Annotated in this window: 60 protein-coding genes, 1 tRNA gene, 1 other RNA gene and 1 other annotated feature (2 of these 63 cut by a window edge); of the genes, 59 read left to right on the forward strand and 3 right to left on the reverse strand. The window is 47.1% G+C overall.

Annotation, left to right across the window (positions count from 1 at the left end; all coding sequences use genetic code 11):
* The 35 genes from ERX35_RS03105 to ERX35_RS03270 form a co-directional block, all read left to right on the forward strand.
* A protein-coding gene (locus ERX35_RS03105) for a valine--tRNA ligase (protein ID WP_149458460.1) crosses the window boundary here: on the forward strand, positions 1 to 984 show its end. 1,638 nt of this gene lie to the left of the window's left edge; only the last 984 of its 2,622 coding nucleotides appear in the window; its start codon lies off the left edge, out of view; the stop codon is at positions 982 to 984.
* A 10-nt stretch (positions 985 to 994) separates the two neighbouring features.
* Positions 995 to 2,260, forward strand: a complete 1,266-nt coding sequence (locus tag ERX35_RS03110) for a bifunctional folylpolyglutamate synthase/dihydrofolate synthase (protein WP_149458461.1) — start codon at positions 995 to 997, stop codon at positions 2,258 to 2,260.
* Between the two features lie 19 nt (positions 2,261 to 2,279).
* Positions 2,280 to 2,447 carry a hypothetical protein gene (locus ERX35_RS11390; RefSeq protein WP_170234518.1) on the forward strand — a complete coding sequence of 56 codons (168 nt, stop codon included), beginning with the start codon at positions 2,280 to 2,282 and terminating at the stop codon, positions 2,445 to 2,447.
* A gap of 202 nt (positions 2,448 to 2,649) precedes the next feature.
* Positions 2,650 to 3,357 (forward strand): prepilin peptidase, encoded by a 708-nt coding sequence (locus tag ERX35_RS03115; protein WP_170234519.1) that lies wholly within the window; start codon positions 2,650 to 2,652, stop codon positions 3,355 to 3,357.
* Positions 3,357 to 4,025, forward strand: coding sequence for a RadC family protein (radC, locus tag ERX35_RS03120; RefSeq protein WP_149458839.1), 669 nt, complete (start codon positions 3,357 to 3,359; stop codon positions 4,023 to 4,025). The genes ERX35_RS03115 and radC overlap by 1 nt, the downstream gene beginning before the upstream one ends.
* A gap of 44 nt (positions 4,026 to 4,069) precedes the next feature.
* Positions 4,070 to 4,357, forward strand: a complete 288-nt coding sequence (locus ERX35_RS03125; protein WP_149458463.1) for a hypothetical protein — start codon at positions 4,070 to 4,072, stop codon at positions 4,355 to 4,357.
* A gap of 261 nt (positions 4,358 to 4,618) precedes the next feature.
* Entirely contained in the window at positions 4,619 to 6,358 is a 1,740-nt protein-coding gene (locus ERX35_RS03130) for an ABC transporter ATP-binding protein (RefSeq protein WP_149458464.1), read from the forward strand.
* On the forward strand, positions 6,358 to 8,097 hold the full coding sequence (locus ERX35_RS03135) for an ABC transporter ATP-binding protein (protein WP_149458465.1): 1,740 nt from the start codon (positions 6,358 to 6,360) through the stop codon (positions 8,095 to 8,097). The genes ERX35_RS03130 and ERX35_RS03135 overlap by 1 nt, the downstream gene beginning before the upstream one ends.
* A 23-nt stretch (positions 8,098 to 8,120) precedes the next feature.
* Complete coding sequence (locus tag ERX35_RS03140; RefSeq protein ID WP_149458466.1) at positions 8,121 to 8,603, forward strand: GNAT family N-acetyltransferase; 483 nt, start codon at positions 8,121 to 8,123, stop codon at positions 8,601 to 8,603.
* A 53-nt stretch (positions 8,604 to 8,656) separates the two neighbouring features.
* Positions 8,657 to 9,097: a DUF4930 family protein gene (locus ERX35_RS03145; protein WP_170234520.1), complete on the forward strand. Its 441-nt coding sequence runs from the start codon at positions 8,657 to 8,659 to the stop codon at positions 9,095 to 9,097.
* Between the two features lie 190 nt (positions 9,098 to 9,287).
* A complete protein-coding gene (mreC, locus tag ERX35_RS03150; protein WP_246143120.1) occupies positions 9,288 to 10,106 on the forward strand; it encodes a rod shape-determining protein MreC in 819 nt (272 codons plus the stop codon).
* Complete coding sequence (gene mreD, locus ERX35_RS03155; RefSeq protein WP_149458469.1) at positions 10,106 to 10,609, forward strand: rod shape-determining protein MreD; 504 nt, start codon at positions 10,106 to 10,108, stop codon at positions 10,607 to 10,609. Before mreC ends, mreD begins: the two co-directional genes overlap by 1 nt.
* Before the next feature lie 51 nt (positions 10,610 to 10,660).
* Positions 10,661 to 10,732 (forward strand) — a sequence feature (ribosomal protein L21 leader region).
* A 14-nt stretch (positions 10,733 to 10,746) separates the two neighbouring features.
* Positions 10,747 to 11,055 carry a 50S ribosomal protein L21 gene (rplU, locus tag ERX35_RS03160; RefSeq protein ID WP_149458470.1) on the forward strand — a complete coding sequence of 103 codons (309 nt, stop codon included), beginning with the start codon at positions 10,747 to 10,749 and terminating at the stop codon, positions 11,053 to 11,055.
* On the forward strand, positions 11,055 to 11,375 hold the full coding sequence (locus ERX35_RS03165; RefSeq protein WP_149458471.1) for a ribosomal-processing cysteine protease Prp: 321 nt from the start codon (positions 11,055 to 11,057) through the stop codon (positions 11,373 to 11,375). The genes rplU and ERX35_RS03165 overlap by 1 nt, the downstream gene beginning before the upstream one ends.
* Positions 11,376 to 11,385: 10 nt before the next feature.
* On the forward strand, positions 11,386 to 11,670 hold the full coding sequence (gene rpmA / locus ERX35_RS03170; protein WP_149458472.1) for a 50S ribosomal protein L27: 285 nt from the start codon (positions 11,386 to 11,388) through the stop codon (positions 11,668 to 11,670).
* Positions 11,671 to 11,775: 105 nt separating this feature from the next.
* A complete protein-coding gene (locus tag ERX35_RS03175) occupies positions 11,776 to 12,258 on the forward strand; it encodes a Spo0B domain-containing protein (protein WP_149458473.1) in 483 nt (160 codons plus the stop codon).
* Positions 12,259 to 12,270: 12 nt separating this feature from the next.
* A complete protein-coding gene (gene obgE / locus ERX35_RS03180; RefSeq protein ID WP_149458474.1) occupies positions 12,271 to 13,560 on the forward strand; it encodes a GTPase ObgE in 1,290 nt (429 codons plus the stop codon).
* Positions 13,561 to 13,569: 9 nt separating this feature from the next.
* Positions 13,570 to 14,016, forward strand: coding sequence for an ACT domain-containing protein (locus ERX35_RS03185; RefSeq protein ID WP_149458475.1), 447 nt, complete (start codon positions 13,570 to 13,572; stop codon positions 14,014 to 14,016).
* Positions 14,017 to 14,025: 9 nt separating this feature from the next.
* Positions 14,026 to 14,610: a Holliday junction branch migration protein RuvA gene (gene ruvA, locus ERX35_RS03190; protein WP_149458476.1), complete on the forward strand. Its 585-nt coding sequence runs from the start codon at positions 14,026 to 14,028 to the stop codon at positions 14,608 to 14,610.
* 12 nt (positions 14,611 to 14,622) lie between these two features.
* The gene (gene ruvB, locus ERX35_RS03195) at positions 14,623 to 15,636 is read left to right on the forward strand and encodes a Holliday junction branch migration DNA helicase RuvB (protein ID WP_149458477.1); all 1,014 of its coding nucleotides are present in this window, start codon (positions 14,623 to 14,625) and stop codon (positions 15,634 to 15,636) included.
* 2 nt (positions 15,637 to 15,638) lie between these two features.
* Complete coding sequence (gene queA / locus ERX35_RS03200; protein WP_149458840.1) at positions 15,639 to 16,664, forward strand: tRNA preQ1(34) S-adenosylmethionine ribosyltransferase-isomerase QueA; 1,026 nt, start codon at positions 15,639 to 15,641, stop codon at positions 16,662 to 16,664.
* Between the two features lie 11 nt (positions 16,665 to 16,675).
* Positions 16,676 to 17,815, forward strand: coding sequence for a tRNA guanosine(34) transglycosylase Tgt (gene tgt / locus ERX35_RS03205; protein WP_149458478.1), 1,140 nt, complete (start codon positions 16,676 to 16,678; stop codon positions 17,813 to 17,815).
* Between the two features lie 9 nt (positions 17,816 to 17,824).
* Complete coding sequence (yajC, locus tag ERX35_RS03210) at positions 17,825 to 18,103, forward strand: preprotein translocase subunit YajC (RefSeq protein ID WP_246143107.1); 279 nt, start codon at positions 17,825 to 17,827, stop codon at positions 18,101 to 18,103.
* A 79-nt stretch (positions 18,104 to 18,182) separates the two neighbouring features.
* Entirely contained in the window at positions 18,183 to 20,474 is a 2,292-nt protein-coding gene (gene secDF, locus ERX35_RS03215) for a protein translocase subunit SecDF (protein WP_149458479.1), read from the forward strand.
* Between the two features lie 101 nt (positions 20,475 to 20,575).
* Positions 20,576 to 22,831 (forward strand): single-stranded-DNA-specific exonuclease RecJ, encoded by a 2,256-nt coding sequence (gene recJ / locus ERX35_RS03220; RefSeq protein ID WP_149458480.1) that lies wholly within the window; start codon positions 20,576 to 20,578, stop codon positions 22,829 to 22,831.
* 15 nt (positions 22,832 to 22,846) lie between these two features.
* The gene (locus ERX35_RS03225; protein ID WP_149458481.1) at positions 22,847 to 23,368 is read left to right on the forward strand and encodes an adenine phosphoribosyltransferase; all 522 of its coding nucleotides are present in this window, start codon (positions 22,847 to 22,849) and stop codon (positions 23,366 to 23,368) included.
* 95 nt (positions 23,369 to 23,463) lie between these two features.
* Positions 23,464 to 25,656: a RelA/SpoT family protein gene (locus ERX35_RS03230; RefSeq protein ID WP_149458482.1), complete on the forward strand. Its 2,193-nt coding sequence runs from the start codon at positions 23,464 to 23,466 to the stop codon at positions 25,654 to 25,656.
* A gap of 8 nt (positions 25,657 to 25,664) precedes the next feature.
* A complete protein-coding gene (gene dtd, locus ERX35_RS03235) occupies positions 25,665 to 26,117 on the forward strand; it encodes a D-aminoacyl-tRNA deacylase (RefSeq protein WP_149458483.1) in 453 nt (150 codons plus the stop codon).
* Positions 26,114 to 26,962 carry an N-acetylmuramoyl-L-alanine amidase family protein gene (locus tag ERX35_RS03240; protein WP_149458484.1) on the forward strand — a complete coding sequence of 283 codons (849 nt, stop codon included), beginning with the start codon at positions 26,114 to 26,116 and terminating at the stop codon, positions 26,960 to 26,962. Before dtd ends, ERX35_RS03240 begins: the two co-directional genes overlap by 4 nt.
* Positions 26,963 to 27,262: 300 nt before the next feature.
* Positions 27,263 to 28,525, forward strand: coding sequence for a histidine--tRNA ligase (gene hisS / locus ERX35_RS03245; protein WP_149458485.1), 1,263 nt, complete (start codon positions 27,263 to 27,265; stop codon positions 28,523 to 28,525).
* The gene (gene aspS, locus ERX35_RS03250; protein WP_149458486.1) at positions 28,525 to 30,300 is read left to right on the forward strand and encodes an aspartate--tRNA ligase; all 1,776 of its coding nucleotides are present in this window, start codon (positions 28,525 to 28,527) and stop codon (positions 30,298 to 30,300) included. Before hisS ends, aspS begins: the two co-directional genes overlap by 1 nt.
* 42 nt (positions 30,301 to 30,342) lie before the next feature.
* Positions 30,343 to 30,530: non-coding RNA, 6S RNA (gene ssrS, locus ERX35_RS03255), on the forward strand.
* Between the two features lie 95 nt (positions 30,531 to 30,625).
* Positions 30,626 to 31,396 (forward strand): tRNA threonylcarbamoyladenosine dehydratase, encoded by a 771-nt coding sequence (locus ERX35_RS03260; protein ID WP_149458487.1) that lies wholly within the window; start codon positions 30,626 to 30,628, stop codon positions 31,394 to 31,396.
* Positions 31,397 to 31,539: 143 nt separating this feature from the next.
* Positions 31,540 to 32,469: an ABC transporter ATP-binding protein gene (locus ERX35_RS03265; protein ID WP_149458488.1), complete on the forward strand. Its 930-nt coding sequence runs from the start codon at positions 31,540 to 31,542 to the stop codon at positions 32,467 to 32,469.
* A complete protein-coding gene (locus tag ERX35_RS03270; RefSeq protein WP_149458489.1) occupies positions 32,462 to 33,460 on the forward strand; it encodes an ABC transporter permease in 999 nt (332 codons plus the stop codon). Before ERX35_RS03265 ends, ERX35_RS03270 begins: the two co-directional genes overlap by 8 nt.
* Positions 33,461 to 33,484: 24 nt before the next feature.
* Here ERX35_RS03270 and ERX35_RS03275 read toward each other — a convergent pair whose 3' ends face one another.
* Positions 33,485 to 34,753, reverse strand: coding sequence for a replication-associated recombination protein A (locus ERX35_RS03275; RefSeq protein ID WP_149458490.1), 1,269 nt, complete (start codon positions 34,751 to 34,753; stop codon positions 33,485 to 33,487).
* 83 nt (positions 34,754 to 34,836) lie between these two features.
* On the opposite strand from ERX35_RS03275, the gene cymR reads away from it, so the two are divergent.
* Complete coding sequence (gene cymR / locus ERX35_RS03280) at positions 34,837 to 35,256, forward strand: cysteine metabolism transcriptional regulator CymR (RefSeq protein WP_149458491.1); 420 nt, start codon at positions 34,837 to 34,839, stop codon at positions 35,254 to 35,256.
* Between the two features lie 26 nt (positions 35,257 to 35,282).
* Here cymR and ERX35_RS03285 read toward each other — a convergent pair whose 3' ends face one another.
* Positions 35,283 to 36,278, reverse strand: a complete 996-nt coding sequence (locus ERX35_RS03285) for an LLM class flavin-dependent oxidoreductase (protein ID WP_149458492.1) — start codon at positions 36,276 to 36,278, stop codon at positions 35,283 to 35,285.
* A 238-nt stretch (positions 36,279 to 36,516) separates the two neighbouring features.
* Positions 36,517 to 37,437, reverse strand: coding sequence for a nuclease-related domain-containing protein (locus ERX35_RS03290; RefSeq protein WP_149458493.1), 921 nt, complete (start codon positions 37,435 to 37,437; stop codon positions 36,517 to 36,519).
* Between the two features lie 133 nt (positions 37,438 to 37,570).
* Between ERX35_RS03290 and ERX35_RS03295 the strand changes: the two genes are divergently transcribed.
* The 23 genes from ERX35_RS03295 to aroE form a co-directional block, all read left to right on the forward strand.
* Entirely contained in the window at positions 37,571 to 38,725 is a 1,155-nt protein-coding gene (locus ERX35_RS03295) for a cysteine desulfurase family protein (protein WP_149458494.1), read from the forward strand.
* Positions 38,718 to 39,830: a tRNA 2-thiouridine(34) synthase MnmA gene (gene mnmA, locus ERX35_RS03300; RefSeq protein WP_149458495.1), complete on the forward strand. Its 1,113-nt coding sequence runs from the start codon at positions 38,718 to 38,720 to the stop codon at positions 39,828 to 39,830. The genes ERX35_RS03295 and mnmA overlap by 8 nt, the downstream gene beginning before the upstream one ends.
* A 57-nt stretch (positions 39,831 to 39,887) precedes the next feature.
* Positions 39,888 to 40,547, forward strand: a complete 660-nt coding sequence (locus ERX35_RS03305; protein WP_149458496.1) for a tetratricopeptide repeat protein — start codon at positions 39,888 to 39,890, stop codon at positions 40,545 to 40,547.
* A 4-nt stretch (positions 40,548 to 40,551) separates the two neighbouring features.
* Entirely contained in the window at positions 40,552 to 42,933 is a 2,382-nt protein-coding gene (gene recD2 / locus ERX35_RS03310; protein WP_149458497.1) for an SF1B family DNA helicase RecD2, read from the forward strand.
* A 233-nt stretch (positions 42,934 to 43,166) separates the two neighbouring features.
* Positions 43,167 to 45,794 carry an alanine--tRNA ligase gene (alaS, locus tag ERX35_RS03315; protein ID WP_149458498.1) on the forward strand — a complete coding sequence of 876 codons (2,628 nt, stop codon included), beginning with the start codon at positions 43,167 to 43,169 and terminating at the stop codon, positions 45,792 to 45,794.
* 61 nt (positions 45,795 to 45,855) lie between these two features.
* Positions 45,856 to 46,125 (forward strand): IreB family regulatory phosphoprotein, encoded by a 270-nt coding sequence (locus ERX35_RS03320; RefSeq protein ID WP_149458499.1) that lies wholly within the window; start codon positions 45,856 to 45,858, stop codon positions 46,123 to 46,125.
* Positions 46,118 to 46,540 (forward strand): Holliday junction resolvase RuvX, encoded by a 423-nt coding sequence (gene ruvX, locus ERX35_RS03325; protein WP_149458500.1) that lies wholly within the window; start codon positions 46,118 to 46,120, stop codon positions 46,538 to 46,540. The genes ERX35_RS03320 and ruvX overlap by 8 nt, the downstream gene beginning before the upstream one ends.
* Positions 46,541 to 46,551: 11 nt before the next feature.
* Positions 46,552 to 46,884, forward strand: coding sequence for a DUF1292 domain-containing protein (locus ERX35_RS03330; RefSeq protein ID WP_149458501.1), 333 nt, complete (start codon positions 46,552 to 46,554; stop codon positions 46,882 to 46,884).
* Positions 46,885 to 46,901: 17 nt separating this feature from the next.
* Entirely contained in the window at positions 46,902 to 48,032 is a 1,131-nt protein-coding gene (gene mltG / locus ERX35_RS03335; RefSeq protein WP_149458502.1) for an endolytic transglycosylase MltG, read from the forward strand.
* 197 nt (positions 48,033 to 48,229) lie between these two features.
* On the forward strand, positions 48,230 to 48,859 hold the full coding sequence (locus tag ERX35_RS03340; RefSeq protein WP_149458842.1) for an O-methyltransferase: 630 nt from the start codon (positions 48,230 to 48,232) through the stop codon (positions 48,857 to 48,859).
* 1 nt (position 48,860) lies between these two features.
* Positions 48,861 to 49,784: a peptidase U32 family protein gene (locus tag ERX35_RS03345; protein WP_149458503.1), complete on the forward strand. Its 924-nt coding sequence runs from the start codon at positions 48,861 to 48,863 to the stop codon at positions 49,782 to 49,784.
* A gap of 10 nt (positions 49,785 to 49,794) precedes the next feature.
* Positions 49,795 to 51,057 (forward strand): peptidase U32 family protein, encoded by a 1,263-nt coding sequence (locus tag ERX35_RS03350; RefSeq protein ID WP_149458504.1) that lies wholly within the window; start codon positions 49,795 to 49,797, stop codon positions 51,055 to 51,057.
* Positions 51,054 to 51,674 carry a uridine kinase gene (gene udk, locus ERX35_RS03355; RefSeq protein ID WP_211359977.1) on the forward strand — a complete coding sequence of 207 codons (621 nt, stop codon included), beginning with the start codon at positions 51,054 to 51,056 and terminating at the stop codon, positions 51,672 to 51,674. The genes ERX35_RS03350 and udk overlap by 4 nt, the downstream gene beginning before the upstream one ends.
* 24 nt (positions 51,675 to 51,698) lie before the next feature.
* Positions 51,699 to 52,175, forward strand: coding sequence for a transcription elongation factor GreA (gene greA, locus ERX35_RS03360; protein WP_149458506.1), 477 nt, complete (start codon positions 51,699 to 51,701; stop codon positions 52,173 to 52,175).
* A 138-nt stretch (positions 52,176 to 52,313) separates the two neighbouring features.
* Positions 52,314 to 53,021: a 5'-methylthioadenosine/S-adenosylhomocysteine nucleosidase gene (gene mtnN, locus ERX35_RS03365; protein ID WP_149458507.1), complete on the forward strand. Its 708-nt coding sequence runs from the start codon at positions 52,314 to 52,316 to the stop codon at positions 53,019 to 53,021.
* A 195-nt stretch (positions 53,022 to 53,216) separates the two neighbouring features.
* Entirely contained in the window at positions 53,217 to 53,741 is a 525-nt protein-coding gene (locus ERX35_RS03370) for a YqeG family HAD IIIA-type phosphatase (protein ID WP_149458508.1), read from the forward strand.
* 109 nt (positions 53,742 to 53,850) lie between these two features.
* Positions 53,851 to 54,162, forward strand: a complete 312-nt coding sequence (locus ERX35_RS03375) for a hypothetical protein (protein ID WP_149458509.1) — start codon at positions 53,851 to 53,853, stop codon at positions 54,160 to 54,162.
* The gene (locus tag ERX35_RS03380; RefSeq protein ID WP_149458510.1) at positions 54,122 to 54,952 is read left to right on the forward strand and encodes a prohibitin family protein; all 831 of its coding nucleotides are present in this window, start codon (positions 54,122 to 54,124) and stop codon (positions 54,950 to 54,952) included. Before ERX35_RS03375 ends, ERX35_RS03380 begins: the two co-directional genes overlap by 41 nt.
* Before the next feature lie 53 nt (positions 54,953 to 55,005).
* Positions 55,006 to 55,410: an HIT family protein gene (locus ERX35_RS03385; RefSeq protein WP_149458511.1), complete on the forward strand. Its 405-nt coding sequence runs from the start codon at positions 55,006 to 55,008 to the stop codon at positions 55,408 to 55,410.
* 280 nt (positions 55,411 to 55,690) lie between these two features.
* Complete coding sequence (locus ERX35_RS03390; RefSeq protein ID WP_149458512.1) at positions 55,691 to 55,945, forward strand: hypothetical protein; 255 nt, start codon at positions 55,691 to 55,693, stop codon at positions 55,943 to 55,945.
* Between the two features lie 75 nt (positions 55,946 to 56,020).
* A tRNA-Gly gene (locus ERX35_RS03395) sits at positions 56,021 to 56,091 on the forward strand.
* A 125-nt stretch (positions 56,092 to 56,216) separates the two neighbouring features.
* Positions 56,217 to 57,314, forward strand: coding sequence for a ribosome biogenesis GTPase YqeH (yqeH, locus tag ERX35_RS03400; protein ID WP_149458513.1), 1,098 nt, complete (start codon positions 56,217 to 56,219; stop codon positions 57,312 to 57,314).
* A gap of 8 nt (positions 57,315 to 57,322) precedes the next feature.
* On the forward strand, positions 57,323 to 57,671 hold the start of the coding sequence (gene aroE, locus ERX35_RS03405; RefSeq protein WP_149458514.1) for a shikimate dehydrogenase. Its footprint extends 455 nt past the window's final position; only the first 349 of its 804 coding nucleotides appear in the window; it begins with the start codon at positions 57,323 to 57,325; the stop codon falls past the right edge of the window.

Here is a 57,671-nt window from a genome sequence, read left to right on the forward strand (position 1 = left end):
ACCGGCTCGACACCGGGGCAGGACTTACGCTACTCGACAGAGAAAGTGGAAGCAGCATGGAATTTCATCAATAAGATCTGGAACGCCTCCCGTTTCAGCTTGATGAACATCGGTGACGATTTCACGGTCGCAGATATTAACTGGGGCGGTAAAAAGTCAGTGGCTGATAAGTGGATTCTGACGCGGCTGAATGAAACCATTGAAGAAGTGACACGTCTTGCTGAGAAATATGAATTCGGTGAAGTAGGCCGCAGCCTGTATAACTTCATCTGGGATGATTTCTGTGACTGGTACATTGAGATGAGTAAGATTCCGATGAACGGAGACGACGAGGAAGCGCAGCAGACGACCCGTTCTATTCTTGCTTACACGCTGGATCAGATTATGCGTATGCTGCATCCGTTTATGCCGTTTGTCACAGAATCCATCTGGCAGAACTTGCCGCACGAAGGCGAGTCAATCGTGACGGCGTCGTGGCCGGTCGTCCGCGACGAATGGTCTGATTTATCTTCCAAACAGGATATGGAGCAGCTCATGGAGATTATCCGTGCAGTCCGTACTGCCCGGAATGAAGTCAATACACCGATGTCAAAAGAAATACCGATGATCATCAAGACAAATCATCATGCTATTACAGCGAAGCTGGAAGAGAACCGCTTCTATCTGGAGCGTTTCTGTAATCCGTCAGAACTGATTATCAGTGAGCAGCCGGAGACGATCGACAAAGCGATGACTTTACCTGTTGCAGGTGTAGAAATCATTCTGCCGCTGGAAGGTCTGATTGACATGGATAAGGAACGCGCCCGTCTGACAAAAGAACTTGAAAAATGGCAGCAGGAGCTTGACCGTGTCAACAACAAGCTTGCCAATGAACGCTTTGTATCAAAAGCACCGGAGAAAGTCATCAACGAAGAAAAAGAAAAGCAGCTCACTTATACAGAGCGCTATAACGCTGTGAAAGAACGTTTAGCACAATTAAAGTAGAGGCGAAATTATGGATTATTTAGAGAGTTTATACTGGATACATGAGCGGACGAAGTTTGGAATCAAGCCGGGTGTCAAACGGATGCGCTGGATGCTTGACCGTCTAGGCAATCCAGAGCAGCATATTAACGGCATTCATGTCGTCGGGACGAACGGCAAAGGTTCGACCGTCAGCTATTTGAAGAATGTGCTGATGGCTAACAACTATCAGGTCGGTACGTTTACGTCTCCTTATATCGAGACTTTCAACGAGCGTATCAGCTTGAATGGTCAGCCGATAACAGATGACGACATCGTCTGTCTTGTTGACCGTGTCAGACCAGTCAGTGAACAGCTGGCTGCCGAAACAGAACTCGGTCAGGCGACAGAGTTTGAAATCATCACATTGATGATGTTCCTTTATTTCGGTGAAATCCACCCGGTTGACTTTGTTGTCGTTGAGGCAGGACTCGGTGCGAAGAATGATTCAACGAACGTTTTTGTACCCGTAATGACGGTGCTGACAAGCATTGGTCTTGACCATACGAACATTATAGGTGACACATACCTTGATATCGCTAAAGAAAAAGCGGGTGTCGTCAAGCCCGGCGTACCACTTGTCTATGCGATCAAAAATGATGAGGCGCGTAACTATGTCATTCAGCAGGCCGAACATTATCATGCGAAAGCGATTGAACTGACACGGGATTTCCATGTCATTCCTTTCGGCAGGGAATTCACATACCGTTACAAAGACTATGAACTGGAGCATATTGAACTGAAGATGATCGGCAGACATCAGCAGGAAAATGCTGCAGTGGCCATCACTACACTGATAGAAATGTTCGAACGCGGCATGATCATGCTTGATTTCAACAAGATGATTGAAGCCATTGAGGAGACGACATGGACCGGCCGCATTGAGAAGATTCAGGACCATCCGACCATCATACTGGACGGCGCCCACAACAAGGAGTCCATCGATGTCCTTGTGGAAACGATGAATACGCATTATCCGGACCGGCGCATCGATGTGCTGTTCAGTGCGATTGACGGTAAACCGATCGGCAGCATGCTGATGGCGCTTGAAGACATCGCCGCGACGTTTTATGTCACGGAGTTTGACTTCCCTAAAGCGCTGCCTGTCGATGTCATCTATGAGAATGTCGAACATGAACGCGTCGAGAAAGTGAAAGATTACGGCTCGCTCATTAAAAACTATGACGGAGATCTGCTGCTTGTGACCGGCAGTCTTTATTTCATCAGCGCCGTGAAAAATTATTTAAAAAATAACTAATGGTTATTTGATTTTTCCTATGGAGACAAGATTACCGCATCAATACGCTTTACTGCTTATTCTTACGCCCGGCTTACATGCGTCACTGCTTGCAGCGGCCGGCATCCTTTATACAAGATGGCTGAAGTTTGTCTGGAAGATTGCGCTGATTAGGGTCGCGATCTGCCCTGATTGTCTGTTTCTATAACTTGATGACTAACAATTTTTTGGCTCATAATGATAATCACTGCTCATTTTCCTGAAAACGATCACTAATCCTGCAGATTTTGATGAAAACGACGACGTTCATCAAAATCTGCAGGATTTTTTTGGAGTTTCATCATTTTCTGTATTTTTACGAACAGATTTGTCTGTTATACAGTAGAACTATCAATGATGGAGGTGATAATATGTGGTCGATGATCATCGGTAGTGTGATCGGTTCTTTTATGTGGTGTGTAATGGATAACGAGGGTTCTTTATTGAGACGGTCGCATTGTCAGTCATGCGGCAAGTCTCTTGGCTGGTATGAACTGATTCCTGTATTAAGTTATTTCATGCAGCGCGGCAGATGCAGGCTGTGCCGTCAGCGTATACCTGTCAGTCACGTTGTCGTTGAAGTGCTGTTTGCGCTTATGTTTCTGCTGTTGACCGCCCGTCCTGACGAGATGACCGCCAACTGTGTGCTCTTGATCTGCTTTCTAGTACCGCTTGCGATTTATGATACGTATCATTTTCGTATTCCGGACCATATGACGTTCCTCTTTTTTCTGCTGCTGCTGATCTTCAACGTTGAGCAGCTGCTGGATTTTGGTCATCTGTTGTCAGCCGGTCTGATGATTCTGCTGCTGCATTTATTTTATTTTCTGACGGGAAGTATCGGTTACGGCGATGTGAAGCTGCTTTCTGTCATGTCGCTCTTTCTGCCCTGGCCGTATTTCGTGCTCATTTTTATGCTCACTTATGTCATCGGCGGCATTGCCGCCATCATCTTTCTCTGCTATAAGAACCAGCTGAAGAAGATTCCGTTTGTTCCTTTCATTGCGACAAGCACGATGATTGTGCTCTTTTACTACGATGAATTATATTCTATTTATTTCGGAGGTTTTTTAACTTGATGCTGACGATGATTGAACATGATAAACCACGCGAACGCCTGATGACCTATGGCCCCGAGCAGCTCACCAACCAGGAGCTGCTGGCCATTGTCATCAATACAGGAACTAAGGACGAATCCGTGCTTGAAGTCGCCAATAAAGTACTGAATCAAGTCGGCAACGTCAGAGAATTGAGGTATTTGACACTGCAGGAACTGAGGGAGATCCGGGGAATCGGCGAAAAGAAGGCGGTGACCATGCTTGCGATGATTGAACTTGCGGTACGCATGCATACGCACTCGCTGGAAGATAAAATACGCATTAAAACTCCGCAATGTGTCGCTGATCTTTTGATGGAGCGGATGCGCTATTATACGCAGGAGCACTTTATCGGCTTATATTTAAACACAAAAAATATCATTATTCATGAACAGCTGATCTTTAAAGGGTCATTGAATGCATCGATTGTGCATCCGCGTGAAGTATTCCGGGAGGCGGTCAAGCGGTCGGCTGCAAATATCATCGTAGTCCACAATCATCCATCCGGTGATCCGACGCCGTCTGTCGAAGACATCGAAGCGACGAAGCGGCTGATGAACTGCGGGACGATGTTCGGCATAGAGGTGCTGGATCACTTGATCATCGGTGACGGTACGTTTGTCAGCATCAAGGAAAAAGGGCTGCTGTAGTGTTATCTGTTCAGCTATCCGCTATAATTAGGGAGAGGTGAACTATGGATATATTTGCGACGATTTTTCTGCTGCTGCTGATAGCCCCGATGGTCTATATGTACAGCATATTGAACAAAGAACCCGTGATTGTAAGAAAGCATTTTGTGACGACATTTATAATGGCATTTGCCGGTATGAGCCTATTTCCGATTATTTTCTTTACACTGCTGAAGAATACATATGCGGGAAGTATCATCAGCGTTGTGCTCAGCGCGCTTGCCGCAGGAGTCATCTGGGGGCTGCTCTCTGTGCTGTTTCTGTTCGTCATTAAAAAATGGCTGAAAAGATAATTGTTCGGAAAACGAATATTTATATTGCCAAACTTAGTTTTTTGAATTATGATAATATTGAAAATTAAGAAAAGGAGGATAAGACCATGAAAAACTATCAGGATAAACTGCTCGTAATTTCATATCTTCCTCCTCAATGGGCTGTTTTTTAGTTTATTGGAGGAGTATAACTCCTTACGTTTAAAGCGCATGCTTTCCATTCGGAAGGTGTGCGTTTTTTTGCGTTTAGGACAGCATGATTGACAGAAAAGGAGTGAACTTATGTTTTCCGTACTATTTAAATTAAGCTGGTTTTTTGAGCAGGAAAAGAAACGGTATTTGATTGCTGTGCTGCTGCTGCTTGCTGCCAACGTGACAGAGATTCTGCCGCCGTGGATCATCGGCAGGACGATTGACTACATCAATACAGGCACGCTGACACGGAAACTACTGACCGAGATTCTCGTCTTCTTCGTCGGACTGACCGTCGTCGGCTATATGATTCATTATTTCTGGCGCTATTTACTGTTCAACGGCTCACAGCTGCTGGAAAGTCTGATGCGCCGGAAATTGATGGCGAAGTTTCTGACGATGAGTCCGAGTTTTTATGAGAAGAACAGAACAGGTGACTTGATGGCAAGAGCGACCAATGATTTATCAGCCATCAGACAGACTGTCGGTTTCGGGATTCTGACATTGATCGACAGCACGACTTTTATGGCGACCATCATTTTGATGATGGGATTCACTATCTCATGGAAGTTGACGTTATTTGCACTGCTGCCGCTGCCGTTTCTTGCGCTTGTCGAGCAGAAGCTCGGTAAGCTGATTCACGAGCGTTATACAGTGAGCCAGGATGCGTTCGGTGACATGAATGATGATGTCCTTGAATCCATTGAAGGAATTCGCGTGACGCGTGCATTCGCGCAGGAAGACAACTTGAACAATAAGTTTTTTGCGATGACAACAGATGTCGTCAACAAATTCATGCATGTGGAGCGTCTGGATGCCCTGTTCAAGCCGCTGACGATTATTGTGACAATGCTAAGTTTTATTATTGCATTAGGATATGGCAGTTTTCTTGTCAATCAAGGTGAGATCACTATCGGCGGGCTGATTACATTTAACGTCTATTTGAACATGCTTGTCTGGCCGATGTTTGCCATTGGTCTTCTCTTCAATATTATGCAGCGCGGGAATGCATCGCTTGACCGTGTCATGGCGGTGCTCGATGAACAGGATGTGCTGCTGGATCCGGTTGATGCTGTCATACCTGACGGTCATCAAGTGGCCTTCCAGCATGTTGACTTCCAGTATCCGCTCAGTGAAACGGCGAACTTAACAGACATCAATATTCAGGTGGAGGCAGGTCAGACGCTTGGTATCGTCGGTCCGACCGGAAGCGGTAAGACGACATTGATCAAGCAGATTCTGAAGGAATATCCGGTAGGGCAGGGCAATATATCACTTGGTGGTCATGTCATCCAGCATATGACAAAAGTAGATGTCAGAAAGAAAATCGGCTATGTCTCCCAGGAAAATATACTGTTTTCAAGAACGGTGAAAGAAAACATTAAGTTCGGCCGTCCGGACGCAACCGATGAAGAAATCCAGCATGCCATCCATCTCGCAAACTTCACGGAAGATGTCAGACGGCTGCCGCAGGGCCTTGAGACATTGGTCGGGGAGAAAGGAATCGCTATTTCAGGTGGTCAGAAGCAGCGCATCTCAATTGCACGGGCGATGATCAAAGACCCTGAAATATTAATACTTGATGATTCATTGTCAGCGGTAGATGCGAAGACGGAAACAGCAATCATCAGTAATATTCAGCAGTCAAGACGGGGGAAAACAACAGTCATCGCTACGCACCGGTTGTCAGCCGTGCAGCACGCTGACCTGATTGTTGTCATGGACCGCGGAAAGATTGTTCAGCAAGGAAGGCATCAGGAGCTGCTGCAGTCAGGCGGCTGGTATAAGGAACAGTTTGACCGTCAGCAGTTAGGGGAGGAGGAACTGTAATGTCAGTGACGAAACGCTTGTTCAAAGAAGCCATGCAATATAAGCGTATGTTCATTATCGGTCTGGTTATCTTGATTCTAGCCGTGATGGCAGAACTTATCGGACCAATCATCGCTATGACCATTATTGATGATCATGTGAGACCTGCGAAGTCAGGGGTCATTAATATGGCACCGATTTATCAACTGCTTGCATTGTATGCAGTGGTCGCTGTGATCAATGCTGTATTGAGTTATTATCAGACCATTTATTTTCAGAATGCCGGCTCCAATGTGATTAAAAATTTGAGAAATCATTTATTTGTCCATATGCAGCGGCTGCCTATCAAATATTTCGACAACTTACCGGCCGGAAAAGTCGTCGCCAGAATTACAAACGATACGCAGACCATCCTTGAATTATTCACAGTGATGCTGCCGACTTATATTTCCGGAATCGCTAACATACTGGGCATTATCATTGCGATTTTCTATTTCAACTGGAAGCTGGGATTGACAGCATTGATTGTTGTGCCGCTGCTGTTTGCCTGGCTGACGTTCTACCGGAAGTTATCAGACCAGTACAATCATGTCACACGAGAGAAGAACAGTGATATGAATGCGATGCTCAATGAATCGATCAACGGGATGACGATTATCCAGGCATTTAACCAGGAGCAGAAGATTCAGGCGGAGTTCAATGAGCTGAATGAAACTTACTTGAAGAACTATTCAAGAATCATTCAGCTGGATTCATTGACCAGCCATAACTTGATGGGCACCATCCGCGCATTGATATTTGCCGTTATGATCTATGTATTCGGGACAACGTTCCTCAGCGGCTCCAATGCGATGACTGTCGGGATGATGTATATACTCGTCGACTATTTGACGCGCTTATTCAATCCGATGTTTAATATGGTCAACAACTTAAGTGTACTGGAACAGGCCAGAGTGTCCGCTAACCGCGTCTATGAAATGATGGACGAAGAACCTGAAGTCATGGAAGACAAAGAGATGATGCCTGCACAAGGACAGGTCGAGTTCAAAGACGTGTCATTTGCCTATAAGAATGATCAGTATGTGCTGAAGCATATTAATATTCAGGCGCGCCGCGGCGAGACCATCGCACTCGTCGGCCATACCGGCTCCGGGAAAAGTTCCATTATGAACTTGCTGTTCCGTTTCTATGATCCGTCTCACGGTCAGATCTTGATTGACAGTGTAGATTCCACAACAGTGACGAAGCAGTCGCTCAGACAATCGATGGGCATTGTACTGCAGGATCCTTATTTATACAGTGGCACTATTCTCAGCAACATCACGTTGAACGACCCTCGTATTTCAAGGGAGCGTGCAGTCGCAGCATTGAATGCAGTGGGTGGTGACCGTGTCATTCACGGGCTGGAACGCGGTATTGATACGCCGGTCGTTGAGAAAGGAAGCACGTTATCAAGCGGACAGCGTCAGCTGATCTCGTTTGCACGGGCGCTTGCGTTCGATCCTGCCATCTTGATTCTGGACGAAGCAACGGCAAGCATTGATTCTGAGACAGAGGAGATCATTCAGAATGCGATGGATGTGCTGAAGCAGGGAAGAACGACGTTCATTATTGCACACCGGTTGTCTACTATTAAGAACGCCGACAAAATCATCGTGCTGGATAAAGGTGAAATTATTGAATCAGGAAACCACGCAGCACTCATTCAGCATGATGGCCAGTATGCTAAAATGTATCGTCTGCAGTCGGCCGGGCACTAGCAGATCATAAGGAGATTGAATGGATGGAAGCTATTGAAATCAGACCGATGACCCGCAGCTGGGCAGAACAGATTGGCGGCTGGGATTTCGGCGAAGGCTATGAGTTCTATAATATAGAAGGAGACCTTTACATTATCGAGGAGTTCCTGAACGGCCATTATTATGCAGCGTTCTGCGATGATGAACTGATTGGATTTTTCTGTGACGGCGAGATGGCAACCGTCGCATTCGATTACGATATCATAACGGACTGCCTTGATATCGGTCTGGCACTCCGTCCTGACCTGACATCACAAGGTTACGGCAGACAGCTGATGGCCGCGCTGATGGAGTTCTACAGGAACATGCAGCAGGTCAATTACTTCAGATTGACAGTCGCTGCATTCAACAGCCGGGCAGTTCGTCTTTATGAGCGCATGGGTTTTCAGCACGTGCAGCAGTTTGAAGTCGTTGAAGGTAATGAGCGGCTGTCGTTTTACATTATGCTGCTGGAAGTTCCATCTTAAGACCGATGTCAGCTGACGTAGTATCTTATATAGTGATGTCAGAGGTGATAGCGATGAGATTTTCATTGAGAATGTTTATGGGGTTAATACGGACAGTGGTTCTGTCTGCCATTGTTGCAGCAGTCGTTTTAGTTATAATGTTTAAAGGTCATATGGGTTTGTGGGGAAATGAAGAAACCGCTCAGGCGGACCATCTTGTTCAGAACGGCATTAATTATTCTTTGGAAGACAATAAGCTATTTAGGAATATTCCACTGACACAAGTGAAAAATATTTTCAATTTTATGGATAAACAGGAATTCATGGCAGTGTCAGGATTATCCCGCATAGGTTATAATGACGATTATTTGATTGCCGAGCGGGGTTCGGATTATCTGTTATACCGTTTCGGCGATAAGAACATTACATTGTTCCAGTCAGAGCAGGATCTCCAGAATCAGCTGAAAGCGCTCGGTCAGCAGATCAGCCTGCAGGAAAAATCAGCGTATCAATAACAATAAAAATAATTATCTCCGGATAGTTATTTTTTTATGTCATAAACGCACTTCATAAGAAACTCTCGATAATTATTGAAAAAATATACTTCGATTGAATTTAAAATATGTTATTCTTTAACTACTAACGATTACTATCAATGAGGTGTTTAAGTTGCCGAAATTCTACAGTCGGAACAAATTGGTCTTTGTGCTATTCGGGCTGATTATTTTTATTATGCTTGTCGGTCTGTCATTAAGAGAAAGAAATACTTCTGTCCCTGAACAGATTGCCGGCGATTCTGCGGCACTCGGGCAGCGCATTGTGTCGTATCCCGCTCTGTTCATCTCGCACAACTTATCGAATCTAGTCAATATGTGGAATGCTGAAGAAGAAAACAGACAGCTGAAAGCGAAGATTAAAGGTTTCAGCCAGGTTGAAGCGGATAACTACCGCCTGGAGAAAGAGAACAAGGAACTGCGCGATCTGCTGAAAACAGCCAGCATCGCTGACTATGATCCTGAGATTGCTACTATTATCGCGCGCAATCAGGACGAATGGATGAACACTTTCATTATCAATAAAGGTGAATCCGCAGGTATCAAGGAAAATATGGCGGTGATGACCAACAATGGACTCGTCGGCCGCATTAAAAAGGTGAATGCGTATTCGAGCCAGGTTGAGCTGATTTCCTCGAGCGTCAAAGCAAGTAAGATCAGTGTCTCGCTGCAGCAGAGCGGTTCAGAGATTTTTGGCATGATCAATCATTATGATGACAGCAAAAGTCTGCTCGTCCTCAGTGACATTGAAAACAATGTCAAAGTCAAAGTCGGAACTAAAGTGACGACGAGCGGTCTCGGCGGCCAGTTTCCAAAAGGCATCTTAATCGGCAGAGTCAAGAAGGTGGAAAATGATGAATTCGGTCTGAGCCAGATGGCTTATGTTGAGACAGAAGCGAACTTGAATGATATCACCCAAGTATACGTGGCCAAGAAAAGCCCGAAAGTCACTGAAGGAAGTGGCAGTTAATGCAGTTTGTGATCATTCCGCTTATTGCACTGCTGCTCTTTTATCTTGATACGCTGATCAACACGATGATGCCGGTCATGCTGTTCGGCCATAATTTTTACTTTACAAGTCATTTAGTGCTGCTCTATTTACTAATGCTCACAGTGTACAAAAATCCGACGGTCGCTCTTATTCTCGGCGCTTTTTTCGGTCTGCTGTCTGATGTCTATCTCGGCACGATATATGGTCTCTATACATTCAGCTATATCGTGTTCATTATCATGATGAATCAGCTGTTTAAAGTATTCTATAAAGATATTGCGGTCATGATCGGGCTGCTGTTTATATTCGTGCTGCTGTTCGAAAGTGTGTTCTATGTGATGGCTATCATATTATCCGGGACAACGATGAATGTTTTTGAGTTTCTCATCCGGCACGGTCTGCCATCCAGTCTCATCAACTTACTGCTTATCGTCCTGATCTTTCCGCTTGTTCTTAAAACATTGGAGCGAACCTATAAATAAAGTTGACTTCTGAAAGTTAGAGTGATACTATATTTAAGTTGAGTAGTTTATAGCTACATACAACCGCACGACTTCAGGTTTAAGTGAGCAATCCACCTGCAGACGGCGTGACTTAAAATATATTAGGAGGTGCAAGTATGTTTGCTATTATCGAAACTGGTGGAAAACAATTGAAAGTTGAGCAAGGTCAAACGATCTGGGTTGAAAAAATCAACGCAGAAGAAGGTACGACGTTCACTTTCGACAAAGTATTATTAGTTGGTGGAGAATCAGTTAAAGTAGGTTCACCTGTTCTTGAAGGTGCTACTGTTACAGCGACAGTTGAAAAACACGGCCGCGGTAAAAAAATCACTGTATTCAAATACAAACCTAAAAAGAACTACAAACGTAAACAAGGTCATCGTCAACCTTACACACGTTTAACAATCGAAGCGATTAACGCGTAATGATTAATGTAACCATTGCTGTAAATGATGATGGTAAAGTCACTGATTTCGAGATGACAGGTCATGCAGATTCTGCGCCGTATGGACAGGATTTAGTATGTGCCGGTGCATCAGCTGTCGTTTTCGGCAGTATGAATGCAATTCTTGGACTGACAGATGAACGGCCGGATATCGATTATGCACATGATGGTGGATTTTTTAAATTCCGTGTGATTGACTTGAACAATAACGAAGCACAGCTGATCATTCAGACGATGATTGTGTCACTCGAGACAATCGCTGATGAATATGGGCAGTTCATAAAACTAAACTTTAAGTGAGGTGTAACTCATGTTGAAATTAAACTTACAATTTTTCGCATCGAAAAAAGGGGTAGGTTCTACACGTAACGGTCGTGACTCTGAATCAAAACGTTTAGGTGCTAAACGTGCTGATGGTCAGTACGTCACTGGTGGTTCAATCCTTTACCGTCAGCGCGGTACTAAAGTTTTCCCTGGTGAAAACGTAGGTCGTGGTGGAGATGATACTCTATTCGCTAAAATCGACGGCGTCGTAAAATTCGAACGTTTCGGTCGTGACAAGAAGAAAGTTTCTGTCTATGCTGAAGCAAAATAATAATACATTAAAGCACTGGACATTATGTTCTAGTGCTTTTCTTTTTGACGTTGTGTTCACCCCCACCGTACACTCTTCTGTTATAATAGGATAAAGGAGAATGTGATGAAAGCTCTTGATGTGTATACACGTGCAAAACATGATATCAGCAATCAACTGCAGCTGATCAGCTGCTATCTCGAATTAGAGCAGTACGACAAAGCGAAAGCTGCAGCTGGCCTATGGACGAAGAAAATTCACGAAGAGCAGCAGCTGTTCCAGCTGCCGTGGCCGCGCTTTCTGGAAGCAGTTATCAGCTATAGGACAATAGAACAGAATTACAGCTGGCGGTTTGAAGTGAATACGACAGGCGACCGTTTCAGTGATGACTATGTCACTGCACAATTGAAGCGATGGATGGCCTTCATCAGCGTGATTCCTGCAGCTGACAAGCAGCTGATAGAACTGGAGCTGACTGATGATGAAGACAGTATTGATATACGTTTCGTCTTGTCCGGAGGCGACTATTCAGCGGTGCAGGGCAACGATGCATTTGACTGGGAAATAACAGAAACTACAATAGCAGCAGCATTTAAAATTAACAAATAAAGAGGTGTTCAAATGTTTGTCGATCAGGTCAAAATTAATCTTAAAGCAGGCGACGGAGGAAATGGTATCGTCGCCTATAGACGCGAGAAATATGTACCGCTTGGTGGTCCGGCCGGTGGAGACGGCGGTAAAGGAGCTTCCGTTATCTTTGAAGTGGACGAAGGATTAAGGACACTGCTTGATTTCCGTTTCCAGCGGATGTTCAAAGCAGATAAAGGTGAGAACGGGCAGACCAGCAATATGCATGGCCGTGGTGCCCGGGACCTTATCTTAAAAGTACCTCCGGGTACAATCATCAAAAACGCTGAATCAGGAGAAGTCATTGCTGACCTCGTCATGCACGGACAACAGGCGGTTGTCGCAAAAGGCGGCCGCGGTGGTCGTGGGAACTCACGCTTTGCAACATCAGCGAACCCTGCGCCTGAGTTCTGTGAAAACGGTGAGCCGGGAGAAGAGCTTGAAGTTATGCTTGAACTTAAACTCATGGCAGATGTCGGCCTTGTCGGCTTTCCGAGCGTCGGCAAGTCGACGCTGTTGTCCATCGTCTCTAAAGCAAAACCGAAAATCGGGGCTTATCATTTCACGACAATCAAGCCGAATCTCGGGGTCGTCCAGACAAAGGACAACAGAAGTTTCGTCATGGCTGACCTGCCGGGTCTGATTGAAGGAGCATCTGAAGGTGTCGGTCTCGGCCACCAGTTCCTGCGCCACGTTGAACGGACGCGGGTCATCATTCATATCATTGATATGGGGCGGACAGATGGACGCGATCCTTATGAGGATTATGTGACCATCAATAAAGAGCTGAAACAGTACAATGAAAAGCTGGCTAAACGTCCGCAGATCATCGTCGCGAATAAAATGGATATGCTCGGCGCTGACGAAAACCTTGAGCTGTTCAAAGAAGAAGTAGGTAGTGACATCGAAGTGATTGAACTGAGTGCAGCGACTTACCAGAATATCGATCAACTGCTCTACCGGGTGGCCGATCTGCTGGATGCGACGAAAGATGTCGACTATGACCTGCAGGAAGAGGAAACGGGCGTTCATCGTGTCATGTATAAACATGAAAAATCAGCGGACCACTTTGAAATCACACGCGATGATGACGGTGCCTATGTCGTGAGCGGAAATTCTATTGAACGGATGTTCAAGATGACGGACTTCACGCGTGATGCGGCTGTCAGACGTTTTGCACGTCAGATGCGTACGATGGGAATCGATGACGCACTGCGTGAACGCGGCGCTAAAAACGGTGATATCGTCCGTATTTTACGCGGGGAATTTGAATTTGTAGAATAGGGGGGCGCCATGTCAGATAACAAGAAGTTTTACCTGATCAGAGAAGATGTGCTGCCGGAATCCATCAAGAAGACATTAAAAGTCAAAGCACTGCTTGACTGTGAACCGCAGCTGTCTATTTTTGATGCGGTCAGACGTTTTGATTTGTCCCGCAGCGCTTACTATAAATATAAAGATACCATCTTTCCGGTGGACAATTCGAAGGCAGAGCGTCATGTGACGATGCTGCTGCATGTCGATGATACGATCGGTCTGTTGAACCGGGTGCTCGAGCATATCGCTAAAGAGCAGGGCTCAGTGCTGACCATTCACCAAAGTCTGCCCATTAAAGAGAAGACAACGATTACGATCACACTGGATGCGACATACGTTGAGCTGACTATTAACGAACTGCTTGACCGGCTGAAAAAAGTCGACGGTGTCAACCAGGTGCAGCTGATCGGTATGACGATGTAAGGAGGAGCTATGTACGCTTATTTGAAAGGAATTCTCAATCACATTGAACCGACGCATGTTGTCATTGATATCGGCGGTGTCGGCTATGAATGCCTGACCCCTAATCCATATCGTTTTCAGCAGCATTTAAATAAGGAGCTGCAGATCTTTACGCAGCTTATTGTCCGTGAAGATGCACATACGCTGTACGGTTTTCAGTCCGCGGAGGAGAAAAGCCTGTTTTTATCATTGATCAAAGTGACCGGGATCGGTCCGAAGTCGGCGCTCGCGATTCTTGCGACAAGTACGCCGCATGAAGTGAAGCAGGCGATTGAACAGGAGAATGAAGCCTATTTAATCAAGTTTCCCGGCATCGGCAAGAAGACAGCGCGGCAGATTATTCTTGATCTAAAAGGAAAGCTGTTGATCACTGATGAGTCAGCTGTGTTTGAGGCGTATGATGACCATAGTGCAGTCAGTGAAGCACTGCTTGCCCTGGAAGCGCTCGGTTATTCCGGCCGGGAGCTTGCTAAAGTTGAGAAAATATTGAAGACTGAGCACATCAGTGAAGTAGATGCAAACATTAAACGTGGTTTGCAGATTTTAGTGTCTTAAGGAAGTGTCGATATGGAAGAACGGATGATGGACGATACGCTGATGGATATAGAGGAAGCGAAGGCAGAACTGAGTCTTCGTCCGACATTGCTCCATCAGTATATCGGTCAGAAGAAACTTAAGAATAACCTGGATATTTTTATTCAGGCAGCTAAACTGAGGAATGAAGCGCTGGATCATGTGCTGCTCTATGGACCGCCGGGTCTTGGTAAAACGACGCTTGCCAATATCATCGCCAATGAACTGGACGTTAATATCAGAACGACTTCGGGACCTTCTATTGAACGTCCGGGAGATCTTGCAGCTATTTTATCGTCACTGAATGCAGGCGATGTCTTATTCATTGATGAGATTCACCGGCTGTCGCGGGTCGTTGAGGAAATACTTTATCCGGCGATGGAAGACTTCTGTCTCGATATTGTAGTCGGTAAAGGTGACGAAGCGAGAAGCATCCGGATTGACCTGCCGCCGTTCACGCTGGTCGGCGCAACGACGCGTGCCGGCAATCTGTCTGCACCGCTCCGTGATCGATTCGGCGTGCATCTGCGCCTTGATTATTATGACGATCATGATTTAATGGAGATCATCACACGGACGGCTGCAGTCTTTGATGTAGAGATTGATGCAGAATCAGCTGCAGAGATAGCGGGCAGAAGCCGGGGAACGCCGCGGATTGCCAACCGGCTGCTGCGCCGCGTCCGTGACTTTGCGCAGGTGAACGGCGAAGCCCGTATTGAAGCGGGCACAACGACCGAGTCGCTCGATATGCTGCAGGTGGATAAGCACGGGCTTGACCATATCGATCATAAGATCATGATTAATATTATCGAACGCTATAACGGCGGTCCGGTCGGACTCGATACGATTGCAGTCAGCGTCGGTGAAGAACGTGTCACTATCGAGGACGTCTATGAACCTTTCCTGATTCAAAAAGGGTTTCTTGAACGGACGACCCGTGGACGACAGGCGACGCCGCTTGCTTATGCGCACTTCAATTATCCGTATAGTAATGAAAAGAGGAAATGACAGTGAATGTGAATGATTTTGATTTTGAACTGCCGGAACGATTAATAGCACAGACGCCGCTTCTTGACCGTACGTCAAGCCGGCTGATGCTGCTGAATAAAGCAACAGGTGAAGTGACCCACAAACATTTCAAGGACATCATCGATTATTTGACGCCGGGTGACACGCTCGTGCTGAACGATACGAAAGTCATGCCCGCGCGGTTGTTTGGTGTCAAAGAAGAGACTGGGGCAAAAGTAGAGATGCTGATGCTCAAACAGCTGGAAGGCAATGACTGGGAAGTGCTGGTGAAGCCGGCCAAACGGATTAATCCGGGTTCTGTCGTGACGTTCGGTGACGGCAAGCTGAAAGCGCTCTGCAAAGAGAACCTGCCGCAGGGCGGCCGGATCATGACGCTGCAGTTTGAGGGCATTCTGCAGGAACGTCTCGAAGAGCTGGGCGAGATGCCGCTGCCTCCTTATATTAAGGAGAAGCTGGAAGATCAGTCACGCTACCAGACGGTCTATGCGAAGGCAGTGGGTTCTGCTGCGGCACCGACAGCAGGTCTGCACTTCACAGCAGAGCTGCTGGAAACGATCAAGGCAAAAGGTGTCCATGTGACTTATATTACGCTTCATGTCGGCCTTGGCACATTCAGACCGGTGAGCGTCGACAATGTCGAAGAGCATGATATGCACAGCGAATATTATGAGATGACGGCGGAAACGGCACGTCTCTTAAATGAGACAAGAGCATCGGGTCACCGGATTGTCACTGTCGGAACGACATCTACAAGAACACTTGAGACGATCGCTTCACGCAATGACCATTTTCAGGAGGAATCCGGCTGGACGGATATTTTCATCTATCCGGGCTACGAATTCAAAGGGATTGATGCGATGATCACGAACTTCCATCTGCCGAAGTCGACGCTGATGATGCTGATTTCAAGTTTATCAACAAGAGAACATGTGCTGAATGCCTACAGACAGGCAGTTGAAGAAGAATACCGTTTCTTCAGTTTCGGCGATGCCATGTTCATCTATTAAAGGAGAGTATTATGCCAGCAGTAACTTATGAACATATTAAAACGTGTAAACAGTCAGGCGCACGTCTTGGCATCGTCCATACCCCGCATGGTTCTTTTGAGACACCGATGTTTATGCCGGTCGGGACACAGGCGACCGTCAAAACAATGAGCCCTGAAGAACTGAAGGCGATGAACGCCAAAATTATTTTAAGCAACACTTATCATTTATGGCTGCGTCCGGGTAACGACATCATCCGCGAGGCAGGCGGCCTGCACAAGTTCATGAACTGGGACGGTCCGATTTTAACTGATTCAGGCGGCTTTCAGGTGTTCAGTCTGAGCGATATGCGCAAGATTGAAGAGGAAGGTGTGCATTTCAGACATCATCTGAACGGTTCAAAGCTCTTTTTAAGCCCGGAAAAAGCGATGCATATCCAAAATGACTTAGGCTCTGATATTATGATGGCTTTTGATGAATGTCCACCGATGCCGGCTGAATATAAATATGTGAAGGATTCCATCGAAAGAACATCACGCTGGGCTGAGCGCTGTCTGAAAGCGCATCAGCGTCCTGAAGACCAGGCGCTGTTCGGCATCATTCAGGGCGGTGAGTATGAAGACCTGCGCACGCAGAGTGCGAAAGACCTCGTGGCGATGGATTTCCCGGGCTACGCAATCGGCGGCTTATCAGTCGGTGAACCGAAACCGATCATGTACCGCATGCTTGAGCATACGACACCGCTGATGCCGTTCAATAAACCGCGTTATTTGATGGGCGTCGGCTCACCGGATGCCCTGATTGAAGGCGCTATCCGCGGCATTGATATGTTTGACTGTGTGCTGCCGACCCGCATTGCGCGTAACGGTACTTGCATGACATCGCAGGGACGTGTTGTCGTTAAAAACGCGAAGTATGAACGCGATTTCACACCACTTGACCTTAACTGTGACTGCTATACATGTAAAAACTATACAAAAGCGTATATCCGTCACTTGATTAAAGCGGATGAGACATTCGGGATCCGGCTGACAACAATCCATAATCTGCATTTCCTGCTGAACATGATGGAAGAAGTAAGAGAAGCGATCCGTAATGACAGGCTGCTGGATTACAAAGAGGAATTCTTTGAGAATTACGGCCTGAATGTCGAAAATCCGAAAAACTTCTAGGAGGAACTTATGAACGAACAATTTCAGATGATATTATTCAATGTACTGCCGTTATTAGTCCTGCTGCTGGTCGCTTATTTCGCGATCATCAGACCCGGGCAGAAACGTGCGAAATCTCAGCAGCAGCTCATGCAGAGCTTGAAGCGTGGAGACAAAGTGACGACAATCGGCGGTATCCACGGCACAGTGCGTGCAGTTGACGCTCAAACGGTGACCATTGCAGTGAACAGCAAAGGTCACGAACTGACACTGGACAAAGAAGCAGTAAAATCAACAAGACGGTCATAAATAATTGTAATCAGGCGGACAAACTATGATATGATAATGTCAGATTTTTGTTAGTGACTGATGATTAAGAGGTGAAAGTGTGAAAAAGCGTAGTAGAATCGTTGCCCTTGTACTGATCACTGTTCTGTTGTTCTCATTAATAGGGGTGACAGCTAAAACCATTATGAAGAATGTCAATCTTGGACTGGACCTGCAGGGCGGTTTTGAAGTACTGTACAAAGTAAAACCCCTTGAGACAGGTGACAAAATTGACGAGACAGCTGTCAAGGCGACAAGTGAGACACTGGAGTCCCGGGTCAACGTGCTCGGAGTTTCTGAACCTAAAATTCAGATTGAAGAAGGTAACCGGATCCGCGTACAGCTGGCCGGCGTGAAAGACCAGAACGAAGCGCGTGAAATACTGTCGACGAGCGCGAACTTAACGATTCGTGATGCTAATGATAAGCTGCTGCTGTCCGGTAAGGACCTTGTCCAAGGTGCTGCCAAGCAGGGATTCAAGCAGAATACGAATGAACCTAACGTCTTATTAAAGTTGAAGTCTGCCGATAAGTTCAGACAAGTGACAGAGAAAGTATCCAAGATGAATCCTAACATTATGGTCATCTGGATGGATTTTGAGAAAGGCAAGGACAGCTACAAGGAAGAAGTAAAACGTGAACAAGCAGGCAAGCAGCCGAAGTATGTCAGCGCTGCGACAGTAAGCCAGCCGATCAACTCAAGTGATGTCGAGATTTCAGGCGGGTTCTCCGGACAGGAAGGATTGCAGCGTGCTAAAAATATTTCAGCTTTACTGAACGCAGGCTCACTGCCGGTTAAACTTGATGAAATCTACTCGACTTCAGTCGGAGCCCAGTTTGGTCAGGATGCCCTGCACAAAACGCTGCTCGCTTCAGCAGTCGGGGTAGGCATCATCTTCCTGTTCATGCTGCTCTACTATAGACTGCCAGGGTTAATCGCGGTCATCACATTATCAGCCTATATTTATTTGACGCTTGTAGCGTTCAATATGATCAACGGCGTGCTGACGCTGCCGGGTATCGCAGCCCTTGTGCTGGGTGTCGGTATGGCAGTCGATGCCAATATCATCATGTATGAACGGATCAAAGATGAACTGAAGATCGGCCGCAGCATTAAGCAGGCTTATCATAAAGGTTCCCAGTCATCATTTTTGACGATCTTTGATGCCAATATTACAACTGTGCTTGCGGCACTTGTGCTGTTTGTCTTCGGTGTGAGCAGTGTCAAAGGATTTGCGACGATGCTGCTGCTGGCGATTCTGATGAGTTTCATCACATCTGTCTTCATGACACGCCTGCTGCTGTCACTCGTGGTCAATTCCAATATGCTGAACGACAAGTTCAGCTGGTTCGGTGTGAAACCATCTAACCGCTATGATTTAAGTGAAGGAATCGACGTCCATGACCTGCATTCAAGATGGGACCGCATCAATTTCGTCAAACTCGCGAAACCATTACTGATTGCATCAGCCATCACCATCCTGCTCGGTATTGCGTCACTTGCAATCTTCAAGCTTAACCTCGGCATCGATTTTGCGAGTGGTACGCGTGTCGATATTAAAAGCGCACAGCCGATTAAAGTGGATGAGCTGAAGCAGGAACTGACAGCTGTCAATCTGCCTGCTGACAATGTGACACTTGCCGGCACCAACAATGAAAATGGTGTGGTGCAGTATAAGAAGGCACTGACGAAGAATGAAATTCAGGACTTGAAAACTGCGATTAACAACAAATACGGCTATGAGCCGAACGTTAACACCGTGTCGCCGATCATCGGTAAAGAACTTGCTAAAAATGCGATTATTGCAACGATCATTGCCTCATTAGGAATTATCCTGTACGTCACTTTACGGTTTGAATGGCGGATGGGGCTGACATCAGTACTTGCATTGCTGCATGACGCGTTTCTCATTGTGGCCATATTTAGTGTCATCAGAATGGAAGTCGATATGACATTTATCGCAGCAGTGCTGACCATTATTGGTTATTCCATCAACGATACGATCGTGACGTTTGACCGTGTGCGTGAGAACTTGCGTAAAGTCAGAGTCATCACAGCACCTGAACAGATCGACCGGATCGTCAATAGTTCTATCAGACAGACGATGACACGCTCCATCAATACCGTGTTAACAGTCATCATCGTCGTTGTCGCGCTGCTGCTGTTCGGTGCACCAAGTATTTTCAACTTCTCGCTCGCCCTGCTCATCGGTTTGATGTCAGGGGTGTTCAGTTCAATCTTCATCGCTGTCCCGTTATGGGGTATCCTGAAGAAACGCCAGCTGAAAAATAACGGCGGAAAACTGACCGTGTACGAAGAAAAGAAATCAAATGAAGAAAAGATTTACGTCTAATTAAAAGACGCCGGGAATTTCTGTCCCGGCGTCTTTCTGCGTCAGCGGCATTTGAGTTGATTGTAACGCTCATGTATAATGAAACGGTTAGGAGGATGACTATGACCGTTAATAAACAATGGGTGACCGGAAGTTCAGAGGAACTGCTGCCATCTTTAGTTGAAGAATTCAAGATTTCCCCGTTAGTTCAAAAGGTGCTGGCAGCAAGAGGGCTGACAGAGCGCAGCGAGATAGCGGCATTACTGACTGATCAAAAGACGCACGACCCGTTCTTGATGTATGATATGGCTAAAGCGGTCGACCGCATTCACGAAGCAGTCAGCAATGACGAACCGATTCTTGTCTACGGGGATTATGATGCAGACGGTGTGACCAGTGTCACCGTGCTGATGTATGCGCTGGAACAGCTGGGAGCCATGGCTGACTTTTATATTCCGAACCGCTTTACTGAAGGCTATGGGCCGAATGAAACGGCATTTAAAGAGGCAGCAGATGACGGTGTCGGCCTGATCATTACGGTTGATAACGGCATTAAAGGCCGGCACGAAGTTACAGTGGCGAAGTCGCTTGGCGTAGACGTCATCATCACGGACCACCATGAAATCGGTGACGCACTGCCTGATGCCTATGCGGTCATCCATCCGGCACATCCCGACGGACACTATCCATGCCCTCATCTGGCAGGCGTCGGCGTCGCATACAAACTCGCCGCTGCACTGCTCGGACAAGATATCCCGGAAATGCTCGGACTCACTGCGGTCGGTACAGTCAGCGATCTTGTGCCGTTGACTGATGAGAACCGGACACTTGTGAAGCTCGGACTGCGCGAGCTCAATCAGCGGCCGCCGGTCGGTATTAAAGCGCTGCTCCAGCAGGCCGGGCATAAAGGACTGGTCACTGAAGAGACAATCGGCTTTATGATCGGTCCGAGACTGAATGCGGTCGGCAGGCTGGATGACGCGAGACCTGCTGCTGACCTGCTGATGGAGCAGGATATGACGTCAGCGGTCTTTCTCGCTGAGCAGGTGGAGCAGCTCAACGTCGAGCGGAAAAGCATTGTGGAGACCATAGTCGAGCAGGCAGCAGCGGCGGCTGAAGATAAGGTCGCGCGGGGCTTTAACTTTCTTGTCATTGCCGGTGAAGACTGGAATGAAGGAGTGCTCGGCATCGTTGCCTCAAAACTGATGGACCGCTACTATCTTCCGGTCATCGTACTGAACATCAACCGGGAAGCAGGTTATGCCAAAGGCTCGGCAAGAAGTATTCCTCAGCTCTCCATGTATGATTACCTCGACCAGGAAATCGAACTGCTGACCAAGTTCGGCGGCCATCATATGGCAGCAGGACTGACACTGCCGCTTGATAATGTCAGCGAACTGGAAAGCCGGCTGAATGACCGGCTTGATCGATACTTAGCGGAGCATGAACTGCAGCCGGCCATCATCATTGATGCCGATGTCACGCTCGATGAGCTGACGGTCGACCATATTTACGAGCTGGACCGGCTGCGTCCGTTCGGCACTGCTAATCCACAGCCGATTTTCAGTATCACGGGTTCAACGATCACTCAGATCAAGGCCATTGGTCAGCAGGCGAATCATCTGAAAATGACATTGAACGGCCGGCTGAACGTACTGAAATGGTCGGCAGGCGAACTGGTCAGAAAGTTTCCGGAAGGAACGACGGTTGACGTGTGCGGCAGACTTCAGCTGAATGAGTGGAATAATCATGTATCGCCGCAGCTGATGATGGAAGACATGAAGTCAGATCAAATCCTTATGGTCGACTTCAGAAACCAGCATCCCCGCACATTCGCCTTCCTGAAAGATGAGCCGGTCATCTATGTGATCAACCGCAACCGCAGAAAGAACAGCGATCACTATTATTTTTATGGTGATAATATAGCGGGCCATGATAAAATTGTACTGAGGGATCTGCCGGATAATCTTGACTTGTTTCAGCAGACGATGCGGTCATCGACTGCCAGTCAAATGTATATCATCTTCCATGAAGCGAAGCAGGTCTACTTCGAAGGGATGCCAAGTCTGCAGCAATTTCGGGAACTCTATAAGCTGATGGTCAATCGGCCGGTCGTGCTGTCACAGCATGGTATGACGTTGACCGCGCGACTGAATGTCACGCCGAACGTGCTGCTGTTTATGCTCGCCGTCCTTACGGAACTCGGCGTCGTCAGTGTGACCGGAGAAACTTATCAGCTTGATTTAACGGCCGGCAAAGTGGATATTCCGTCAGCCGTCTGTTATCAGCAGCGGGAACAGCAACTGAAAATGGAGCAGCAGCTGCTGTTTGCTTCATTCGACAGCATTAAGCAGCTTATTCTGGATAATATGAATTAGTCACAGGAGGATATTATGGATTTAAAACAGTATATAGCAGAAGTACAGGACTGGCCGAAAGCGGGTGTCAGCTTTAAAGATATCACGACGATTATGGATAACGGGGAAGCTTATAAATATGCGACCGACCAAATCGTCGACTTTGCGAAAGAAAAGCAGATTGACCTTGTCGTCGGGCCGGAAGCGCGCGGCTTTATCATCGGCTGCCCGGTGAGCTACGCGCTCGGCATCGGTTTCGCACCGGTAAGAAAAGAAGGGAAACTGCCGCGTGAAGTGATCCGCTATGAATACGACCTTGAATACGGATCAAATGTCCTGACGATGCATAAAGATGCCATCAAACCAGGCCAGCGCGTGCTGATAACCGACGATCTGCTGGCAACCGGCGGCACGATTGAAGCGACGATCAAGCTTGTCGAAGAGCTCGGCGGCATTGTCGCAGGTATTGCCTTCATCATTGATCTGAAGTATTTGAATGGTATGGCAAAGCTGAAAGGTTATGACGTGCTCTCCCTTGTATCATACGACGAAGAATAATGCAGCGCATGCTGTTTTATTCTTTTTTTCATATGTTTATTTATCATAAAATATGTAGTATGATATTAACATTATTAAATAAGTGAGGTGACTGCATGAATAACGAATATCCATACACTGTAGATGATGTGCTGGCGATGACGAAAGCGTATTTGACAGATGAGGATTATCAGCTTGTTGTAAAGAGTTATGAGCTTGCTGAAAAAGCCCACGCAGGCCAGTTCCGCAAAAATGGATTGCCTTATATCATGCATCCCATTCAGGTGGCAGGCATTCTAGCTGAAATGAAACTGGATAGTCCGACTATTATCGCCGGATTTCTGCACGACGTCGTCGAGGATACGCCATATACTTACGAAGATTTAAAGGACATGTTCAATGAAGAGGTCGCGGCCATTGTTGACGGGGTGACTAAGCTTGAGAAAGTGAAGTACCGGTCTAAGGCAGAGCAGCAGGCGGAAAATCACCGTAAGCTGTTTATCGCTATCGCTAAAGATGTCCGGGTCATTCTCGTCAAACTCGCTGACAGATTACATAATATGCGGACATTGAAAGCGATGCCGCATGAGAAGCAGATCAGAATTTCCAAGGAGACGCTTGAAATATATGCCCCGCTTGCTCACCGGCTCGGTATTAACACCATCAAGTGGGAGCTGGAAGACATCTCGCTCCGCTACATCGATAACATCCAGTACTTCCGCATCGTTCATCTCATGAAGAAAAAGCGCAGCGAACGGGAAGCGTATATCGACAATGCGATTGAGAACATTGCCCATGAAATGAAGATTACAGGTATCGACGGAGATATTTCCGGCCGTCCGAAACACATTTACAGTATTTACCGTAAGATGGTCAAGCAGAAGAAGCAGTTCGACCAGATATTCGATCTGCTGGCCATCCGTATCATCGTTGAATCCATCAAGGACTGCTACGCTGTGCTGGGACTGGTCCATACATTATGGAAACCGATGCCCGGCCGTTTCAAGGACTATATCGCAATGCCGAAGCCGAACATGTATCAGTCGCTGCATACAACGGTCGTCGGTCCAAACGGAGATCCGCTCGAAATACAGATCCGGACGCGCGAAATGCACGAAGTTGCTGAGCACGGTGTCGCGGCTCACTGGGCCTACAAAGAAGGCAAGACGATCGTCAATCCGGATGAAGCCAAGAACTTAAGCAATATGGACTGGATCAAGGAGATTGAGGAGACGGATTCCACGTCGATGGATGCGGAAGCCTTTATGGAGTCGCTGAAATACGATCTGCAGAGTGATAAGGTGTATGTCTTCACGCCGGAAAGTGACGTCGTGGAGCTGCCGCTCGGTGCGGTGCCGATTGATTTTGCGTATGCCGTCCACAGTGAAGTCGGCAATAAGATGATCGGGGCGAAAGTGAACGGTAAAATTGTGCCGATTGATTACCAGCTGCATACCGGTGATATCATTGAGATCCGGACATCTAAACATTCATACGGACCGAGCCGTGACTGGCTGAAAATCGTTAAATCGTCCAGTGCGAAGAGTAAGATCCGCAGTTTCTTCAAGAAGCAGGACCGCTCAAGCAATGTTGAAAAAGGTAAATTTATGATTGAAGCGGAGATCAAAGATCAGGGTTACCGGGCCGATGAAGTGCTGACGGCGGATAACTTCAATGTGCTGATGGATAAGTACCGCTTCTCACAGATGGATGATATTTATGCAGCCGTCGGTTTTGGTGGTCTTGCGGCAGGCAGTGTCGTCGCGAAAATGACCGAGAAGCTGAGAGTCAAGCAGAAGGAACAGGCACTGAATCAAGTGCAGGAAGTCAATAAGTCGCTGAATATCAAGCGGGATATTCAGACCGAATCCGGCGTCTACGTGGAAGGCATGGACAATATGCTGATCAAATTGTCGAAGTGCTGTAACCCGGTGCCGGGAGACGAGATAATCGGCTACATCACAAAAGGTCACGGTGTCAAAGTCCACCGTACGGACTGTCCTAACATTAAGGACGAGACTGAGCGGATCATCGATGTGGAATGGGTGGAATCCACGAACTCCAACAAGACGTATCAAGTGGACCTTGAGATCACTGCCTATGACCGCAATGGTCTGCTGAATGAAGTGCTGCAGGCTGTGAATTCCACTAAAATAGCGCTTGTCCAGGTGAACGGCCGCGCCGACATCGACAAGCGGGCTAAAATCAATATCGGCATTATGGTCAAGAACGTCAATGATATATATAAAGTCGTGGAAAAAATAAAGCAGTTAAGTGATATCTACACTGTGACCCGAATCTGGAACTGAGGTGTATGATGAAAGTTGTATTACAGAGAGTGAAGCGCGCATCAGTTAAAAGTGCAGCTATGTATCATGAGATCGGGCCGGGGTTGCTACTGTTAGTCGGTATCGGCGAAGAAACGGTCGAACAGGACGTGCCGGTTATGGCGAAAAAGATAGTGCAGGCCCGGTTATTTGAAGACCATGAAGATAAGATGAATCTGTCCATCAAGGAAATAGGCGGCGAAATTTTGTCGATTTCCCAGTTCACCTTATATGCGGACGTGCGAAAAGGGAACCGTCCCAGCTTCACGCGTGCGATGAGACCGGATACCGCGCGTGCTTTTTATGAGTCGTTCAATCGTCAGCTGGCAGCTGAAGGTGTGACTGTTAAACCAGGCGATTTCGGTGAGATGATGGATATCGAGCTCATCAATGACGGGCCGGTCACTGTTATTTATGAATGCCATGAAGGTAAAATCCGATGAGCCGCATTAAACTGAAGAAGGCACCATTATCCATCGTACTTGCATTAATAATAGGCATCCTTATAGCAGTGACTGCTTTTTATTTAATGAGCGGTCAGGCGGAAGCGCCTAAACGACTGACCATGATTGAAAACAACGAACTGCGGACAGGTCCGGAGGCTGCCTATCCCGTTATTTTTGAAGTGCAAAAAGGTGAACAGTTCGCGATTATTGAACGCCGCGGCAAATGGTTCTATGTGCAGGGAGACGATAAAATAGGCTGGATTGCGGGCTGGCATACGAACCTTAATATCGCGAAGGACCAGGTCGTGCAGCAGAATCCGTTCAAAGGCAGAACGGTCATTGTGGACCCTGGTCACGGGGGCTCCGACCAAGGCGCAAGCAGTAAGTCAGGAACACTGGAAAAAGAAGTGACATTGAAGACCGGACTCATGCTGCGCGACAAACTGAAGGCTGAAGGCGCACGCGTCATCATGACACGTGACAGTGACGAATATGTCAAGCTGAAAGACCGGCAGGGTGTGGCTGATGCTTTTATCAGCATTCACAGTGACGCACTCGGTGAAAGTTCCCCGCACGGATTGACGGTCTACTATTACAAGGATTCTCAGAAGCCGTTAGCTGATACACTGCATTTAGCGATCAAGAATAAAACGCTGCTCTCCGATAGAGGTGTCAGACAGGAGAACTTCCAGGTGATCCGCCAGACAAAGATACCTGCTGTACTGCTGGAGCTTGGTTATATCAGCAATCCGACTGATGAGCTGATGATGACCGACAAAACTGACCGCCAGCTGGTGACGACTGCTATCGTCGATGGACTGAGAAACTACTTCCTCTATTAGCTTGACTTTAACGCAATGAAGAAGTAAGATGAATTTAATTGAAAATTATAACCGCTAGAACCTGTCAAAGTGATATCCCTTTCTTCGAAGAGACGTCTGCAGCTGCTGAAAGCAGACGAGAAACATATGACTGTGAACAACAGGTGAGGTCGTTCTATGAAAAGTAGAGCCGTCAGACAAACGATACTTGTCCTTAAGAGTGGATACTTCATGTATCAATTTGGGTGGCAACACGGTTATTTCGTCCCTTATACGCATCAGCGTATAAGGGGCTTTTTTATTTTAAAGGAGGTCAAGATAATGATCAGTATACCAAGAGGAACGCAGGATATTCTGCCGCAAGATACGCCGAAATGGCGCTACGTTGAAGCGAAGTTAAATGAAATCGCAGCGGCTTATAACTATAAAGAAATCAGAACACCAATGTTTGAAAGCACTGACCTGTTTGCAAGAGGGGTCGGCGACTCAACTGACATCGTCCAGAAAGAAATGTACACATTCAAGGATAAGAGCGACCGCAGTATGACGCTCCGGCCGGAAGGGACGGCAGCCGTCGTCCGCAGCTATATCGAGAACAAGATGCACGGCGACGCGAATCAGCCGATTAAACTTTACTACACGGGGCCGATGTTCCGCTATGAGCGTAAACAAAAAGGACGTTACCGTCAGTTTGTCCAGTTTGGTGTCGAAGCGATTGGTGCAGAAAATCCTGCCATCGACGCAGAAGTGCTGCACATGCTCTATCATATTTACAGCTCGTTCGGTCTGAAATCATTGAAGCTCGTCATCAATTCCATCGGTGACATCGACTCCCGTAAAGAGTATAAGGATGCGCTCGTCGAGCATTTCACGCCGTACATCGGCGCGTTCTGTCAGGACTGTCAGAACCGTCTGCACAAAAATCCGATGCGCATTCTTGACTGCAAGGTGGACAAAGATCAGCCGTCCGTGGCAAGTGCGCCGAAAATCACGGACTACTTGAATGATTACTCGAAGAACTATTACAATGAAGTGAAGAAATATCTGGACAGACTCGGCATTCCTTATATGGAAGATGCAAGCCTTGTCCGCGGACTGGATTATTATACGCATACAGCGTTTGAGATGATGAGTGAAGCGGAAGGGTTCGGTGCTATTACGACATTATGCGGCGGCGGCCGTTACAACGGGCTGCTTGAGATGCTGGACGGTCCGAGTGAGACAGGGATCGGTTTCGCACTCAGTATCGAACGTCTGCTGCTTGCACTGGAAGCAGAAGGCATTGAACTTGAGACAGATGAACGGCTGGACCTCTTTATCGTGACGATGCCTGAGACGATGAACGATGCGGTGAAGCTGATCGCTGACCTGCGGGTGCAGGGCGTCAGAGCAGATATGGATTACCTGGACCGCAAGATGAAGGCGCAGATGAAGCAGGCAGACCGGTTGAACGCAAAGTATACTTTCGTGCTCGGCGGCAATGAGCTCGAGACAGGCACAGTCAAATTAAAAGAAATGACATCAGGTGACGTCACGGATGTTAAACTGGAAGAAATCGCACTTTACTTGAAGGAGAGAGCATAATGGAGAAACGCACAACATACTGTGGCCTTGTCACAGAAGATTATATCGGCCGGGAAGTCATTTTGAAGGGATGGGTACAGAAACGCCGTGACCTCGGCGGCCTGATCTTCATCGATCTGCGTGACCGTGAAGGCATCGTACAGATTGTCTTTAACCCTGACTTCTCACAGGAGGCACTGGCAGTCGCTGAGACGCTACGTTCTGAATACGTCATTGAAGTGCGCGGTAAAGTGACGGCGCGCGATGCAGCAGTAGTGAATCCGAAGATCAAGACAGGTAAGGTTGAAGTGCAGATCGCTGAAGTGAATATCATCAATAAAGCACAGACACCGCCGTTCCAGATTGAATCTGAAGTGGATATCGCTGAAGACATCCGGCTGAAGTACCGCTATCTTGACCTGCGTCGTGAGCCGTTAGCACAGACATTCCGTATGCGCCATCAGATTACACGTGCTGTACGTAATTATCTGGACGAATCAGGATTTTACGAAGTAGAGACACCTGTCCTGACGAAGTCAACGCCTGAAGGTGCGCGTGACTACCTTGTGCCGTCACGTGTGCACGAAGGTGAATTCTACGCGCTGCCGCAGTCACCGCAGATTTTCAAGCAGCTCTTAATGATCGGCGGCTTTGATAAATATTATCAAATCGTCAAATGTTTCCGCGATGAAGATTTACGTGCTGACCGTCAGCCTGAATTCACACAGATCGACGTCGAGATGAGCTTCGTCGACCAGGAAGATGTCATAGCGATGAATGAAGGGATGATGGCCCGCATCATGAAAGATGTGAAAGGCATTGACGTCAAACTGCCGTTCCCGCGTATGACTTACGAGGAAGCGATGCGCGACTATGGGATCGATAAACCGGATACGCGTTTTGACATGAAGCTGAAGACATTGAATGAACTGGCTTCAAAAATGGACTTTAAAGTGTTCAAGGAAGCTGTTGAGAACGGCGGCGCGGTCAAAGCGCTTGTCGTTAAAGAGGCAGCGGACAAATACTCCCGCAAGGATATCGACGCGCTGCAGGACTTCGCTAAAATTTACGGCGCAAAAGGCCTTGCCTGGGTTAAAGTGACAGCAGAAGGACTGAACGGTCCGATCGCAAAATTCTTTGACGAAGCTATCACAACGGAATTGCTTGAAACGACTGCAGCGGAAGCCGGGGACCTCGTGTTATTCGTTGCAGATAAGCAGGACGTCGTCAATGCGTCACTTGCTAATCTGCGAAACAAACTCGGCAAGGAACTCGGCCTGATCGACGACAACCAGTTCAACTTCCTCTGGGTCACTGACTGGCCGCTCTTCGAATACGACGAAGAAGCAGGGCGTTATTTCGCGGCGCACCATCCATTTACCGCACCGAAGAAAGAACATGTCGATATGCTGTTAACGCATAAAGATAAAGTGCAGGCGAATGCCTACGATATCGTGCTGAACGGCTATGAACTCGGCGGCGGCTCCATCCGTATCCATGACCAGGAGATGCAGGCGAAGATGTTTGAAGCACTCGGCTTCACACAGAAAGAAGCAGAGGAACAGTTCGGCTTCCTGATGAACGCGTTTAAATACGGTGCGCCACCACATGGCGGTATCGCACTTGGACTTGACCGCATGGTGATGCTGCTGTCCGGCCGTACCAACTTAAGAGATGTCATCGCCTTCCCTAAAACGGCTTCAGCGACGTGTCTGCTGACTGACGCGCCGAGTCCGGTGGATTCAGCACAGCTTAGCGAGCTGAATCTGACGTTGAATATTAAAGAAGACAAATAAGTTGCATTATAGATTCAATGTGCTATTATATATTTACAAGATGAATATCTGAAGAGTTCGACATTTGTTTTTCTATTTTGACCTAACACTTTTGATTAGGGAGTCTAATAGGTTTTCATAGTGAGCACATGCCTATGTTATAGGACGTGCAAGGTAAGAAACAGGACACCCACCTGTATATAGCAGGCCAAAATAATCAACTTTAAGATGACGGCTCAGTCGGATGTTATCGGTACACAGGACTTCGGTCCTGTGTATTTTTTTTATGGATTACTATGAGTGTTGTGGTAGGATATAAGTATAAAATGTGAAAGTGTGTGAAAGAATGAAACATCAATTTTCCAGAAATGAACTCGCCTATGGAAAAGAAGGGCTTGACCTTCTGAACAATAAGACAGTCGCAGTGCTCGGTGTCGGCGGCGTCGGTTCCTTTGCGGCTGAAGCGCTGGCAAGAACGAATATCGGCCATATCATCCTGATTGATAAGGACGATGTGGATATCACGAATGTCAACCGGCAGCTGCATGCGCTGACGACGACAATCGGCCGGTCGAAAGTGACGCTGATGGAGGAGCGGATCAAGCTCATCAATCCGGAATGCAGGGTGACACCGATGCATATGTTCTATACAGAAGAGACGTATGAAGAGCTGTTCAGCCATCACATCGATTATATCGTCGATGCTTCTGATACGATCGTCTATAAGATTCATCTGATGAAGGAATGTCTGGAACGCGGCATTAAAATCATCTCCAGTATGGGTGCTGCGAACAAGACAGACCCGACACGCTTCAAGATAAAAGACATCTCAAAGACGCATACTGACCCGATGGCGAAAGTCATCCGTACGCGTCTGAAAAAAGAAGGCATTAAAAAAGGGATACCTGTCGTCTTTTCTGACGAAAGCCCGATTGTCATCCGGGACGATGTGAAAGGCTATGTCGGTAACCCGGATGCGTCTATTCGAAAAGCCCAGATGCCGCCGTCATCCAATGCCTTTGTGCCGAGTGTCGTCGGTCTGATCTGCGCAAGTTTTGTCATCAACGACATTTTGAAAGATATACCGGTGCGGCGCGTCAAAGATAAAGGCCAGTGATAAGCAGGCTGATATACAGCTGAAAGAGACTGAGAAGTCTCTTTTTTTTACCTTAAAGTTACCTTAAATTTTATTGTTTTCCATTTATTATCTTATCTTGTGCGTTATGATAAGAGGGAACGAATGATAATAGGAGGAGAATTATGGAAGACATTCTTTATAGTCTTGAAGTGAACGATTTAAGGAAGACAATCGGTAAACGCCAGATTATCAACGGCCTCTCTTTTCAGGTGAGAAAAGGCGAAGTCTTCGGTTTTCTTGGGCCGAACGGTGCAGGGAAGACGACAACGATCCGGATGATTGTCGGTTTGACGACACCGACCGGCGGCACTATTTCTGTGCTTGGAATGAACCTGGCAACGGAGCGGGCAGAGGCCATGAAGAAAATGGGTGCTATCGTCGAGAATCCGGAGCTTTATCCGTTTCTGTCAGGGCTTGATAACTTGAAGCAGTATGCACGCATGCAGCAGGGCATCACGACTGAAGACATCAGGCGGGTAGTCAAACTGGTCGGTCTTGAACACCGCATCAAAGATAAGGTGAAGAAATATTCACTCGGTATGCGTCAGCGGCTCGGACTCGCCCAGGCACTGCTGCACCGGCCGGAACTACTGATTTTAGATGAACCGACCAACGGCCTTGATCCGGCGGGCATCCGTGAAATCAGGAATTACATCAGACGTCTCGCTGAAGAAGAAGGGATGTCAGTCATTGTCTCCAGTCATCTGCTCGCAGAGATGGAGCTCATGTGCGACCGGTTCGGCATTATAAAAGACGGTCAGATGATCCGTATTGAAGACGTGCAGACTATAGACACAGCTAATGATAGGGTAGTTCACCAGTTCGACCTGCATCCTGTTGACCAGGCAGTGAAATATTTGAATGACCGGCAGCTGGATTTTGACGTCCAGGATAAATTGATTACGATGACGTGTCGACCGAGCGAAGTACCTGGCCTGATCCGGGAGCTGGTGAAGCGTGACATTGATATATACAGCGTCACAAAATCAAAACAGTCGCTGGAAGACCGTTTCCTTGAACTGACGGCTGAAGGAGGGACTGACATTGCTTAAACTGATACAGAATGAATGGATCAAATACTTCAACCGGCCGGGTACGTATATTATGCTCATTATGATCATGCTGCTGTTTGTGCTGCTGACTGTCTTGAATATGTCATTCGGCTCGGGCATCAATCACACAAAGGAATATAGTAAGGATCACTGGAAGACAGAAGTGCAGACAGATATCAAGAAGATGTCTCAAGACCTTGAACGGCTGCATGCTCAAGACGATAAAGATTTTAAGCAGCAGGATTATTCAAAAATGTACAGCCTCGAGCAGGAGATTCCACGGCTGCAGTACTACTTGAAACACGACGTCAGACCGCCTGCAATTAATAACGTCTTTGATAATCTTCTCGGTACGACTAATATGATCAACTTTGTCATTATCATGGTGACGGTCATCACTAGCAGTCTGATGAGCCGTGAGCATCAGCAGGGGACGATTAAACTGCTGCTGATCCGTCCGGCATCACGACTGAAGATTTTCTTCGCTAAATGGCTGACGGCTGTACTGATTTCAGTGGCCTTCACATTGTTCACATTTATTATATCCGGTCTAGTGGGTATTGTAACGGGCAAGATAAATCCAACGACAAAACATGCGGTACTCGATACGGCTAAGGGCAAGTATCACATGGAAGATTTCTGGCCGTATTTTACGCAGCTTCTGCTGAACGATTTGATCTATGTCATTATTTTCGCAACGATTGCTTATGTGTTATCAGTACTGTTCAAAAATACTGCCGTATCGCTCGGCCTGACCATCGGCCTGCTGTTTTTCAGCGGACTGATCACTAACTTTATAGCAGACAAGACAGATCTTGTGAAGTTCATCTGGCCGGCGAACTGGTCGATGAATCAATATATAGGATTTATGGGCGCACCGCCGATTGACAGTATGTCTTATAGCTTCAGCTTTGTCTATAACATCATCGCGCTCGCTCTGCTGCTTGGCATCGGCCTATGGGTCTTTACTAAGCGTGACGTAGCGGACTAAAAAAGAAGTGGCAGCTTTGAGCTGTCACTTCTTTTTCTGTCGGCTGATGTTATCATAAATCTGCTTGAACTGGGCCTCAGATTTACTCGTCTCTTTCGGCTGATAGTAACGGGCGTCCTTCAGCTGATCCGGCAAGTACTGCTGGCTGATATAGCCGCCCGGAAACTGATGCGGGTACTGGTAGCCGGTGCCATTACCAAGTGTTTTCGCACCCTGATAATGACTGTCCTTTAAATGGGCTGGAATGTCACCGGTCCGGCCCTTGTTAATATCTGCAAGGGCGCTGTCAATAGACGTCACAGCAGAGTTGGATTTTGGACTCAGACAGAGTTCGATGACCGCCTGGGACAATGGAATGCGTGCTTCCGGGAAGCCGAGCCGTTCTGCCGCTTCAATAGCAGCGAGTGTCCGCGAGGCAGCCTGAGGTGAGGCAAGGCCGATGTCTTCAAAACTGATGACTAAGAGCCGCCTCGCAATGGTCGGCAGGTCGCCGCCGTTAATCAGCCGCGCCAGGTAGTGGAGTGCCGCATCAACATCGCTGCCGCGTATGGACTTCTGGAAGGCGCTCATAATGTCATAGTGCATATCACCGTCTTTATCAAAGTTGAAGGATGTTTTCTGCAGGCAGTCTTCAGCGTCCTGCCGAGTAATAGTGATGGTACCATCTTTGTCAGGCGTTGATAATATGGCTAGTTCCAGAGCATTCAGGCTCGCACGGACGTCGCCGCCTGCTGCCATGATGAAATGGTCCATCGCCTGGCCCTCTACTACCACTGCCTGATTGCCGAAGCCGTTCTTCTTGTCTGTCAGTGCCCGCTGAAGCGCCTGCTTTATATCTGCTTCTGTCAGCGGCTGCAGCTCGAAAATCTGTGTTCTTGAGCGGATGGCCGGGTTGATGGCGTGATAAGGGTTAGAAGTTGTCGCACCGATCAGTATAATGCGGCCGTTCTCAAGATGGGGCAGCAGAAAGTCCTGCTTCGCCTTATCCAGCCGGTGAATCTCATCAAGCAGCAGTATCACCTGCCCTGACATCTTCGCCTCCTCCGCCACGAGCTGCATGTCCTTCTTGGTGTCAGTGACGGCGTTCAGCTGTCTGAATTTAGCAGCGGTCGAGCCGGCAATGGCACGGGCAATGCTTGTCTTGCCTGTGCCCGGCGGACCGTAGAGAATCATCGAGGACAACCGTCCGGCATCCACCATTCTTCTGATGATTCCCCCAGGACCGACGAGGTGCTGCTGACCGATGACATCATCGATGGATGTCGGTCGCATTCTATAGGCTAATGGTTCCATAATTGTCCTCCTTTTTTATTAAAGTTTACCTTATCTTTCTGTCAAATGTGATAAAATTGATTTAACAAAAAGGAGTCGTCTGTATGAAAATATCAACTAAAGGCCGCTACGGTCTCACATTAATGATCAGCTTAGCCAAACGTTATGGACAGGGGCCTGTCTCTTTGAAGTCAATCGCTGAAGAAAATGGACTGAGCGATCTCTATCTCGAGCAGCTTGTAGGTCCGCTGAGAAACGCCGGGCTCATCCGAAGCATCCGCGGTGCAAAGGGCGGGTATCAGCTCATGAAAGCGCCCGGTGATATTACCGCAGGAGATATCATCCGTCTGCTTGAAGGTCCAATCACACCTGTAGAAGGCATAGAAGATGAACCGGCTGCCCAGAAGCAGCTCTGGATCAAAATCCGTGATGCCGTGAAGCAGGTACTCGATGAAACCACACTTGAAGATCTGATGAACTACAAAGAAGAAGATATTATTGAAGGTTACATGTTCTATATTTAATAAGCGGCTCCTAGGAGCCGCTTATTTTATGAGGTGACTTCTTTCAGAATTTCATAGCTGCGGCGCTGTTTTGCGAGGTCGTATATATAGGACACCGCAATGATTTCGTCAGCATGGTACTGTTCCTGGAAATCTGCAAGCTGTTTCGCGATTGTTTCTTTGGAGCCGATCAGCGACGCTTTAGTGCGGGACGTAGCCATCAGTCGCTCCTGAGGACTCCAGATGGCATCTAAGTCATGAGTCGGCGGCTGGAGCGGCTGTCTTGAATTTCTGACGATGCTCAGGAACATCATATGTGTGCTCGTTGCGAGAAACTCAGCTTCTTCGTCAGTTTCAGCAGCAATGACATTCATGCCGACCATGACATAGGGCTTAGCCAGATACTCAGAAGGTGTGAAGAGATTTCTGTAGATAGCAATCGCTTCTTTCATCTGCTCCGGTGCGAAGTGAGCAGCGAAGACATAAGGAAGTCCGAGACGTGCTGCAAGGTGGGCAGAATCAGTGGATGAACCAAGAATGTATAGCGGCACATTAGTGTCCACACCCGGATATGCTTTTACATAGCCCTGCTTATGTTCGGGACCGAAATAGTCAAGAAGCGCCTTGACATCATCAGGAAAAGTATAGACAGCTTCATGCTGATTTCTTCTGAGGGCGCTTGCGGTCATCATATCAGTGCCCGGTGCCCGGCCGAGCCCTAAGTTCAGACGGTTCGGATAGATTGTCTCAAGCGTGCCGAACTGTTCAGCAACTATTAACGGCGTATGGTTCGGCAGCATGATGCCACCTGCGCCCACTTGAATACGAGACGTGTGCGCGAGCACGTGATTGATTAGAACGACTGTCGCTGAACTCGCTAAGTTCGGCGTATTATGATGTTCTGCAATCCAGAACCGGTTATAGCCGAGCGCTTCGACCGTCTGCGCCAGCTTGACAACATTCTGGATGGCCTGACGATTCGTTTCTCCTTGTCTTAATATAGCAAGGTCCAGTACAGCTACTGGAATCTTTGTATTGTTCATTGATAAGCCCTCTTTCTCCTGGTTATATAGGACAGTTTAGCATTCAGGGAATAGCAGAGAAATGAATATGCCTGACGACTGGATTAACTGCTGGATTGTTCCCCGACGAATATAGTGGCCAGAATATTCGCAAGAAGCTTGCCAAACGAATATAGCGGCCAGAATATTCGCAAGAAGCCCGCCAAACGAATATAACGGCAGGAATATTCGCAAGAGGCCCGCCAAACGAACACACCCGTTAATTATTACTTAACAGGTGCTCCTTAATCATGGTGTCAATCGTCTCCGGTAGTCGATAAGTGGTGCGATTGATTTTGATGAGCCGCTGCGCCTCTATATAGCTCCTGATATAAAGCTGGAGTGTCCTGACTGTAAAGTAGTCACCGAAAAATTCCGCGAGACAGCGGATGCTGAATTCATGGACGTTATGCACTGAACAGTAATAAATCATATTAGTGTAGATGACTTCACTTATTGAAAAAGTAGTCCGGCAGTCGATACATTTCATCTGCTGCTTTCTGCCGTTCAGACTTAAACAATAACAGGACGGACAGTTGAAGCCGTTTTTGAGCTGACCCGCAGCACGATGATGATAGAATGGATTGGTTTTCAGTTGGTCTGTAAGAAAAACTTCGTGTAGCTGAGGGAATAGCTCGTCGCTGACTTGTAACTCATTGGCTATTCTTGCCAGTTTAGTCATTTTGATGATTGCATCGTCAGGCTGCAGTCCGAAAATATGGCTGTCACCTGTCCAGACGATATAACCATGAACCTGCAAGTAAATCTTTCGTCGTTGAAGCCAATGAGCGAGTATGCTTTTAGCCCGCTCCAGCTGGTTCAATGGATTACTGACTTCCCGTCCGTTTTGAAAATACCATTTTCCGGAACGGACCTCATAATCGTGACGGTGGTTTTTTACCTCTAATATAATGACGCGCTGGCGGGTAATGATGACATGATCCAGCTGGATATAGTTCTGGTCATGCTCGAGCAGTATATTGCTCGTGAACCACCGGCCGTCAAGCACCTTCTGCAGCACTTCTCCAACGAGCCGTTCCCCGTTCCAGCCGTTCCTTTCCTTGTCAAGCAGCTTCCTGTCGTCATCATCTAATACGCCTCTCTTACTCATTACTTCTAAGTTGATCATTGTCCTCGTCACTCGAACACCTCCTACTTTATAATCGGTAAAAATCGCGAAATGATTGATTACAAATTGTAAAGTTCCAGTAACTAGCTATTTACATGAATCGGTGCTATTATAGAGTATTGAAAAAACGGAAAGGATGTTCAAGATGCAAGTGTATGCAGATTATTCAGCGACAACACCTGTTGCTCCGCGGGTGATTGAAGAGATGATGACCGTTTATCATACGGCTTACGGCAATCCGTCATCTATTCATAAGATCGGGCGGGAGGCACGGCAGATTATCGATCAGTCTCGTCGTCAAATTGCGGGCGTGCTCAATGCACGGCCTAAAGAAATTCTGTTTACGAGCGGTGCTACAGAATCCAATAATACAGCGATTAAAGGCGCAGCTTATAAAAATCAGCATCTTGGACGCCATCTCATTACCACTCAGGTTGAACATCACTCTGTGCTGCATGTCTTCGAATACTTGGAGAAGCAGGGGTTTGAGGTCACTTATCTGCCGGTGGACAGATACGGGGTCGTCCAGCTGACGGATTTCAAGGCGGCACTGAGACCGGATACAATCCTGGTCTCCATAATGTTCGGCAATAATGAAGTCGGTGCGATCCAGCCGGTGGATGACATCGGTGAGCTGCTTGACGGTCATCAAGCACTGTTCCATGTTGATGCTGTGCAGACGGCCGGTCATCTGCCGATTGATGTTAAAGAACTGAAAGTGGATATGCTCAGCTTGACGGCGCATAAGTTTTACGGCCCTAAAGGCGTCGGACTGCTTTACATCAAACAGGGAACAGCTATCGAGTATTCACAGCTCGGCGGCTCCCAGGAGACGAAGCGCCGTGCAGGAACAGAGAACGTGCCGCTCATCAAAGGAATGGCAGTCGCTCTGACTGAGGCAGCTGACCAGCTCGATCATCATAACATCAGACTGACACAGCTGAAGGAGTATTTCCTTCATAGTCTGCAGCAGCGAACCGTCCCCTTTGAAATGAACGGCGACAAAAATATGCAGCTTGCTCACATCATGAACCTTTATTTTCCGTTCAGCGATGTGGAGCTCATGCTGACGCTGCTTGATATGGCAGGTGTCTACGTGTCAAGCGGCTCAGCATGTACAGCAGGATCCATCGAACCGTCACATGTGCTCACTGCGATGTTCGGTGAGGACCCGCGTACGAAGCAGTCCATACGGTTCAGCTTCGGCCATGAGATGACAGAAGAACAATTGGACTATATGGCAGACCAGCTGCTTAAAATATATGAAATGACTAAAGAAAGAAGCGGATATAATGGATAACCATCATACAAAAGTCGTCGTCGGGATGTCCGGCGGCGTGGATAGTTCAGTCACGGCGCTGCTCCTGAAAGAGCAGGGGTATGACGTGATCGGCATCTTTATGAAGAACTGGGACGACACAGACGAGAATGGTGTCTGTACAGCGACCGAAGATTATGAGGATGTCATCGCCGTGTGCAACCAGCTCGGCATCCCATACTATGCGATGAACTTCGAGCAGGAGTACTGGGATAAAGTATTCACTTATTTCCTTGATGAATATAAGAAAGGCCGTACACCGAACCCTGACGTGATGTGCAACAAAGAGATTAAATTCAAGGCATTTCTTGACCATGCGCTGCAACTTGGTGCGGACTATGTCGCGACTGGTCACTATGCACAGGTCAGACGTCATGAAGACGGCACTGTCGAAATGCTGCGCGGTAATGACAGCAACAAAGACCAGACTTATTTCCTGAACCAGCTGACACAGGAGCAGCTGCAGCATGTGATGTTCCCGCTCGGCCATCTGGAGAAGCCGGAAGTGCGCCGCATCGCGGAAGAGCACAATCTCGCGACAGCGAAGAAGAAAGACTCGACCGGTATCTGCTTTATCGGCGAACGGAACTTCAAGGAATTCCTGAGCCAGTATTTACCGGCGACAAACGGCCGTATGACTACGCTTGAAGGTAAAGACATGGGAGAACACGCCGGTCTCATGTACTATACAATCGGTCAGCGTCACGGGCTTGGCATCGGCGGTGATGGTGAGCCATGGTTTGTTGTCGGTAAAAATCTGCAGGACAATGTACTATACGTTGAGCAGGGATTCCACCATGACACGCTGTACAGCGATTACTTGATCGCCTCTGACTTCAGCTTTGTCAACGCGGTGGATTTCTCGTCACCGCTTGAATGCACAGCGAAGTTCAGATACCGCCAGCAGGACACGAAAGTCACTGTCGACAAAATATCTGATACTCAGCTGAAAGTGACCTTTGCAGAACCAGTCCGTGCTATCACACCGGGCCAGGCAGTCGTCTTCTATCAAAATGAAGTCTGTCTCGGCGGCGCAACGATTGACGATGTTTATAAGCATGCCCATCAACTGACATATGTCGTCTGAGAAGACATATGTCTTCTTTTTTATAGTCTGATATAATAGGGATAACAGGAGGCTACTATGAACGAACAGTATTTAATTGAACTGATTCAGCAGAAAAAATATGAGCAGGCACTGGCCATGCTCTTTAAGGCGATAGAAGAAAATCCGGATGAACCGAACCATTACATCAATGCCGGGACCATCCTCGCAGATGCCGGCAAAGTGGAAGAAGCGGAACGCTTTTTCCGGAAGGCTCTGACACTTGATGCAGAGCACAGCGGTGCTTACTACGGCCTCGCGAACATTTACTTTAACTATGAACGCTATACCGATGCGGTCCCACTTTATCAGAAAGCGCTGGCGGTCAATAACGGAGACGCTGATATCCATTATATGCTCGGTATGAGCTTCATTAATTCAGGCGATTTTCAGTCGGCGCTGCCTTACATGATGCGCAGCTATGAATTGAAGCCTGCTGATGATGAAGTAGCTTTTCAGTATGGGCTGCTGCTCTGTCAGCTGTCCATGTACGAAGAAGCAGTGAGCGTGCTTGACGCGCTGCTCGCTGGACAGCCGGAGCATACCGATGCTTTATATAACATCGCGCTTGCCCGCTATATGACTGATGACGATGCAGCGCGTGCACTCGAGACATTTCACAGAGTGACTGCGATTCAGCCCGATCATCTGCTGGCGGGGCATGCCATCACGATGTTTGAGCAGTTGAAGGAGGAATAACCGCGTGGAGAATATGTCTTTATTTGATCAGCCGTTCGTCAAAGGGACGATCACCCGGATTCTGTTTCAGAACGCCGACAACTTTTATACTGTCTTGAAAGCGGAAGTGATTGATTCAAATGAAGACTTTGAAGAAGAAGTCACAGTGACGGGTTATTTCCCGCAGATCGCTGAAGGTGATACCTATACTTTCACCGGGCGGACAGTGACGCATCCTAAATACGGAAAACAGCTGACTGCGGACAAGTTTGAAAAAGAGATGCCGCAGACAAAAGACGGTGTCATCCATTATTTATCAAGTGATCTGTTCAAAGGAATCGGCAAGAAAATCGCGCGCCAGATTGTCGACATTCTCGGCGAGGATGCACTGAACATCATCATGGATGACCGGTCATCACTGGACCGGGTGCCGAAGCTGTCACCTGAGAAGAAAGATATGATCTATCAGACTATCAGTGAAAACCAGGCGATTGAAAAGACGATGATCAAGCTGAATGACTGGGGCTTCGGTCCGCAGCTCGCCATGAAGATCTATCAGTTTTACAAGGAAGACACTATCCGGGTCATCAAAGAATCGCCTTACAGGCTGGTCATGGATATTCAGGGGATCGGTTTCAACAAAGCAGATGAACTGGCCCATCGTCTCGGTATTGCAGGCAGTCATCCCGAACGACTGAAGGCTGCACTCGTCTATTCGATGGAGCAGGCATGTCTGCAGAACGGACACACTTATATCCCTGAAGATATGCTGCTTGAGACATCTTACCACCTGCTGACGAAGACAGGGGAAACAGTGGACACCGGGCTGCTCGTCCATAAACTGCTGGAACTGACGGAAGAGAAAGTGCTTGTTAAAGAGCAGGACCGCATTTATCTGCCGAGTCTGTTCTATTCTGAGATGAAGACCGTGCAGACGCTCCACCGGCTGATGAACCATCAGGATAACATCAAGCAGTTTGAACAGTCGGAAGTGCTGCTGATGATCGGGGAGCTTGAAGATCTCTTTGAAGTGAGCTATGCCAGGAAGCAGCGCGAGGCCCTGCAGATAGCCATGAACAGCAAGATGATGCTTCTATCAGGCGGACCCGGCACAGGTAAGACCACAGTGATCCGCGGAATCGTCAACTTGTATGCGGAGCTCCACGGCCTCAGCCTGGACTATAAGGACTATGAGCAGTCTGATTTTCCGATTGCAGTTGCGGCGCCTACCGGCCGGGCTTCCAAGCGGCTGTCTGAATCAACCGGGCTAGAAGCGACGACCATTCACCGGCTGATCGGCTGGACGCGTGAAAGCAAGCCGGACGACATTCTTGAAAATGAGATCACTGCTAAGCTCGTCATTATCGATGAGATGTCGATGGTGGATACATGGCTGATGTTCCAGTTGATGCGTGCCGTGCCGAATGACTGTCAGCTGATCTTTGTCGGTGACCAGGACCAGCTGCCGTCAGTCGGACCGGGCCAGGTATTCAGAGATATGATCGAATCAAAGATCATGCCGCAGGTCGAGCTGGAAGAAGTGTACCGGCAGCAGGAAGGGTCCTCTATCATTGAGCTTGCCCATCAGATTAAGCGTAATCAGCCGTTCGATATCGCTGCGCGCTATAATGACCGGTCATTTATACCTTGTTCGACCGAGCAGATCCCGGCGGTCATCAATCAAGTGGTCACCCGCGCTGTGGATAAAGGCTATGATAAGCGGGATATCCAGGTGCTGGCACCGATATACAAAGGGAAAGCCGGCATCAAGTTTCTGAATCAGGAGCTGCAGGACATACTGAATCCGAAGGCTGATGATAAGCGGGAACTGCCGTTCGGCGATGTCGTCTACCGCAAAAATGACAAAGTGCTGCAGCTGGTCAACCGGCCCGAGGACAACGTGTTCAACGGTGATATCGGTGAAGTGGTCGGTATTTTCATGGCGGCGGAGAACGCGCTGAATAAAGACGTCGTCATCGTCGATTATGACGGGAACGAAGTCACTTATACGAAGCAGGACTTGACTGAACTGACGCACGCCTACTGCTGTTCCATACATAAGTCCCAAGGGTCTGAGTTTCCGATCGTCATCATGCCAGTCGTGCGTGCCTATTACCGCATGCTGCAGAAAAACATACTATACACCGGGCTGACCCGTGCGAAGCAGTCCCTCATTATCTGCGGGGAGCGGCAGGCATTCGATGAAGGAATCGCGAGAACCGGACTTGAACGAATGACTTCCTTCAGCACGGTGCTGCAGGAATATTTCAAGCCGGATGAAGCGCTGGACACGGTGCCGGCTGCGATTCCGGTCGGAGAACTGACAGAGGACAATATGCATTTAATTGCACCGATGATCAATATGGACGGGATTTCACCGTATGATTATCAAACAGTTGACGAATAGCATGAATGTCCATATAATTTAATTATTCAGTGAATGATGAGTAAACTGCTTTGTTGTCTAAAGAGACGTACCGGCCGGTGAAAGGTGCGCAGCAATCAGTTGAAGGCTGCATTCATGGTGTAAATTAATAATTCTTTGAGTGATGACGTCAGTCATAACTAGGGTGGTACCGCGAACACGTTCGTCCCTTTCTGGGGCGGACGTTTATTTTATTTTAAGGGAGAGATTATTTAATGAAACGTTTAACTGCTGCTGAAATCAGACAGATGTATCTGGATTTCTTTGTTGAAAAAGGCCATATGATTGAGCCGTCTGCACCGCTTGTACCGATTGATGATGATACGCTGCTATGGATCAATTCAGGTGTTGCGACACTGAAGAAATATTTTGACGGGCGGGTCATTCCGAACAACCCGAGAATCGTCAATGCCCAGAAATCCATCCGGACTAATGACATTGAGAACGTGGGCTTTACGGCGCGTCACCATACGTTCTTTGAGATGCTCGGGAACTTCTCCATCGGTGATTATTTCAAGAAGGAAGCTGTACAGTTCGCATGGGAATTTTTGACGAGTGAACGCTGGCTGGCGATAGATCCTGCTAAGCTCTATGTGACGATCCACCCTGAAGATACAGAGGCTTATGAGCTGTGGGTGAATGAGATCGGTCTGACTGATGACCGTATTACACGTATCGAAGGCAACTTCTGGGATATCGGTGAAGGTCCGTCTGGTCCGAACACTGAGATTTTCTATGACCGTGGTGAGGATTACGGTCAGGACAATCCGATAGAGGAGATGTATCCGGGCGGTGAGAATGAGCGCTACCTTGAAGTATGGAACTTAGTGTTCTCTGAGTTCAACCATAATCCTGACCATACCTATTCACCGCTGCCGAAGCAGAACATCGATACAGGGATGGGTCTTGAACGGATGGCGAGCGTTTCTCAGAACGTGCGTACAAACTTCGATACAGATTTATTCCAGCCGATCATCAAGCAGACAGAGCAGATTTCCGGCAGAACATACGGCGTGTCAAAGGCAACAGATGTCGCGTTCAAAGTGATCGCTGACCATATCCGCACAGTGGCTTTTGCAATCGGTGACGGTGCACTGCCGTCAAATGAAGGACGGGGTTACGTGCTGCGCCGCCTGCTGCGCCGCGCGGTCAGATTTGCACAGCAGCTGGATATCAACCAGCCTTTCATGTATGAGCTTGTTGATATTGTCGCAGACATTATGAAGCCGTACTATCCAGATGTGGACGCGCAGAAAGATTTCATCAAGCGGGTCATCAAGTCAGAAGAAGACAGATTCCACGAGACACTGGAAGAAGGGCTTGTTCACTTCAACCGTCTGAAAGACGCAGCGCTCAGCGGTTCACGACAACTGGACGGGGCAGATGTATTCAAGCTTTACGATACATTCGGGTTCCCGGTTGAACTGACCGAGGAACTGGCGGAAGAGAACGGACTGAAGATTGACCGTGCAGGCTTTGACGCGGCGATGGAGCAACAGCGTACGCGTGCCAGAGAATCACGTCAGAAGACACAGAGTATGCAGGTGCAGAGTGAGACGCTTGCGAACATCACGACGCCGAGCCGCTTTGTCGGTTATGACACGCTGACACATACGACTGAGATTGAACATATTATTGCAGCCGGCAGTGACGTCAAGGAAGTGGAAGGTGAAGAAACGATTCAGTTTATTCTGCGTGAGACACCGTTCTACGCGGTGAGCGGCGGTCAAATAGCCGACAGAGGAACAGTCAGCCATGATGACTTTGAGATCGAAGTGACGGAAGTGACGAAAGCACCAAACGGTCAGAATCTGCATACCGGGACCGTCAAGTTCGGCCGTGTCCATGTCGGCTCGACGGTGAAAGCCGCGGTCAACAGAGACTTCAGAAATGATGTCATTAAAAACCATAGCGCGACGCACTTAATGCATGCAGCGCTAAAACAGGTGCTGGGCACACATGTCAATCAGGCAGGGTCTCTCGTTACGCCTGAACGTCTGCGCTTTGACTTCTCACACTTCGGTCCTGTGACACGCGATGAACTGGATAAAGTTGAGGCGATCGTCAACGAGAAAATATGGGCGAATATTAAAGTTGTGATAGAAGAGATGCCGATTGATGAGGCGAAAGCCAAAGGTGCGATGGCACTGTTCGGGGAGAAATACGGCGATGTCGTCCGTGTCGTCGAGATGAGCGAGTTCTCGATTGAACTGTGCGGGGGCGTCCATGTGAGAAATACCGCTGAAATCGGTCTGTTTAAAATCGTCTCTGAATCAGGCACCGGTGCGGGAGTGCGCCGTATTGAAGCGGTGACAGGTAAAGGAGCTTATGCATTCCTGACGCAGTATGAGACAGCGGTCAATGAACTGATGACGACGCTTAAAGCACGGGACCTTGAACAGTTCGAGACGAAAGTGTCAGAACTTGTGCAGTCAGAGAAACAGCTCGTGAAGCAGGTCGGTGAACTGCAGAAAGAATTATCCGCACTGAAAGTCGGCGACATTAAAGAGCGCGTAGAACACATCAACGGCATTGACGCATTAATTATGGAAGTAGAAGCAGAAGATGCCAAAGCACTGCGTGAACTGATGGATGACTATAAATCAAAGCTGCCTGATACAGTTATTTTCCTCGCTGCAGCTAATGACAAGCTGAGCTACATGGCAACTGCTGCCAAGTCACTCACTGACCGCGTGAAAGCGGGCGACTTGATCAAAGGAGTGGCGGCAGTGACAGATGGTAAAGGTGGCGGCCGTCCGGATTCCGCTCAAGGCGGCGCTAATGACCCTGCTAAAATAACAGCTGCATTACAATTTGTTAAAGAGCATATTTCTTCACTATAAATTACATGCAGTTTATAGTATGATACAAAGTGAAGCAATGTCAGTAAAAGGGGTGTAAACAGTGGAAAATTTCGATAAAACAATGAAGTTTGACTTTGATGAACTGCCGAAAGAAGAAGTTCGTACAGTCCTGCTCAATGTGTACAACACGCTCGAAGAGAGAGGCTACAGTCCGATCAGTCAAATTGTAGGCTATCTGCTGTCCGGGGATCCTGCCTATATTCCAAGACACAATGAGGCGCGTAATCAAATCAGAAGACTGGACCGCGATGATATAATGGAACAGCTCGTATCAAGCTATATCCTGGCTGAAAAGGAAGCTGATGAATAAGGCGATAGGTCTTGACGTCGGCACGAAGACGATCGGTGTAGCGCTGAGTGACGCCATGGGATGGACTGCTCAAGGACTCGAAACACTCCGTATCAATGAGCAGGAAGGTTACCTCGGACTCGACCGGCTGCAGGAGATCATTGACGAGCATCATGTCAATGTCGCTGTCATCGGTCTACCGAAAAACATGAACAACACTGTAGGTCCGCGAGGGGAAGCGTCCATTCATTTCAGCGAAGTGCTGAAAGCAGCTTGTCCGCATCTTGAGATTGTAATGTGGGATGAACGGCTTTCAACCGTCGCTGCAGAGCGTTCTCTGCTTGAAGCAGATGTATCCCGCAAGAAACGCAAGGCAGTAATCGATAAGATGGCAGCAGTTTTTATTTTACAAGGGTATTTAAATTCTAAATCATAAGGAGAATGACTATGACAGAACATAACCATAACCACGAAAACGAAGAAGTGAACGGTACTTTAGATATCAACAACGAAGAGGAATTACTGACATTATATGATGAAGACAATAACGAAGTACTTTATCGTAAAGTTCTCGAGTTCTATAATCCTGAGTTCGATAAGAATTATGTCATCCTTGCTGAAGAAGGCGCATCTGATGAAGATGAAATCGAATTGATTCCAATGATCAATGTTCCTAACGAGACAGGCGACGGCGGAAAATTCCTTCCGGTCGAAACAGACGAAGAGTGGGATATGATTGAAGAAATCGTCAACACTGAAATTGACGAGGAAAATTTCTAGGGGTTTAAGGTGACTTTATGAGCAACCGTAATAAAGAGATAAGAGACGCAAAATCAGCGTCGAGAACCTTGTCAGCAGTGATCATCGGTCTGCTGCTGCTCGGTCTTATCATCGCAGGAAGCGCAGCGTTTTTTTACTTTTCTGCCAGCCAGAAGCCGCTGGATCCGAACAACAAGAAAACGACGAAGGTTGAAGTGCTGCCGGGCGAGACAGCGACGATGATCGGTGAGAAGCTGGAAAAGAAAAACATCATTAAAAGCAGTGATATGTTCAAGTATTACTTGAAGTTCAACAATATTTCAAACTTCCAGGCGGGCAGCTATGAACTGTCTCCATCGATGACATTCAAGCAGATATCGAAAAGTCTCCAGGAAGGTAAAGTCTATCAGCCGATAGTCTTCAAGATGAACATCCCGGAAGGCATCACAATTGATGAGATTGCTGCGATTGTCGCGAAGAATACATCGATTAAGGCCGGGGATTTCATGAAGGAAGTCAACAGCAGGGATTTCGTCAAGAAAATGCAGAAAAAGCATCCGAAGCTGATTTCAAATGACGTCTTTGCGCCTAATATTAAGCGGCCGCTGGAAGGCTACTTGTATCCGGCGACGTATGAATTCACAAAAAAGAATCCATCGACTGAAGAAATTGTCGATAAAATGCTGACGGCAACACAGGACAATGCGTTCCCACTGTGGAATAAGTACGGTGGTATCGTCATCAATGAAGGCGGCACTGAAAAACATTTGACGTTCCATGAGTTTCTGACATTCAGTTCACTAGTTGAGCGTGAGGCGACGGGACTGACTGACCGCGCGAAAATCGCATCAGTATTTATTAACCGGATGGAACAAAACCCGCCGATGCCGCTGCAGACTGATCCGACCGTGCTCTATGCACTCGGCCGTCATAAAGAAGTGACTTATGAAGCAGACTTAAAAGTAAATTCTCCGTATAACACGTATATCAATACAGGACTTCCGCCGGGACCAATCGCGACAAGCGGTACAGCGTCGATGGAAAGTGTACTGAATCCTGCGCATACGGATTACTTGTACTTCCTTGCTGATTCATCGGGCAAGAACTACTTCTCAAAAACGCTGGAAGAGCATAACAAGTTAAAAGCTGAGCACATCGATAACCAGTGACCAGTGGAGTGCTCTGAAGGACTCGAACAAAAAGCAGCCGGTGCCAATTCCGCTGCTTTTTGTCATGGATGGAGTGCGCAGGAGTAAGAAGTTAAAAATAACACTTAATTTTTACGCTGAAATATGATACAATATTTTGAATGAATTTGAATTCTACCAGCCGGCCGGTTGGTAGTTTTTCCGTTAAAGGAATGGTAGTGTTGGACAACAGAACATATATTACTCAGTTAAATAAAATGAATGAAATAGATGACTTACGTGTCTATGCAGCAGCGCATCAAGTGCCGATAATGGATAAAGTCGCTCTTGAGATGGTGAAGCAGCTGATCCGTATACACGGTGCCCGCTCCATTCTTGAAATCGGTACAGCGATCGGCTACAGTGCGCTGCAGTTTGCTTCTGTGGCTGCTGAAGTGACAGTTACAACGATTGAAAGAAACGAAGATATGTATGAGCAGGCTGTGAAAAATGTCGCGGCTTTTAACTGCACAGACCGCATCCGCCTCGTCTATAAAGACGCCGCAGAGGCATTATGTGACGTTGATGACAGACAGTATGATATATTGTTTATCGATGCGGCTAAAGCCCAGTCAAAGAAATTTTTTGAGCTGTACAGCCCGCTGGTCAGAAAAGGCGGACTGATCATTACAGACAATATTCTGTACCACGATTTTGTCGGCAACATTGAAATCGTCAGAAGCCGGAACGTTAAGCAGATGGTGAGGAAAATCGAACAGTACAACGACTGGTTGACAGAGCAGACAGGCTATACGACGAATTTTATAGATCTCGGAGATGGTATGAGCATCTCGGTAAAGGAGTTTTAATATGACAGAGTTATTAGTAACACCTAAGTCACTGACGCACCTTGAGCCATTGATTGAAGCCGGAGCAGATGCCTTTGTCATCGGTGAGGAAAAATTCGGCTTGAGATTAGCCGGTGAATTCAAGGAAGCAGAGCTGCTTGCTGCAGTTAATATGATTCACGCAGCCGGCAAGAAAGCGTATGTCGCAGTGAACGGCCTGTTCCATAATGAGCATCTTGATGATGTCGAAGCATACATCAACTGGCTGCATGAAATAAAAGTAGACCGCATTATCTTCGGTGACCCGGCAGTAGTCATGTACGTCAAGGAGCAGGAACATCCAATTCCTCTGCACTGGAATCAGGAGACTGTGGTCACCAATCATTTCCAATGTAACTACTGGGGCGCGCGCGGCGCAGTTCGAGCAGTGCTTGCCCGTGAGCTGAGCATGGAAGAAGTCGTCGAGATTAAAGAACACGCTGACGTTGAGATTGAAGTGCAGGTCCACGGGATGACCTGTATGTTCCAGTCAAAACGTCAGCTGCTCGGCAACTACTTCCTGTATCAGGAAAAGGCGATGAAGATAGAGAACCGTCATGACGCCCGCAACATGCTGCTGTACGATGAAGAACGTAATAATAAGTATCCGATCTATGAGGATTATAACGGTACTCATATTATGAGCCCGAATGATATTTGTGTGATTGAAGAGCTAGAAGAATTATTTGAAGCAGGCATTGACAGCTTTAAAATTGACGGCGTCCTTCATTCAGAAGATTATATTACTGAAGTCACTCGACAATATAGAAAAGCCATCGACTTATACGAAGAAGATCCAGACCTTTATGATGAAGAGAAATTTGAGCTGCTGGTAGTCATCGAAGATATCCAGCCTGAATATCGTCCGCTGGATCAAGGCTTTCTGTACAAACAAACTGTTTATTAAGGATGATAATATGAAAGCAGAAATGGAATTAACTCGACCAAAAACATTATTGAAGAAGCCTGAACTGCTCGCGCCGGCGGGTAACCTTGAGAAACTGAAAATCGCCGTGCATTACGGGGCAGATGCTGTCTTCCTCGGTGGACAGGAATATGGTCTACGTTCAAACGCGGACAACTTCACGCTGGAAGAAATTAAAGAAGGTGCCGCCTTCGCAGCGAAATACGGGGCGAAAGTTTATGTGACGACCAATATCTTTGCCCATGACGAAAATATTCCGGGTCTGGAAGATTACCTGCGCGGCCTGGAAGCAGCAAATGCGACAGGGATTATTGTGGCTGACCCGTTAATCATTGAGACTTGTAAACGTGTGGCACCGAAGCTTGAGATTCATTTGAGCACGCAGCAGTCACTGTCGAACTGGAAAGCTGTAGAATACTGGAAGAACGAAGGACTTGAACGTGTCGTTCTTGCCCGCGAGACGAGTGCCGATGAAATTGAACTGATGAAAGAAAAAGTCGACATTGAAATCGAGGCATTTGTCCACGGTGCAATGTGTATTGCCTATTCCGGACGCTGTACGTTAAGCAATCATATGACTGCCCGCGACTCAAACCGCGGCGGCTGCTGTCAGAGCTGCCGCTGGGACTATGACTTGCTGACGGTTGATAACGATGACATTGATGTCGTCTATGAAGGTGATAATGTGACACCTTTCGCGATGAGTCCGAAAGACTTGAAGCTGATTGAAGCTATTCCGCGTATGATTGACATCGGCGTTGATTCATTGAAGATTGAAGGGCGTATGAAGTCCATCCATTATATTGCGACAGTCGTGTCAGTATACCGTAAAGTCATCGATGCCTACTGTGCAGATCCAGAGAACTTCAAGATTGACCCTGCGTGGCTGATTGAACTGGATAAGTGTGCAAACCGCGATACAGCGCCTGCGTTCTTTGAAGGGGTGCCGGGATTTGAGGAGCAGATGTTCGGTCATCAGCAGTCCAAAAAAACACCTTTTGATTTCTGTGGTTTAGTGTTAGACTATGATGAAACTACACAGATAGCGACTGTTCAGCAGCGCAATAATTTCAAGCCGGGTATGGAAATTGAATTCTTCGGACCAGAGATTCGCAATTTCAAGCAAGTGATTGACAAGATTTATGATGAAGAAGGAAACGAGCTTGATGCAGCAAGACACCCGCTGCAAATTGTGCAGTTCAAAACAGCGCATCCTGTCTTTAAAAATAATATGATGCGGAAGGAAATTGGCTGATGAAAACAACGATCATCGGAATCGCAGGTGGTTCAGGGTCTGGTAAGACTTCTGTCACCTCTCAGATCATGAAGAATCTGGAAGGATTCAGTGTTGCTCTGATCGAGCAGGACTATTATTATAAGGATCAGTCCCACTTAAGTTTTGAAGAGCGGCTGAAAACTAACTATGACCACCCCTTTGCTTTTGACAATGATTTGCTGTATCAGAATTTAATCGATTTAAGGGACGGCAAAACGGTCCATGTACCGACGTATGACTATACAATCCATACTAGAAGCGAGAAAACGATTACATTTGAACCAAAAGATGTTATTATAGTAGAGGGAATTTTCGCACTCGAGAATGAAAAATTACGTGATTTGATGGATGTTAAAATATACGTCGATACGGACGCTGACCTGAGGATTCTGCGACGCCTTGTCAGAGATATTGAAGAGCGTGACCGGACGATGGAATCGGTGGTCGATCAATATTTGACCGTCGTCAGACCGATGCATAATCAGTTCATTGAACCGACGAAGAGATATGCAGATATCATCATTCCAGAGGGCGGCAGCAATACCGTCGCCATTGATATTATGACGACAAAAATACAATCATTAGTTAGAAATTAACAGACCGAGAAAAGAGGAAGAACGATGGAAATCCAAAAAGAATATCCGATGACTCAGGAAGGCTATAACAAACTGGAGGAAGAATTAGAGTACTTAAAGACAGTCAAACGTCCTGAAGTCGTTGAAAAAATTAAAGTGGCGCGCAGCTTCGGAGATTTATCTGAGAACTCCGAGTACGATGCAGCTAAGGACGAACAAGGTTTCGTCGAACAGGAAATCACTAAAATTGAAATGATGCTGCGTCATGCTAACATCATTTCAGACAATGGCTCAAAATCAGAAGTGCAGCTTGGCCGTACAGTGAAATTCGTGGAAGTTCCGGACGGGGACGAAGAAACTTATATGATCGTCGGCTCAGCTGAAGCAGATCCATTTGAAGGGAAAATCTCAAATGAATCACCGATCGCTAAATCACTGCTTGGTAAACAAGTGAATGATGAGATCAATGTGCCGCTGCCGAATGGTAATGAAATGCGCGTAAAAATCGTAGAAATCAGCTGATCATATTAATCCGTGACACCTTGGACGCTCGGGAATGACTGAATCATAGTCAAGTTTCCGGAGGCCAAGGTGTTTCAATATGTGCTGGACAGTGGATGATCACTGATCAACAGCACTTTTTATCATGAGGAGGTAGTTATGCTAGGTATAATCGGAGCGATGCAGGAAGAAGTAGCAATTCTGAAAAATGATATGCAGAACATGGAGACCATTCAGCTTGCCCATGTTGAAGTGTACACAGGAAATCTTTACGGCCAGGAAGCTGTACTGATGCAGAGTGGTATCGGCAAAGTCAACGCAGCTATTTGTACAACGCTGCTGATTGATAAGTATCAGCCGGATGCCATCATCAATACAGGGTCAGCGGGTGGTCTCGGCAGCGGTCTTGCAGTCGGTGATATCGTTATCAGCCGCGACGTACTGCATCATGACGTGGATGCAACAGAGTTTGGTTACGCGCGCGGCCAGGTGCCCGGGATGCCGCTTACTTATGAGGCAGACGAACGCTTAATGGCACTTACTGAGCAGGCGATTGTCAGCAACGAACTGACTGCACATATCGGGCTAATTGTCTCCGGTGACAGTTTCATCGGGACATCAGCAAAAAAACAGCAGATTATCAATGATTTTCCGGAAGTGCTGGCAGTGGAGATGGAAGCTGCAGCGGTCGCTCAAGTATGTCATCAGTATAAGATGCCGTTTATTATTACGCGTGCTGTGTCTGACCTTGCTAACGGCGAGGCGGGCATGACGTTCGATGAGTTCCTTGAAGTCGCTTGCGTCTCTTCCAGTAAAATTGTAAAATCATTAATAGAGATTATTGCTGTTAAAGGAGGCACATTATGATCTATATTATGTCAATCGCTGTGGTTGCCACTGCTGTTATCGGCTTCATTATCTATTCTGAGACTGAAGTAGAACGTGGCGAACGAGAAGTTATCGAATAGTCGTCAACCCCGATTCTCATGGAATTGGGGTTTCTATATGAATGACCTGCCTCATTAAGGGTAAGAGACAATAAGCTGAAATAGAGGTGAAACTATGGGAATCTTTAAAAAATATCTGCTGCCCAGTAAGTATGCTAAAAATATTTTCGAAATTACGCCGGAAGAGCTGACAGGCCGCGGTGTGAAAGCGATCATCACAGACCTTGATAATACATTAGTGGGCTGGGACGTTGAACTCGCTACCGAGGAAGTCGTCAGCTGGTTCAACAGTATGAGTGAAGAAGGCATTAAAGTGACGATTGTCTCCAATAATAATGAGGTCCGTGTCGCAGCGTTTGCGACGCCGCTTAAAGTCGATTATATTTTTAATGCGAGAAAACCGATGGGTGCGGCATTTAAGAAAGCATGCCGTGCGATGAATGTCAAGCCGGAAGAGACCGTGGTGATCGGCGATCAGATGATGACAGACGTTCTGGCGGCCAATTCAAATGGCTTTTATTCCATTATGGTCGTACCGGTCAAGGCCAACGATGAATGGAAGACACGAGTGAACCGCATGATGGAACGGCGCTTTCTTGCGTATTTCAAGCGTAAAGGCTATATCAACTGGGAAGAATAGACATGCTGCGGCATGTCTTTTTTTAAGAAAACTTTAAGGTTGGAAATCAGCTGCTGGTTATCAGAAAATGCTATAATTATAATAAGAAGTGAATGAAAGGAGTAAGTTCATGCGCTACTTTTTACTGGGAATGCTACTGTTAATCATTCTATGTATCGCACTGTATTTTATTTTATCCCGAGTATACGACTATTTTGCTTATCGGGCTGAAGCAGGTGATATCAGACGGAGATATGTGCGTCAGCACTATGATGATCAGCTTGAGAAAGAGCGGCTCGTGCAGAAGAAAAAGCAGCTTGAACATGCGATTGAAATCCGCAGTCAGCACTTTCAGCAGCTTTCTGAAATTAAACCATTAGAGAAGGAGCTTGAAGAAATCAATGAACTCATCCACACCCTCGAAACCGAAGAAACCCGTTAACCGCAAGTCATTGCTGCTTACCACTATATTAGGAGCGATTCTGCTGCTTGGTGCACTCATTCTATTCATGAGCATCGAGAAAGTCCCGCAAGGTTACCAGGCCGTCATTTATTCAGTCAGCGGTGTTAAAGAACAGACAAAACCTGCAGGCTGGCATATTATTTCACCACTTGATAAGGCCGTCCATTACCCGATCAGAACCCAGACAAAGGAATACGATGATTTAAATGTAGCGACTTCAGACGGTAAGAACTTGAATATGGACATCAGCGTGAACTATCATGTAGATCCGACGAAAGTCGTGAATATTTTCAACAAGTTTGGGAATGCCGATATCGAAGGCCTGGAGAGCGGCTTCTTAAGAACACGTGTGCAGGACGGCCTGCGCCAGTCCGTGGCGAAGTTCTCCGTTATTGAGACGTTCGGTGTTAAAACAAGCGAAATCAAGAAGAATACAATTGAGATGCTGCAGGACAATTTGACGAAGCAGGGTTTTATTGTGGAAGACATTGCCATTTCAAGTCCGAAAGCTGATAAAGCGACACAGGCAGCGATTGATGAGCGGGTGAAAGCCAACCAGGAGCTGGAGCGTGCTAAAACGGACCGTGCGATAGCAGAAGAGAACGCTAAAAAGAAGAAGATTGAAGCAGAAGGTCAGGCAGCAGCCAATGAAATTCTCGAGAAATCTCTATCCGATCAGATTATCCGTAAGCAGATGATCGATAAATGGGACGGCAAACAGCCGATCACTATCGGCAGTGACGGCGTCATCGTTGATGTCAATAAGTAACCGTAAAGCTCTCATAAGTTTGAGAGCTTTTATGTTATTCGGAGGACGATTTAATGGATAATTGTATATTCTGTCACCAACTGAAAGAAGAGCAACTGCTGCTTCAGACCCGCTGCTTTAAAGTTGTCTTTGATATTGACCCTATACAAGACGGTCATCTGCTCATCATTTCAAATAAGCATCGGCTGAATTTGACTGAACTGACGGACGAGGAACTCATCGAGCTCATCCGGCTTGAGCAGCTCATCGTCCAGCTGATTGAAGAGCAGTTTGAAGTCCAAGGCGTCACTATCGCCTCAAATAACGGCGCAGCTATGGATCCAGATACTCACTTTCATGTCCATGTCATACCAAGATATAAGGAAGACGGTTTCTGGGAGCGTGTACAGGTGAATGTCAGGCAGATAGCACGAGCAAAACTTGCAGTTTTAGTGAATGACCTGGCAGAAAAACTATGAAGCGGCTCCCGGCGAATAAAAGTGGAGAAATATTCGTTTGAGCGGCTCCCGGCGAATAAAAGTGGAGAAATATTCGTTTGAGCGGCTCCCCGCGAATAAAAGTGGAGAAATATTCGTTTGAGCGGCTCCTCGCGAATAAAAGTGGAGAAATATTCGTTTGAGCGGCCGCCCTATACTTTGTTTTTCTCAAAAACCTTTCTCTGCTGACTTTAAATCAAATGGTATAAACTATAATTTAAGGGTATAGATAATATAACAAGCAGCGAAAGGGAGAATAAAAATGAACTTAAATGAAGATGTACTTTATAACTATTTAGACAGTATTTCTAAAGAAGGCACATTCAATGCTGAAAAAGTTGATGTCCAGTCGGAGGGAATTACGGCTGAACTTGACTACTTATTTGATAATGACTTAGTAGACGGCGATAAAGCGGCATATCAACAGAATGGTGAATACGTCGTCAGCTCGATGAGTGATCTGAAACTTACACAGCAAGGGCAGTCAATGCTCGAGAAACTTGAGAACAGATGGTAAGCACTTTGCTCCAGTAATCTGGAGCTTTCTTCTTTATTTTTTCTGGCGTATCAGCTAAAATAATTAAATACATGTGCGGGTGTAGTTAAATGGTATAACCTCAGCCTTCCAAGCTGATGTCGTCGGTTCGATTCCGATCACCCGCTTACTGAAGTCCCGGGATATTCCCTGGACTTTTTTGCTGTGAATAGTTCTTTTTTCATTCCTCAGCTTATGTGGTAGAATAGTAAAGGAATATAGGGCGAGTTCGTTATTTATAGGAGGAATATGTTTGTCGAATGAAATGAGATGTATCGGCTGTGGAGCAGTACTCCAGAGCGATGCTGCAACGAAAGCGGGCTATGTGCCGCAGTCAAGCTTGAATAAGGAAGACGTGATTTGTAAACGTTGTTTCAGATTGAAGCATTATAATGAAATTCAGGATGTTAATATGACGAGTGATGATTTCCTGACGATGCTGAATGCGTTAGGAGACCGCGATGGCATCATTGTCAATGTGATTGATGTCTTCGATTTTCAAGGGTCATGGATCAACGGGCTGAAACGCATCGTCGGTAACAAGAAAGTGATTCTTGCAGCAAACAAGATTGATCTGCTGCCGAAGCTGATCAATAAAAATCGCGTCGAACTCTGGATCAAGCACTTGGCGAAGGAGCTTGGGATGAAGCCGGAAGACGTCGTGCTTATCTCCGCAGCTAAAAATCATGGTATTGATGAACTGCTTGAGACGATTGAACGTGAACGGGACGGCAAAGATGTCTATATCGTCGGGACGACAAATGTCGGTAAATCCACATTGATCAATAAACTCATCGAGCGCAGCATCGGCGAAAAAGATGTCATCACTACTTCTCATTTTCCAGGGACGACACTGGATCTGATTGATATCCCGCTCGGTGACGGGACATTTATGTTCGATACACCGGGTATCATTCAGGCGCATCAGATGACGCATTATGTGACAGATGATGAATTGAAGGTCATTATGCCGAAAGAAGAGATCAAGCCGCGCAACTATCAGCTGAACGAAGGTCAGACACTGTTTCTCGGCGGGCTCGTGCGTGTGGACTATGTGTCCGGCGGCCGCCGCAGCCTAAACTGCTTTATCTCTAACCGGTTAAATATTCACCGGACGAAGTCTATGAATGCTGATGATTTATGGCAGCGTCAGATCGGTGAACTGCTGACACCTCCAGGTGATAAGACATTTGATTTTGATGCGGTGCGCCGCCATACGTTGTCTGTCAAAGATAAGAAACAGGATATTATTATTTCAGGTCTTGGGTTTATTACAGTGGAAGCCGGAGCGGTTATTGAAGTGTTTGCGCCGCAGCAGGTGGATGTCTATTTAAGACCGAGCATATTGTAGGTGATCAGATGAATTTCGCAGTCATCGGCCATCCGGTCAGACATTCATTGTCGCCTGTCATGCACCATGCGAATTTTACAGCCGGCAGTCATGAGCACTCGTATACAGCGCTCGATATTGCGCCGGCTCATTTCCATCATATCAGGGATATTATTAAAGAGCAGCAGCTTGATGGCTTCAACGTCACGATTCCTCATAAATCTGCTATTATGGCGTATCTTGATGAGGTTGATGAGGAAGCCCGCATGATGGGGGCAGTCAACACAGTGAAAATAACAGATGGCAGATGGACTGGCTACAATACAGACGGCAGCGGCTTTGTGGAAAGTCTCGGCCAGAATTTCAGCATGACGGATT

Origin of the sequence: Macrococcus equipercicus (assembly GCF_004359525.2) — a bacterium.
GTDB classification, from domain to species: domain Bacteria; phylum Bacillota; class Bacilli; order Staphylococcales; family Staphylococcaceae; genus Macrococcus; species Macrococcus equipercicus.

Excerpts from the sequence above, each read along its gene's own strand:
- ERX35_RS03110 (WP_149458461.1), top strand. The coding sequence starts at position 995 with ATGGATTATTTAGAGAGTTTATACTGGATACATGAGCGGACGAAGTTT.
- ERX35_RS11390 (WP_170234518.1), top strand. The coding sequence starts at position 2,280 with ATGGAGACAAGATTACCGCATCAATACGCTTTACTGCTTATTCTTACG.
- ERX35_RS03115 (WP_170234519.1), top strand. The coding sequence starts at position 2,650 with ATGTGGTCGATGATCATCGGTAGTGTGATCGGTTCTTTTATGTGGTGT.
- radC (WP_149458839.1), top strand. The coding sequence starts at position 3,357 with ATGCTGACGATGATTGAACATGATAAACCACGCGAACGCCTGATGACC.
- ERX35_RS03125 (WP_149458463.1), top strand. The coding sequence starts at position 4,070 with ATGGATATATTTGCGACGATTTTTCTGCTGCTGCTGATAGCCCCGATG.
- ERX35_RS03130 (WP_149458464.1), top strand. The coding sequence starts at position 4,619 with ATGTTTTCCGTACTATTTAAATTAAGCTGGTTTTTTGAGCAGGAAAAG.
- ERX35_RS03135 (WP_149458465.1), top strand. The coding sequence starts at position 6,358 with ATGTCAGTGACGAAACGCTTGTTCAAAGAAGCCATGCAATATAAGCGT.
- ERX35_RS03140 (WP_149458466.1), top strand. The coding sequence starts at position 8,121 with ATGGAAGCTATTGAAATCAGACCGATGACCCGCAGCTGGGCAGAACAG.
- ERX35_RS03145 (WP_170234520.1), top strand. The coding sequence starts at position 8,657 with ATGAGATTTTCATTGAGAATGTTTATGGGGTTAATACGGACAGTGGTT.
- mreD (WP_149458469.1), top strand. The coding sequence starts at position 10,106 with ATGCAGTTTGTGATCATTCCGCTTATTGCACTGCTGCTCTTTTATCTT.
- rplU (WP_149458470.1), top strand. The coding sequence starts at position 10,747 with ATGTTTGCTATTATCGAAACTGGTGGAAAACAATTGAAAGTTGAGCAA.
- ERX35_RS03165 (WP_149458471.1), top strand. The coding sequence starts at position 11,055 with ATGATTAATGTAACCATTGCTGTAAATGATGATGGTAAAGTCACTGAT.
- rpmA (WP_149458472.1), top strand. The coding sequence starts at position 11,386 with ATGTTGAAATTAAACTTACAATTTTTCGCATCGAAAAAAGGGGTAGGT.
- ERX35_RS03175 (WP_149458473.1), top strand. The coding sequence starts at position 11,776 with ATGAAAGCTCTTGATGTGTATACACGTGCAAAACATGATATCAGCAAT.
- obgE (WP_149458474.1), top strand. The coding sequence starts at position 12,271 with ATGTTTGTCGATCAGGTCAAAATTAATCTTAAAGCAGGCGACGGAGGA.
- ERX35_RS03185 (WP_149458475.1), top strand. The coding sequence starts at position 13,570 with ATGTCAGATAACAAGAAGTTTTACCTGATCAGAGAAGATGTGCTGCCG.
- ruvA (WP_149458476.1), top strand. The coding sequence starts at position 14,026 with ATGTACGCTTATTTGAAAGGAATTCTCAATCACATTGAACCGACGCAT.
- ruvB (WP_149458477.1), top strand. The coding sequence starts at position 14,623 with ATGGAAGAACGGATGATGGACGATACGCTGATGGATATAGAGGAAGCG.
- tgt (WP_149458478.1), top strand. The coding sequence starts at position 16,676 with ATGCCAGCAGTAACTTATGAACATATTAAAACGTGTAAACAGTCAGGC.
- yajC (WP_246143107.1), top strand. The coding sequence starts at position 17,825 with ATGAACGAACAATTTCAGATGATATTATTCAATGTACTGCCGTTATTA.
- recJ (WP_149458480.1), top strand. The coding sequence starts at position 20,576 with ATGACCGTTAATAAACAATGGGTGACCGGAAGTTCAGAGGAACTGCTG.
- ERX35_RS03225 (WP_149458481.1), top strand. The coding sequence starts at position 22,847 with ATGGATTTAAAACAGTATATAGCAGAAGTACAGGACTGGCCGAAAGCG.
- ERX35_RS03230 (WP_149458482.1), top strand. The coding sequence starts at position 23,464 with ATGAATAACGAATATCCATACACTGTAGATGATGTGCTGGCGATGACG.
- dtd (WP_149458483.1), top strand. The coding sequence starts at position 25,665 with ATGAAAGTTGTATTACAGAGAGTGAAGCGCGCATCAGTTAAAAGTGCA.
- ERX35_RS03240 (WP_149458484.1), top strand. The coding sequence starts at position 26,114 with ATGAGCCGCATTAAACTGAAGAAGGCACCATTATCCATCGTACTTGCA.
- hisS (WP_149458485.1), top strand. The coding sequence starts at position 27,263 with ATGATCAGTATACCAAGAGGAACGCAGGATATTCTGCCGCAAGATACG.
- aspS (WP_149458486.1), top strand. The coding sequence starts at position 28,525 with ATGGAGAAACGCACAACATACTGTGGCCTTGTCACAGAAGATTATATC.
- ERX35_RS03260 (WP_149458487.1), top strand. The coding sequence starts at position 30,626 with ATGAAACATCAATTTTCCAGAAATGAACTCGCCTATGGAAAAGAAGGG.
- ERX35_RS03265 (WP_149458488.1), top strand. The coding sequence starts at position 31,540 with ATGGAAGACATTCTTTATAGTCTTGAAGTGAACGATTTAAGGAAGACA.
- ERX35_RS03275 (WP_149458490.1), bottom strand. The coding sequence starts at position 34,753 with ATGGAACCATTAGCCTATAGAATGCGACCGACATCCATCGATGATGTC.
- cymR (WP_149458491.1), top strand. The coding sequence starts at position 34,837 with ATGAAAATATCAACTAAAGGCCGCTACGGTCTCACATTAATGATCAGC.
- ERX35_RS03285 (WP_149458492.1), bottom strand. The coding sequence starts at position 36,278 with ATGAACAATACAAAGATTCCAGTAGCTGTACTGGACCTTGCTATATTA.
- ERX35_RS03295 (WP_149458494.1), top strand. The coding sequence starts at position 37,571 with ATGCAAGTGTATGCAGATTATTCAGCGACAACACCTGTTGCTCCGCGG.
- mnmA (WP_149458495.1), top strand. The coding sequence starts at position 38,718 with ATGGATAACCATCATACAAAAGTCGTCGTCGGGATGTCCGGCGGCGTG.
- ERX35_RS03305 (WP_149458496.1), top strand. The coding sequence starts at position 39,888 with ATGAACGAACAGTATTTAATTGAACTGATTCAGCAGAAAAAATATGAG.
- alaS (WP_149458498.1), top strand. The coding sequence starts at position 43,167 with ATGAAACGTTTAACTGCTGCTGAAATCAGACAGATGTATCTGGATTTC.
- ruvX (WP_149458500.1), top strand. The coding sequence starts at position 46,118 with ATGAATAAGGCGATAGGTCTTGACGTCGGCACGAAGACGATCGGTGTA.
- ERX35_RS03330 (WP_149458501.1), top strand. The coding sequence starts at position 46,552 with ATGACAGAACATAACCATAACCACGAAAACGAAGAAGTGAACGGTACT.
- mltG (WP_149458502.1), top strand. The coding sequence starts at position 46,902 with ATGAGCAACCGTAATAAAGAGATAAGAGACGCAAAATCAGCGTCGAGA.
- ERX35_RS03345 (WP_149458503.1), top strand. The coding sequence starts at position 48,861 with ATGACAGAGTTATTAGTAACACCTAAGTCACTGACGCACCTTGAGCCA.
- ERX35_RS03350 (WP_149458504.1), top strand. The coding sequence starts at position 49,795 with ATGAAAGCAGAAATGGAATTAACTCGACCAAAAACATTATTGAAGAAG.
- greA (WP_149458506.1), top strand. The coding sequence starts at position 51,699 with ATGGAAATCCAAAAAGAATATCCGATGACTCAGGAAGGCTATAACAAA.
- mtnN (WP_149458507.1), top strand. The coding sequence starts at position 52,314 with ATGCTAGGTATAATCGGAGCGATGCAGGAAGAAGTAGCAATTCTGAAA.
- ERX35_RS03370 (WP_149458508.1), top strand. The coding sequence starts at position 53,217 with ATGGGAATCTTTAAAAAATATCTGCTGCCCAGTAAGTATGCTAAAAAT.
- ERX35_RS03375 (WP_149458509.1), top strand. The coding sequence starts at position 53,851 with ATGCGCTACTTTTTACTGGGAATGCTACTGTTAATCATTCTATGTATC.
- ERX35_RS03380 (WP_149458510.1), top strand. The coding sequence starts at position 54,122 with ATGAACTCATCCACACCCTCGAAACCGAAGAAACCCGTTAACCGCAAG.
- ERX35_RS03385 (WP_149458511.1), top strand. The coding sequence starts at position 55,006 with ATGGATAATTGTATATTCTGTCACCAACTGAAAGAAGAGCAACTGCTG.
- ERX35_RS03390 (WP_149458512.1), top strand. The coding sequence starts at position 55,691 with ATGAACTTAAATGAAGATGTACTTTATAACTATTTAGACAGTATTTCT.